Source organism: Pseudarthrobacter sp. WHRI 8279 (assembly GCF_040224115.2).
In the GTDB taxonomy this organism is placed as follows: Bacteria; Actinomycetota; Actinomycetes; order Actinomycetales; family Micrococcaceae; genus Arthrobacter.
Map to the genome: position 1 here is coordinate 974,230 of NZ_CP168162.1, position 57,671 is coordinate 1,031,900.

Below are 57,671 nucleotides of genomic sequence, written 5' to 3' on the forward strand. Positions count from 1 at the left end.
CAGTTCTCCTTTGGTCCTTGCGTACAGAAACAGGGTTCCGGTGCCAATGTCGGCCTTATCGGCGATCTGCTGCGTTGTCACATCGTCGATCCCGTGTTCTGCGAAGAGCTCGCTGGCTGCGGCAGTAATGCGGTCCAGCTTTTCCTGCTTGTTCCGCTCGCGGCGTCCGAGCGGCTGGGGAGCGGCAGGCATGGCGATACCTCCTGAGGTTAAGTGACTGGACTCAGTTATGAGTGTAGCGTCCCACGGCTTTTTCCCCGGGTGGGGTCAGGCGGCGAGGAAGTCGACGGCGGCACGGGCGAACTCCGCATGGTGCTGGAAGATGCCGCCGTGGCCCGAGTCGGGGTAGATGATCAATTTGGATCCCTTGATGCGCCGGTGCAGGTCCTCGGAGAGGATGGAGGGCACCATGCGGTCGTTGTCGCCGTTGGCGATGAGGGTTGGGTTGGTAAGCGCGGAGAGGTCCGACGGGGCCGAGCGTCCGAACTTCCGGATTGCCTTCAGTTGCGTCTGGAAGGCACTGGTGCTGACCGGCCTGTCACGGTCCACTATGCGTTCCTGGAGGCGGCTAATGAAGGCTTTCGCGGCCGGCTTGCCGGTGGCGTTGCGGTTGAAGAACAGGAACTCTTTGGGGTCCGACCGCGTGAGGCTGGCGCGGAATATGTCCCAGTAGGTGGTGGCGACCACCTTGTCCATGTCTTTGCCACCCCGCGGACCCGTTCCCGCCAGCACGAGCCTGCGGACAAGGCCGGAATGCTTGAGGGCAAGGTCCTGGGCGATCATGCCGCCCATCGAGAAGGAGAACACGTCGATGCTCTCGAAGCCGAGGGCGGTGATGAAGCTGTAGGCGTCGTCGGCCATCGCCTCGATACTGTCCGGAACCTGCCCGCTGGAGGCGCCAACGCCAGGCTGGTTGAAGGTGATAACGTGCCGGTTCCGGGCCATGGGGTCGATGATGCGTGGATCCCAGTTATCCATCGTGGCAGCGAGGTGCGCGAAGAAGACGACCGCAATGCCGCCCTTCGGCCCCAACTCCCGGTACGCGTAGGTGGTGCCCCCTGCGGTGACCGTGTTGGCAGGTGCTTTGGCGTATGAGGTGACGACGGCATCGTGCGGGGTGTCGCTGATGTCCATGGTTGTTCTCCTGGGAGGTCTGATGGATGGAAAAGCCCGACGCCGGTCAGGCGCCGAGGGTCACCACGGCTTTGCCGCGGATCCCGCCCTGGGCGAGGGATGCCAGCGCCTGCGGGGTGTCGTTGAAATCGAAGACTTTGCCCACCACGGGCCGCAGCACTCCGCTGTCCACCAGTGCGCTGATCTTGCGCAACTGGTCCCCGCTGGCCCGCATAAAGAGGAATTCATAGCTGACGCCAAGCTTCCTGGCCTGCCTCCGGATTTTGCTGCTCAGCGCGGTGATCGCCAGGCGCAGCACGGGGTTGAGCCCGGCGCTGCGGGCGAAAGCCGGGTCCGGCGGGCCGGAGATGCCTATCGCCTTGCCGCCGGGTTTGAGGATACGCAGTGACTTCTCCAGGTTTTCCCCGCCGAGGCTGTCCAGCACAAGGTCGTATCCGGTCAGGAGCTGCTCGAAGTCCTGGGTGCGGTAGTCGATCACGATGTCCGCGCCAAGTTCACCCACGAACCCGGCATTGGAGCTGCCCGCGGTGGCAGCAACGGTCGCGCCGAGGTGTTTGGCGAGCTGGATGACAATCGAGCCGACTCCGCCGGCCCCCGCGTGAATAAGGACCTTCTGTCCGGACTGCACGTTTCCCTGCTCGACGAGTGCCTGCCAGGCCGTCAGGGCAACGAGAGGCAGCGAGGCGGCCTCCTCCATGCTGACGGCCGTGGGCTTCAGCGCCAGGTCTTCCTCCGCGACGGCGATACGCTCGGCGAAGGTGCCGATGCGGTCCGTGGCGGGGCGGGCGTAGACCTGGTCACCCGGTTTGAACGCCCGCACTTTTGGCCCGGTTCGGATTACGGTGCCGGCAAGGTCATGGCCGAGGACCAGCTGGAGCTTGTAGGGGAGGACCTGCTTGAACTCTCCAAGCCGGATCTTCTCGTCCAGCTGGTTCAATCCCGCAGCCTCGACGCGGACCAGAACATCCCTGTCCCCGACGACGGGCTCAGCGACTTCCGTTTCGTGCAGCGGCTCCTTGTATTTCGTGATGACGAACGCTCGCATGCCTTGGTGCTCCTTTTGGGTTGCTGGCTGGCGGCGCCGGGTCTCAGCACAGCAGTACCTCGACATGGGGACTGGGCGTTGCCAGATGATTACGCTCAATTATGACTCTACTCATTGTTTGAGTCAAGACCTCTTGAGGTGCTGCCCGCAGGGTGCAAAAGTAGCTGCTCTCCTTCTACAGCTGCACGTCCTCGAAAGCGTGAAGCTCTCGGGCTGGAGTTGCGGTGGCCAGCGCCTCCTGGGCGTGGGGGAGCGGCTCGGACTCGTTGTTCATCGGGTCCCAGCCAGAGAGCTGGCCGAAGTCCAGGCCGGTAAGTTCGCTGATCCTGCGGACCGGGACCTGGAAGGTAACCGGCGTGAAGGCCTCCTTCAGCATGTCTCCAACCAGTTCATGTTGGCTGATCATGAAGGCACTGGCTGAAGGGCTGCCGTCCGGGCGTTGGAAAACGGGGATTTTCCAAAATGCCAGCGGGATCCGTGTTCCCTGGAACTCCGGATCGCCGTCCGTGAAGACCGGGCCCGTGAACACCGTGAGCCGCAGCTTGTCGGCCTTCGCGGTGTCCAGCAGGTAGTCCTCAAGGCCGGCCCACAGGGATGCGCCTTGGTTGAACTTTTTGTGTTGCGGGGAGCAGTTGGCGAAATGGAAGGTGTCGTCGTTGGCTGCCCGTGCAAGGGTGTCCGGACCCCATACTGGGTCCAGCCGGCGGACAAGGTGCCCGCGGTCAAAGTCATTGCCCGCGTAGAGGTCTCCGCCAATCTGTTCGGACCGGTCCAGCCGGGGGTCGAAGTACCACCTGTCCCGCTCCCGCTTGGGGGATTGGCTGAGCCGGCCATCGACGTTCACGGCCGTGTAGAGGGCCAGCCTCCTCCTGCGGTTCATGACGAGGCTGAAGTGGTGGTAGTCCAGCACCGTTGGATCCTGCCCGGGGGCCGCACGGCGGTTCTGCGCCGCGTCCGCGCGCTGTTCGGCTGTGAGGGACGGCAACGGGACATGCACACCCAGGAACTCAGGGTCGTATCCTTTCCTCCCCGAATAGTCGGGGTCTATGGCTACGGCTTCCTCGACCACCGCGCCGCCGCTGACCTGGACAGTGTTCCCCGGAATAACGTTGGCGGTCCGGTCTGCATCGGAAGGTCCCGGCGCGTGTGCCGCCTGTACCGTGCCCAGCCGGACAGTGATGTGGAGGGGGATGGTGAGGGACACAGCCCCATCCGTAGGGACCAGGGGTTGCTCCGCCGGTTGAGGTTGGGGCTGGACCGGGGGCTGGTGTTCTTCCACCGGATGTGGTGCTTCAGCAGGCAGGGGAGGCGGGTTGAGTGCTCCCTCCAGCAGGGCCCGTTCTTCGTTTGTCATGCCGTCGGCGTGCGTACCGAGCCAGGCCAGGATGCTGCTGATGCGGATCCCCTCGTTTGCCACCCATTGGATCCGCAGCTCATCCTGGGTCTTGTCCCACACGGTGCCGTCCACGGTCAGGATCTCTCCTGCTGCATTGCGGGCCGGTACGCCGGAATGGTGGAGGCCCAGCACTTCCCACTGGTTGTTGAACAGCGGTGAACCGGAGGAGCCCGGCGATGTGTCTGTGTGGTAGTGCAGGAACTGGTCGAAGCGGTCGATGAGTTCGTTCTGCTGGAGCGCGAGCTGTTTCTCCTGGCCTTCCGGGTGCTGGATGATGTTGATGGACTCGCCCAGCAGGATCTTGCCCTGCTCCTTGGTGGTGCGGTTGAAGCCGAAGCCGGCCAGCGGCACGGAGGTGCCCGCCCCGTCGGGACGTGACGCCGCTGCAACCGCTATGACGGTGACATCCAGTCCGGCGTCCGTCCGGAAGAAGGCGTCCGGCTCAAGATCGAACTGCGATGCAGCAAGGGGAAGGCCGTTGAGGCCGTTTTGGAAGTTGAACTCCAGCCGTGAGAAGCGGGCGGACTGTGCGTCTGCCAGCACGTGGTTGTTTGTCAGCGCCAGGCGCGGCGAGATCATGAAGCCTGTCCCGAAGGAGCGGATCTGGAACCGGTCGCGGACAATAACCCTGCCCACACTGCGTGAGACCGCCGTGCCCAACTCGAGGAAAGCGATGCCCAGCAGGTTGTTTCCGCCGATAATCCTTTCCAGCACCACCTCATCCCGCACCTGGCCACGTGCTGCCGGTGAGGTCTCCGCCGTTGCCCTCAGCGCGTCGACAACCATCGGCTGGCGCATGACCCGCCTGCTGCGCAGTTCCACGCGTTCCGTCGAATCGACGTTGAGGATGCTTCCCTGCGGGGTATGGGCCTCCGCGATCTTTTCCTCCGTTCCCGCGCGTGGGCCCTTGCGGGCCTGGAACCGCGCCTGGGTGGCGGTCAGCACGTCGTCCGGTATGGCCATTTGTCCGCTCCTTGGGACTTACTGCGGGCCCGTCACTGGCCGCTTCGGGTAAAGCGCCGGGCCAACCTAGTTGGCATTCGTGGGTGACTGCACCAGGCCCGCCCCAACGTCCACGGGATCAGTGCCGGCCTTGAGCGGCTTGAACGTTCCGGAAGCGATCAGTTTTGCCTGGAGGAGCACAGGACTGAGGGGTCCCTGCGCCAGGAGCCGCTCCGCCCAGAGTGCCGCGACGCCGGCCACGTGCGGGGTGGCCATGCTGGTGCCGCTGATCGTTCTGGTTCCGCCGTTGAGCCAGGCGCTGAACACCCCGACGCCGGGGCCGGCCACAGTCGCCATTGTGTTGGAGAAGGGCGCCACGGTAAGTCCGCCCCCGCCGTCGGCCAGGGCAGCCACTGACGTGATCCCGAAGGCGGCAGCCGGTGGCGCCACGTTGATCTCGTAGGCGGGGTTGCCGTTGCGTTCACTCTCATTGCCGGCAGCTGCGACCACAATCGTCGTCTGGGCAACGGAGGCTCGCGCGTTGAGAAGGTTGGCGAGCTGTTCGAAAAGCCGGATGTTGGCGCGGTAACCTTCGAGCGCTATGGAGGTGGCGGCGGGGATGGTCAGCCCGTGCACCTGCACCAGCTCGTCCACCCATCCGGGGAAGTCAATGCCCAGGGACATGGAAATGACGTGGGCGCCGTTGTCAGTGGCCCACAGCATCGCGGAGGCCAGGATGTCGCTGCTGCCGCCGTTGGGGCCTCCGAGGACTTTGCCAATGACCGCTTTCTGGACGCCGGGTGCGACGCCGATGCGCTGGCCTGAGATGTCACGGCCAAAGACCGTGCCGGCGCAGTGCGTGCCGTGGCCGTTGTCGTCCTCGGCACTGCCCGCACCGGTGAAGTCTTTGGTGACCAGGTTGACGCCGGTGAAGGCCGGGTGGTTGGCGGCGATGCCGGTGTCCAGCACCGAAACGGTCACTCCGGCCCCGGAGAACGGGGAGGTGTCCGCCCCAACAGCCTTGACCCCCCACGTTGCCGCAGCGGACGGCGCAGCATCGGCGTCGAAGGGTTCAATGAGCTTCATGGGCATGGCGGGGGCAAAACCCAGGACCGTGGGGTCGTTCCGCAGGGCGTTGAGGGTCGCAGCGGAGGGGTTCTCGTCCCGCTCGACAGTCATGCCAACAGCCCGTTCGGCGATGTTCTGCGCTGCGCTTTCGAGCCCCGGGGAGGCTCCCGGTCCATCGAACGGGTCACGGGTGGCGCCGAGGGACGGCGCGCGCAGAATCATGATTTTCTGGTTGAACAGCTTGGTCATCCTGGGCTCCTTGGCCTCTACGCGGAACGGTCTGCGTCGGTGGCGCAGCGGCGGCAGGGGACGTATCAGCCAGCACGGTGAACGTCTGGTCCCACCCGTGGCCAGTTGTACGCCGGGAAGCGTTACGCCAGCGTTACTGCCCGGGAGGGCCGGGCACAACAGCCCCGTCAACTCCGCTGCCCCCCAATGCCGTGCCGTTTTACCTCTTCGCGCTATCGTTTCCCCTATTGCGTGCCACTCAGTACAACGGATTGTGAGGGGACCTGAATGGGCCACGGTTTGACGGAAGGCCGGCTGGAGTGCCTGTCCACGGGCTCGGTCTGGGCGGAGGGGCCCGTGTGGGTTCCTTCCTCGCAGGCCGTGCGGTGGAGCGACATCCCCAACAACCGCATTCTTGAGTTCACCGCGGCCACAGGAGCCACCAGGGAATACTCCCTCGACGCCGGGTACACCAACGGCCGGACCCTGGACGCGGACGGCAGCGTTGTGCAGTGCAGCCACGGGCGCCGCCGCGTGGAGCGCGACGCCGAGGGGACAGTGACGGGGCTGGTTGACTCTTTCCAGGGCCGGCGTCTGAACTCACCCAACGACGTCGTGGTTGCACGCGACTCCAGCATCTGGTTCACCGACCCGCCGTACGGGATCCTGCCGGGAACAAAGGAAGGGCACGAGGGGGAGCAGGAATACGGGGGCTGCTACGTCTTCCGGTTTGAGCCTGATACCGGGACCCTTACAGCTGTTGTGACGGACCTCGTGTATCCGAACGGACTGGCGTTTTCGCCGGATGAGTCGGTCCTGTACGTGACGGACACGGCCGGTCCGGCCCATGGCGTGCCGCTGAGGATCGCCTCCTACGATGTGCTGGGGACCGTGTGCAAGCGCCGGGCATCCGCCGTCGAGCTTGGCGACGGCCATGCCGCGGACGGCCTGCGCGTGGATGTCCAGGGCCGGATCTGGACCTCAGCCGGACCGGCAGTGCGTGTCTATTGCCCGTCGTTCGAACTCCTGGACACCGTTGAAGTGCCTGAGGAAGTATCGAACGTATGCTTCGGAGGCCCGGACGGCCAGGACCTCTACATCACGGCCACCACCAGCCTCTACCGGATCCGCACCACAACCCGCGATGCTGCCGCCCGGGCCGCAACGTCCGCCGACAACTGACAGCGAGGACAACCATGCAGTACAGAACCCTGGGAAGCAGCGGCACCGTCGTGTCCACCTTTGCGCTGGGAACCATGACTTTCGGGGCGGAGGCCACCGAGGAATCGTCACACGCCATCCTGGACAGCTATTTTGCCGCCGGCGGCAATTTCATCGACACCGCTGATGTGTACAGCGCGGGGGTCTCGGAAGAGATCATCGGACGCTGGCTGGGGAAGCGCCCGGATGCCAGGGATGCGGCGGTGATCGCCACCAAGGGGCGCTTTCCGATGGGGACGGGACCGAACGACGTCGGCACCTCCCGCCGAAGGTTGACGCGCGCCCTGGACGATTCGCTCCGGCGCCTGGGCGTGGAACAGATCGACCTGTACCAGCTGCACTCCTGGGACCCCCTCACTCCGCTCGAGGAGACGCTGCGGTTCCTTGACGACGCGGTCAGCCGCGGAAAGATCGCCTATTACGGTTTCTCCAACTTCCTGGGGTGGCAGCTGACCAAGGCCGTCCACGTTGCCCGCGCCCACGGCTGGTCTCCGGCGGTGACCCTGCAGCCCCAGTACAGCCTGCTGGTGAGGGACATTGAAGCCGAGATTGTGCCGGCCGCGCTCGACGCCGGAATCGGGCTGCTGCCATGGTCTCCTTTGGGCGGTGGCTGGTTGTCCGGCAAGTACAAGCGGGACCAGGCTCCCCAGGGTGCCACGCGGCTCGGCGAGAACCCCGAGCGCGGCATGGAGGCCTGGAAGGCGCGCAACGACCATCCCGGTACCTGGCAAGTCATCGGCGCCGTGGAAGAAATCGCCGCTGCCCGCGGCGTGAGTTCCTCCCAGGTGGCGCTTGCATGGCTGGCGGACAGGCCGGCGGTGACCTCGGTGATCCTGGGTGCCCGGACCACGGAGCAGCTCGCGGACAACCTTGCCGCCGCCGGGCTGCACCTCGGCCCTGAGGAAGCCGGCCGCTTAACCCAAGCCAGCCAGCCGCAGACGGGCGTCTACCCGTATGGCCCGCTGGCGCAGGAGCAGCGCAGCCGCAGGATGGAAGGTGGACGGTAGCGCGGCACCTTGCCGCTAGGTCAGTACGGCCTTGAGGTCCAGCTGGCACGGGGCTACGATTGCCGCCACCTGCCACCAGAAGGAGACGGTCATGGGCGCGGCATCTGAACAGGAGCCATCCTCCGCGGAGCTGATGGTCGACCTCATCATTTCCCTGGATGGCTACGCCTCTGCCGAAGGATGGCCCGGCTGGTGGGGACTGGAGGGCCCGGAATACCTGGCCTGGCTGGAGGAGGAGGGCCAGAAGGGCCGCACGTACCTTCTGGGCGCGAACACCTACCGGCTGATGGCCGGCATGTCCGAGGAAGCCGCTGCGGGAGGCCCGGGTTTTTCCGAGGAGGAAGGGGAGAGCCTCACCGGCCTGGCAGCGGTGCCCAAGGTTGTGTTTTCCTCCACGCTCCAGGGGCCGCTGGGCTGGCCGAACTCGACGCTGGTCAGTGCGGACGCCGTGGAGGCCGTAAGGGAAATGAAAGGGAAGGGCTCCGGCCCCTTGGGCACCCTCGGCAGCCTTCGCCTGTGCCGGTCGCTGCTGAGTGCCGGCCTCGTGGACAGGTTCCGGCTGGTGGTGTTCCCTGTCATCACGGGCCGCACCGGCAGGGAGCGGATCTACGACGGTTATCCGGACGTCGCGCTTGAGATGGTGGACAGCCGGACCTTCGACGGCAGGCTGCAGTTGCTCGAATACATCCCCACAATCCTGGACGGTCCGCCGGGCAGTGCCAACCTGCCCGGCTCGTAGGAGCCGGAGGCGCCGGACACGGACAATCGTGGCGGGCCGGGATCGGGCACACTTGATGGCATGACTGATACCGATGCTGCCACCACCGGACACTCAACCGTTGAGGAGTGGACGCGTGCCCTTGCGGAGTCCAAGGGTTCGCCGGGCGGAGGGGCCGGGACAGGCGTGATGCTTGCCATTGCCGCGTCCCTGGCCTCAATGGTTGCCGGCTATACCGAACCGAAGGAAGGTCAGCAGGCGGAGCTCGCCTGCCTGCACGAGCGTGCATGTGCGCTTAGGGAGGCCGCCCTTAAGCTGGCCGACGACGACGCTGCCGCCTCCGAGGCGTTCGGCGCTGCCTTTCGCCTCGAACGGGGCCCGGAACGGGACGCGGCAATTCACCGTGCATCCGTCGCTGCAGCCAAAGCATCGGCTGTGCTGGGCGAGCGGGCTGTAGCTGCCATTGATGACCTTGGTTGGCTTGCCGCCCACGGCAATCCGGCCCTCATAGCTGATGTCGTTGTCGGATTCGGTGCACTGAGGGCGGCGGTGGCCGGGGCGCGCACCAACGTCAGCTTCGACCTTGCCACCCTCAGGTCTGCCGGGGCCACCCTGGAGCAGATCAGGGAGCAGCACCCGGGCCTGTGGTCTGCTGTCGAGCAGTTGACCGCAGCCCTTGAACGCATCGACCACCACACCGCGGCTGTTGATGACCGCGCGGCGCCCACCGACGTCGCCTGACGTCCCGCAGCAGCTGCCGGGAAGCAACTGCGGTCCTGCTCGCGACCATTAAGGGATGATCAGGGCGGTCCGGAAGCCACGCAACACTTTCGCTGCCGCGCAAGGTGCGGGGCTTATTGCGCCGGGCATATTGCGCCGGGTACCGGTGTGCCTTAGCCAGCCAGCGGTTCAGCGGTGGAGTTCAACAGGATAACCAAGGCGCGCTCAGCAGTCGTGGCGCCAAGCGTAAGCCAGGACCACCCCCGGGCGTACGCGAAAAAGTCCTCGATCCGCGGCTGATGCGGGGCTACGGTGGAGTGGTGACTCCTCGTCCCGATATTTTCACCGTTGGTGAACTGCGTGCCTCCGGCCATGTCCTCAAGGACCTGCGCCAGGAAATCCGTGGAAACCTGCTCGCCGCGCTCGCGGCCGGTGAGGATCCATGGCCAGGGATGTACGGCTTCGGCCGGACCGTGCTTCCCCAGCTTGAGCGTGCCCTGATCGCCGGGCATGACGTGGTCCTGCTCGGCGAGCGCGGGCAGGGCAAGACGCGGCTCCTGCGCACCCTGGCCGGGCTCCTGGACGAATGGTCGCCTGTCATCGAGGGCTCGGAACTGAACGAACACCCGTTCGAGCCCATTATGGATCATTCCCGCGCGCTTGCCCTGACGGAGGGTGACCGGCTGCGGGTGGCCTGGCGCCACCGGTCGGAACGGTATGTGGAGAAGCTCGCCACCCCGGACACCTCCGTCGCGGACCTCATTGGCGACGTCGACCCGATGCGGGTGGCCGAGGGCCGCAGGCTGGGAGACCCCGAAACCATCCACTACGGCCTTGTCCCGCGCTCCAACCGCGGCATTATTGCCATCAACGAACTGCCGGACCTTGCCGAACGGATCCAGGTGTCAATGCTCAACGTGATGGAGGAGCGCGACATCCAGATCCGGGGCTACGTGCTCCGGCTTCCACTGGACGTGCTGGTTGTCGCCTCCGCCAACCCGGAGGACTACACCAACCGCGGCAGGATCATCACGCCGCTGAAGGACCGCTTCGGTGCGGAGATCAGGACCCATTACCCCCTGGAGCTGGACGACGAGGTGGCCGTGATCCGGCAGGAGGGGCAGCTGGTGGCCGATGTCCCGCCGGTGATCCTCGAAATCCTGGCCCGCTACACCCGTGCGCTGCGGCAGTCTCCGGCGATCAACCAGACCTCCGGGGTCTCGGCACGGTTCGCCATTGCCGGGGCCGAAACGGTGGCAGCCGCCGCGCTTCGCCGTGCCAGCATGCGCGGGGAGGCAGAGGCTGTAGCGCGGATCGTGGACCTGGACACCGCGGTGGAAGTCCTCAGCGGCAAGATCGAATTCGAATCCGGTGAGGAAGGCCGCGAACAGGCCGTCCTTGACCACCTCCTGCGCACCTCCACCGCCGAAGCCGTGCGGGCTCACTACCAGGGCCTGGACATGGGCCCGCTGGTGGCAGCGCTGGACGGCCACACCACGGTGACCACGGGGGAGCACGTGACTGCACGGGAGTTCCTTGAAGGCCTGCCTTCCCTGAACGGGGCAGGCCTGTATGACGAGATCGGCAGCCGCCTCGGTGCGGAGAACGAGGGCCAGCGGGCGGCGGCCATCGAACTGGCGCTGGAGGGGCTTTACCTGGCCCGGCGGATCTCCAAGGAGTCCGACGACGAAGAGACGGTCTACGGCTGAGGGCACCACGGTGCGTGGCTGGGCAAACGGCTGAAGCGAGGGACGGACGGCACCATGAACATCCATAACCATTCCGCCCGGTACGGCCGGTACGCCGGCGGACCGGACCCGCTCGCCCCGCCGGTTGACCTGGCGGAGGCGCTTGACGCCGTCGCCGAGGACGTGATGGCAGGATACTCGCCCCGCCACGCCCTGCAGGAGTTCCTCCGGCGCGGCGGGCGGAACCGGGAAGGCCTGGACGATCTCGCCAGGCGCGTGCAGGAGCGCCGGAATGACCTGCTGGGCCGGCACAACCTGGACGGCACCCTCAAGGAGGTGAAGAAGCTCCTGGACACTGCCGTGCTGGAGGAACGCAAGCAGCTGGCCCGCGATGCCATGATGGACAACGCCGACCGCGCCTTCCGGGAAATGCAGCTGCAGAACCTGCCCGCGTCCACCGCCGCGGCCGTCAAGGACCTGGCCTCCTATGACTGGCAATCCGGCACGGCACGGGAAGCCTACGAGCGGATCAAGGACCTGCTGGGCCGCGAGGCCCTGGACCAGCGGTTCGCGGGCATGAAGCAGGCACTGGAGGGCGCCACGGAGCAGGACCGCGAAGCCGTCAGCGCAATGCTGCGCGACCTGAACGCGCTATTGGACAAACACCGCCGCGGCGAGGATGCCAATGCCGACTTCCAGGAGTTCATGGCCCGGCACGGCGACTACTTTCCTGAGAACCCGCAGTCGGTTGAGGAACTGATCGACGCCCTTGCCAAGCGGGCCGCTGCTGCCCAGCGGCTCCTGCAGTCCATGTCCCCCGAGCAGCGCGACGAGCTGATGCGGCTTTCCGCCCAGGCCTTCGGATCACCGGAGCTCATGGCCCAGCTTGACCAGCTCGACGACAGCCTGCGCGCCCTGCGCCCCGGTGAGGACTGGACCGGCTCGGAGCGCTTCGAAGGCCAGGAGGGCCTGGGCCTGGGCGACGGCACCGGAGTGCTCCAGGACATCGCCGAACTGGACGACCTTGCCGAACAGCTCTCCCAGTCCTACAACGGCTCCACCCTGGGCGACCTGGACCTGGATGCCCTGGCCCGCCAGTTGGGACCGGACGCCGTAGTCACCGCCCGCACGCTGTCCGACATCGAACGTGCCATGCAGGAGGGAGGCTACCTGCGGCGGGGCACGGACGGGGACCTCCGGCTCTCACCACAGGCCATGCGGCGGCTGGGCAAGTCGCTGCTGCGGGACACCGCCAGGCAGCTGTCAGGCCGGCAGGGGCGCAGGGACACCCGCGAGGCCGGGGCGGCCGGGGAGCAGACCGGATCAAGCCGTCCATGGGAGTTCGGGGACGCGGAGCCCTGGGACGTGACCCGAACGCTGACCAACGCGATCAGCCGCACAGCGGCGGGCGGTGGAACCCCGGGCAGCGGTCTCCGCCTCACCCCGGCGGACATCGAAGTCAGCGAAACGGAAGCGCGCACGCAGGCCGCCGTCGTCCTTCTTGTCGATGTGTCCTTTTCGATGGCCGCCGAGGGAAGGTGGGTTCCCATGAAACGCACCGCGCTGGCGCTCCACCACCTGGTCTCCACCCGTTTCCGCGGCGACAGGCTGGAACTGATCACGTTCGGCCGCCATGCCCAGGCGATGGACATCGGTGAACTCACCGCTTTGCCGCCGCTGCGGGAGCAAGGAACAAACCTCCATCACGGGTTGCTGCTGGCCGGCCGCTTCTTCCGCAAGCACCCTTCCATGCAGCCGTTCCTCCTGGTGGTCACGGACGGCGAGCCCACGGCACACCTGCTGCCGGAAGGCGAACCGTGGTTCTGCTGGCCGCCGGACCCGGAAACCATCCGCGTGACAGTGGCGGAGCTCGACCGGCTGGGGCGCGCGGGCACGCAGGCCACGTTCTTCAGGCTGGGCTCGGACCCCAGCCTGGAACGGTTCGTCCGGCGCATGGCCCGCAGGGTGGGCGGCCGGGTGGTGGCTCCCGAGGCAGGGGAACTGGGCGCCGCCGTGGTGGGGGAGTACCTCCGCGCGCACTTCCGGGGACGGGTCTTCGGCGATTCCGACTGGGCTTCCTAGCCAAGGGGCCGCCGGTAAAAGGGCCGGAGGCGTTGCCCCGTTTCCAAGCCTATCCATGTGAGGATCGAAGCATGCCTGACCGCCTCATGCTGCTGGATACTGCATCGCTGTACTTCCGCGCCTTTTACGGCCTGCCGGACACGATCCGCCGCGGGGACGGCACACCGGTCAACGCCGTCCGCGGCCTGCTGGACATGATCGCCCGGCTGACCACGGACTACCACGCAACGCACCTCATCGCGTGCTGGGATGACGACTGGCGCCCGCAGTGGCGGGTGGATCTCCTGCCCACCTACAAGGCCCACCGGGTGGCGGAAGCCGTCACGGGTGCCCCTGACATCGAAGTTGTCCCGGACGCGCTGGAGGCGCAGCTTCCCATGATCCGCCAGGTGCTTGGGCTAGCCGGCATCGCTATTGTGGGCGCGCCCCACCATGAGGCCGACGACGTCGTGGGCACGTACGCGAGCCACGCGGACCTTCCCGTCGATGTAGTCACCGGGGACCGCGACCTTTTCCAGGTCTGCGACGACGAACGCCAGGTCCGCGTGATCTACACCGCCCGCGGCATGAAGAACCTTGAGGTCATCACCGAAGAATCAGTGGTGGCCAGGTACCGGGTGCTGCCCCAGCAGTACGCCGACTACGCGACATTGCGCGGCGACGCCTCGGACGGCCTGCCGGGGGTTGCCGGAATCGGTGAAAAAACCGCGGCCTCCCTGCTGCTGAAGTATGGAACCTTGGAGGGGCTGCTGGAGGCGGCTGGGCTTCCAGGCAGCGGCATGGCGGCCCCCGTGAAGGCCAAGCTGGCCGCCGCCGCGGACTACCTTTCGGTTGCCCCCACAGTGGTGAGGCTGGTGCGGGACCTGGACCTGCCCACTCCGGAGCAGGCAGGCGCGGAACTGAATCCCGTTTCAGGCGAGCCGCGGGTCGAGCTCGAGCGGCTGGCCACTGAGTGGAACCTGGGTGGTTCCGTAAGGCGGCTCCTCACGGCTTTGGAACGGCGGCATTAGCCCCGGCGCACTCCTCCTCCGGCGCCGAGCTTGCTTCATCCGCGTCAGGTAGTAAGCTTGCTGACCATTAGTACTAAGCTTGCTGATTAATTACCAGTGGCGGGAGCGGGTCGAACGAATGAATGCAATTGTTGTTGCCATCTGGGCCCTGGCGGCCGCTTCCGGAGCGGGCTTGGCGGCCAGCGCGCCGTACGGTGCCGCGGGCAATGGTGGCCAGTATCTCGCCGGCCATGTTCTCTTGGGCCTCGGACTCGGGCAGTTGCTCGCAGCCTTGGTGCGGTTTGCGGTGCGCCGCATGATTGCCGGAACAGCGTCACGGCCATCGCCGGCGCGCCTCGTGGCGGTCCCTGCAACGGAAGCCGCAGCAGTGGCCCCGCCGGCAGGGGACACGGCGGCCGTGACCATCCTCTACCCCCGGCCTGCCGCCGTCGTCCCGTTGCGGGGCCGGCATGCCGCCTGATCGTCTCCAGCCGTCTCCGGCGCAGGGCGGCGCCCCAGTGCGCCCCCAACGGAGGGTATGGGCTGGAGTAGCTGCAGCGCTGGCAGCGGCCGCCCTCACCGCCGCTGCCGTCGTGGTTTCCCCGGCTTTCGGCGGTGCCGATTCGGATGAGGCCACTCTTCGCGGTTTCCAGATCCGCGTCCTCAACATCACCCAGGCTGCTGCGGAGAACAGGCTGGACGGGGTCCTCGATGCCGTTGAGGCGCTTGAGCGGGACTTGGACCTGGCCGCCGGCCAGGGTGCGATCTCGGCGGCCCGCTACCGCGGCATCGACGCCGCGCTTGAGGCGGTCCGAGCAGACGTAACCCGCACCATTACAGCCCAGGCGGCCTCGGCCAGAGATGCGAAAGCAGCGGTAACTGCGGCGGAAACGCCCACGGTGAGTGTCACGGCCCCGGAGACGGCACCGGAAACGGCGCCGGCGCCCGTGGCAGAACCCCCGGCTGTTCAATCCCAGCCGGAAGCACCCGCCGCTCCCGCTCCGGCGCCTGAGCCTGCCGCCCAGCAACAGGACCTGCCTGACGCTGCCAAGGAAGCCAGGGAAAAGGGCAAGGGCGCCGGAAGGCCCTAAGCCCCGAGGCCTGTTCCTTCCGCTGCAGTCCGGGGTGCCCTGGATTCAGTGCCCTGGGTCCAATGTCCTGAGCCCTTTGTCCCGAACCCTTTGTCCCGAGTATGGTGCAGGGCGAGGACGTGGTCCGCAGTGCACCGGTTGGCCGGGCAAAATGGAGGGATGACTTCCCCGAGCGGACGGCAGGAACCGCCACCTGGCCAGGCCTTCCACCTCCGGGCCATCGGCGCCGGCCTGCCCTTTGCCAACTCGCTCCCGGCCCTGGCCGAAGCGCTGGGCGATGGCGAGCCGGGAGGAGCGGCAGTAGTGCAGGCGCCCCCGGGAACGGGCAAGACCACCCTGGTTCCGCCCCTGCTGGCAAACCTCGTGGCGGGACTGCCTGCGGGTCCCGGCGGGCGGCACCGTACGGTTATGGTCACCCAGCCGCGCAGGGTAGCTGCCCGTGCCGCCGCCCGCAGGCTTGCAGCCCTGGACGGCAGCCCGCTGGGCAACCGGGTGGGGTATACCGTCCGCGGAGAGCGGCAGGCCGGATCCGGAACGCTCATAGAATTCGTCACGCCAGGCATCCTGCTGCGCCGACTGCTGGCCGCTCCGGACCTGCCGTTGGCAGGCGCAGTGGTCCTGGATGAGGTCCACGAACGCGGCCTCGAAACGGACGTCCTGTTCGGCATGCTCACTGAAGTACGCCAGCTGCGCGGTGACCTTACCGTCGTCGCCATGTCCGCCACCCTTGACGCTCCCAGATTCGCTGCCCTGCTGGGGGATCACGACGGCGGCGGGCCGGCTCCCGTCGTCGACTGTCCCTCGGCGCTCCATCCACTGCGGACGGAGTGGCGTCCGGGGCCCGGCCAGCGGTTGGACGGCAGGGGAGTGACCCGCACTTTCCTTGATTTCGTTGCAGGGACCGCCGCGGAGGCCCACCGGCAGGCGCTGGCAGCGGACAGCGCTGCGGACGCCCTGGTCTTCGTTCCGGGGGCATGGGAAGTCTCGCAGGTTGCGGCAGGGCTGCGCAGCCGCGTGGGGCCGGGGACTGACGTGCTGGAACTGCACGGCAGGGTGGGCGCCGCCGAGCAGGACCGGGCGGTGTCCGGGCGCGGGCCGGGGGAGAACGCCAGGATTATCGTCTCCACGGATCTGGCCGAGTCATCGCTGACCGTGCCGGGGGTCCGGCTGGTCATTGACTCGGGACTGGCCCGTGAGCCGCGGCGCGACGCCGCCCGGGGAATGAACGGGCTGGTGACGGTTTCCTGCTCACGGGCTTCCGCTGACCAGCGTGCCGGACGCGCCGCCCGCCAGGGCCCTGGGACGGTAGTCCGCTGCTACAGCCAGCAGGGGTTTGGTGCCGCCCCCGCCCACGTGACTCCGGAAATCACCGTGGCTGACCTCGCCGGAGCCGCACTGGTGATGGCGTGCTGGGGGTCACCGCGCGGGGAAGGCCTCGCCCTGCCGGACACCCCGCCGGAGCAGGCCATGGATGATGCCATGGAAATCCTGCACGAACTTGGTGCTGTGGCCGGCGACGGCAACATTACCGGTGCCGGCAGGACGCTGGCGGGCCTCCCGGTTGATCCGCGGCTGGGCCGCGCCTTGCTCGACGGCGCCGCTGCCGCCGGCCCCAGGGCGGCGGCAGAAGTGGTGGCCGCCGTGGCCGGTGATGCGCGGGCGCCTGGCGCCGACCTGCCGCGCCTCCTCTCCGAACTCCGCAGCGACAAAGGCCCCGCCGGCCGGCGCTGGGCAGATGAAAGCCGCCGCCTCCAGGTCCTGGCGCAGCAGGCGGGACCCCTGCCAGGAGCTCCCGCACTGCCGCCCCTTGCCGGCGGGAGCGCCCTGGTGGGCGCCGTCGTCGCCCTTGCCTTCCCCGACCGCGTGGCACGCAGGGTTCCCGGCGACGGTCCCGAGCAGTACCTGCTGTCCTCCGGAACCCGGGCAGGACTGCCCGCCGGAAGCAGCCTGTCCGGGCACGAATGGCTGGCAGTGGCTGAGGTGTCCCGCGGCGGTGGGAGGGACTCCGCCGGAACGGGCGCCGTGATCCGCGCCGCAGCCCCACTCTCCGCCAGCATCGCCGCATCAGCCGCATCCCACCTCGTGGTTGAGGCGGTGGAGGCCGCCTTTACCCAGGGCCGCGTTACCGCGCGCAGGGTCCGGCGGCTCGGCGCGATCGTGCTCGCCTCCACCCCGGTGCGTCCCTCGCCTGCCGAGGGCGGGGCCGCGCTGGCAGGAGCGCTGCAGAAGGAAGGACTGGCTGTCCTGAACTGGTCGACGGCGGCAGCGGCGTTGCGCCGGCGGCTTGCTTTCCTGCATCGTGAGCTGGGGGAGCCGTGGCCGGACGTATCGGAGGCGGGGCTTCTCCGCCGCCTGCAGGACTGGCTGGGACCGGAGCTGGAGGCGCTTGCGGCCGGCGCAGACGTGAACGCGGTGGACCTTGCCGGGCCGCTGCGGCGGCTGCTTCCCTGGCCGGAGGCAGCCCGGACGGATGAGCTCGCCCCGGAAACCCTGGAAGTTCCCAGCGGCTCAAGGGTGCGGATTGACTATCCCGAATGGTCGGATGCCACGGCCCCGCCGGTGGTGGCCGTCAAACTCCAGGAGTGCTTCGGGCTGGCCGCCACGCCCCGCCTGGCCGACGGCCGGGTGCCGGTGCTGTTCCATCTGCTCTCACCGGCCCGGCGCCCGCTGGCTGTTACCGGCGACCTGACATCATTCTGGTCCGGCCCGTATGGCCAGGTCCGCGCCGAAATGCGGGGCCGCTACCCGAAGCATCCCTGGCCCGAAGATCCCTGGTCCGCGCCTGCCACTGCACGGACCAAACAGCGTAATTAGCGTCCCGCCGGGGCAGCCTCCCCGGCCCGTGAACGGTGCGTGAGATGTCCGATACATGCTTGTTACTTCCAGTCGACCCGCTGAAACATGCGCCGCATAGGCTCTTTTCCACCTGGACAGCGTGGTCCACACGCAGACATGGAAGGACCTACAGATGTTTATCCTCAACAGCCTCAACCTCCTGCTCGACGGCCGCCGGGGCGATGACAGCCGCTTCCACACCGGAGGCACCGGCAGCACGGAATTCCCCGAAGGACAGTTCACCTCCGCAGCCTGGGAAGGCTGGTGGCACGAAGAAGCGGCCTGACAGCCGGTCTTCCACAAGGCAGGCCCCGTGACTTTCCGGGCGTCAGCCGGAGGAATGGATAAAGCGGGCCACCGGCTCCGCCAGGGAGGCACCCACCTCTGCCGGGGAGCGCTTGAGGCCGGCCACAGCAAAGGAATGGTCACCGCCGTCCACCCACTGCAGGACGGCGGAGGGCCCAACCCGTCCCACCACGTCTTCCAGGAGCGCAGGGGTGGCGAACGTGTCCCGGCTGCCCTGGAGGAAAAGCATGGGGACGGTGATGCCGTACAGGTGAGCGTCCCGCAGCTTCTCGGGCTTCCCCGGAGCATGCAGGGGGTACCCCAGGTACACCAGCCCGGCGGCGTCCATTCCCTCCGCGACCGCCATCGAGGCCATCCGGCCGCCGAAGGACTTGCCGGCCGCCCACAGCGGACCGGTATCGCCGTATTCTGCAGCCCGTTCTGCCGCGGCCGCCATCACCGCGCGCCAGGCGGCGATTGCCGCTGGTGGCCGGTCCGGAAATTTTCGTCCCGCCTCGCGGTAGGGAAAGTCGAAGCGCAGGGTAGCGATTCCCAAGGCGTTCAACGCGTGGGTAAACCCGTGCATAAAGGGATGTTCCATGCCGGCGCCCGCACCATGGGCCACCACCACAGTGGCGGACGGGTTGTCGGGGCGGGCAAAGACGGCAGGCACCGTGCCCTCGCCCACAGGGATGCGGAAGTCTGATGCTGAAACGGACATTCCTCCATCTTGCCGGACAGGCTGAGCAAATCTGCCGGTCCTTCGATCCGGGGGTGTACGTTGTCCCCATGGCGAGTGAACAGACCACCCTCACGGTCCAGGGCCCGCACGGCGAGCGCGAGATGCGCATCTCCAGCCCCAGCAGGGTGATCTGGGCCGAACCCGGGATCACCAAGCTCGACCTGGCGCGGTACATCACCGACGTCGGCGAAGCTTTTATGGCTGCCAACGGCGGCAGGCCGGTGGCGCTGCAAAGGTATTCGGGCACCATTGAGGGGGAGATGTTTTTCTCCAAGAACCCGCCCAAGGGCGCCCCGGAATTCATAAGGTCCACCCCTGTGGTGTTCCCGAGCGCCCGCTCGCATCCCATGCTGATACTGGACGAACCTGCCGCGGCCGTGTGGGCCGTGCAGATGAACACCATCGTGTTCCACCCCTGGCCTTCGCGGGCGGACAACACGGACAACCCCGACCAGCTGCGCATCGACCTCGACCCCCAGCCCGGAACGGACTTTGACGACGCTGTCCCGGCTGCGCTGGCGCTGAAGGAGGTGCTGGCAGAGGCAGGACTGGAATGCTTCATCAAGACGTCCGGCAACCGTGGACTTCACGTCTATGCCCCTATCGAACCGTCCCGGGAGTTCCTTGACGTCCGGCATGCCGTGATCGCCGCGGCCCGGGAACTGGAGCGCCGCATGCCGGACCAGGTCACCACGGCCTGGTGGAAGGAGGAGCGCGGCCAGAGGGTGTTCGTGGACTTCAACCAGGCCAACCGGGACCGGACCATCGCCGGCGCCTACAGCCCGCGGCCGCTGGCCCATGCCCCGGTGTCCTGCCCCATCACCTGGGACGAGCTGGAACGCGTGGACCCGAAGGACTTCACCATCCTGACCGTGCCGGACCGCCTCAAAACCGTCGGTGACCCGTGGGCTGGCATGCACAGCAAGCCTGGGACCATTGACACCCTGCTGGACTGGTGGGAACGGGACCTTAAGTCAGGGCTGGGCGAGCTTCCGTTCCCGCCGGACTACCCCAAAATGCCGGGGGAGCCGCCCCGGGTGCAGCCCAGCAGGGCCCGGAAACAGGCCTAGCCCACCCCGGAAGGGGCGGGCCGCCGTCGATATACCTGCGACCGGACCGGCTGGATACCTGTGCCAGGACCGGCTGGCGGTTCCGTCTATTCGAAGCGGGACGGGTCTCCGGTTCCGCGCCGGACCACCTCAGCCACGCCGCTGGAAAAGTCAATGACGGTAGTGGGCTCGGAACCGCAGTCACCGGCATCGATCACAGCGTCCACCTGGTGGTCCAGGCGTTCCTTGATCTCCCAGCCCTGGGTCAGCGGGTCCTCCTCATCCGGCAGCAGCAGGGTGCTGGAGAGCAGCGGCTCACCCAGTTCCGCCAGCAGTGCCTGGACCACGCGGTTGTCCGGGATCCGCACGCCAACAGTCTTCTTCTTGGGATGCAGCAACCGCTTGGGAACTTCCTTCGTTGCCGGAAGGATGAAGGTGTAGCCGCCCGGGGTGACTGCCTTGATGCTGCGGAACACATCATTCCCGATGTTCACGAACTGCCCCAGCTGGGCAAAATCCCTGCAGACCAGCGTGAAGTGGTGTTTGTCGTCCAGGCGGCGAATGCTCCTGATCCGGTCCAGGGCGTCCCTGTTACCCACCTGGGCGCCCAGCGCATAGCAGGAATCCGTGGGGTAGGCGATCAGGCCGCCGTCGAGCACTATCTTGACCGCCTGGGTGATGGCGCGCGGCTGGGGGTCCTGGGGGTGAACGTCAAAGTATCTGGCCATGCCCCAGAGCCTACGGCCCGGCCGGACACTTGTGCACCACCTGCCCCGAATTCCCCTACCACCGGCCCTTCGTTTGAGGCAGGATGGTGTCTGGTTCCACCATGCTCCGTCCCCACTCCAAGGAGATCCACCATGCCAACCACCCTCAATCCCTACCTCAGCTTCCGCGACAACGCCCGCGAAGCCATGAATTTCTACCAGGCCGTCTTTGGCGGGGAGCTGACCCTGAGCACCTTCGGGGAGTTCCAGGCCAGCGACGATCCTGCCGAGTCGGAGAAGATCATGCACGGCATGCTGACCACCACCCAGGGGATGGTGCTGATGGGCGCCGACACGCCCAACAGCATGGGGTACACCCCGGGGGCGTCCATTTCCATCTCCCTCAGCGGCGACGATGAAGCGGAGCTCCGCGGCTACTACGAGAAGCTCAGCGCCGACGGCGGGACGGTAACCGTGCCCATGGAGCAGTCGCCGTGGGGTGACATCTTCGGCATGTGCACCGACCGTTTCGGCGTGGCCTGGCTGGTCAACGTCAACGGTGCCCACGGCGCCCCGGAAACGCGCCAGGACTGACCGGCACTACGGAGGTTCGCGGTTTTCCGGGGCGCCGCTCCGATACTGGGGCCGACGCCCGTTTCTGACGTCGGGTCCGGGTTCTTGAGGAGGCTGCGGGGCGGTGCGAGGATGGACCCGTGGAATCCCTTTTTGAGTTCCTTGACGACAAATGGTGGCTGGTCTTCCCGGCGATCGCTTTTGCCGGGCACTGGGCAAACTCGCTCCGTAGAGCCGGTGAGCGGCGGCACCAACGCCGGGTGGAGCTGTACAAGCTCAGGAACCAGGCCCGGGAGTCCGAACGGGCTTCCGCGGCGGACGTCGATGCGCTTGTCGCCACCCACGACGCCACCAACAAGCGCTGGCTTGACTACGAACTGGACGTTGGGAAGCTCATTGATTTTCCGCTCATGACCGATGTCCGCGAACCGCTCACCGTCGCCTTCCTCCGGGCGAAAAGGGAAGCGGACGGCATGCGCCCGGATTCCGCTGCGGACATGGCTTCGCCAACGAGGCTGGAGGCCTACCGGAAGGCAGTCAACAGCTTCGCTGTGGCGCTGGACGTGGCCGAACGTGAAGCCCGGCGGATCAGGGACAGCAAGTTCACGGGCCCGGAACGTGAACGCCTTGCCACTGCCCGGCAGCTACTCAGGATCGCCGGGGACCATGCCGCCACGCCAGCCGAGCGGCAGGCGGCCTACAAGCGCGCCCGCCGCGAGCTCGATGGCCTGATCGTCCTGCCCGATGCCGCGGTCGCCGCCCTCGAGGCGCAGGTGGCGCCAGGGCTGGACGCCGGCCGGGAACCGTCGGACTTCCGGCACCGCTAGGTTTCCTGGACTGCCGGCCGTGACCCGCACGCTCTACATCGATGTGGACGGCGTTATTTGTCCGTTCGGACCGGAGGGCGCCAGCGGCTGGGGATCCGGCTGGCAACATTCCGATGCGGGGCTCCTGCCCGTGGCCTACGCGCCGGAACTGGTGGACGCGTTGAACGGGATTGCCGCCATGGCAGGGGTGCGTTGCGTATGGCTCACAAGCTGGGAGGAACTCGCACCGCAGTATTTATGCCCCGCCATCGGCCTTAACGGGGCTCAGTAGCCCTATCTGACCGCGGATGGGGCGGGTACTGGCGCCGGCTGGTGGAAGCTTCGTGCCATCCAGGACGATGTTGAAGAGACCGGTCCGGAAGCCGTGGCCTGGATCGATGACCAGCTTGGGTTCGAGGCGGAGGCGCAGTCCTGGGCCAGGCTCCTTGGCCGCCGGATCCTGGCTTTGTCTCCGGACCCGAGGCGCGGAATTTCGCCTGCCGAACTGCAGCAGGTGCGGTCGTTTCTGGTGCGGCCGTTGTTTTGACCTGATGCCGTGGACGCGTACGATCGATAGGGTTTCACGCCGGTTGTGTTAACGCCACAGGTCATTCCAAGCGAACAGCTGGTGAATTATGCTGTGCAAGGCAGCCGGGGGAGATGAAACTGCTGAACGTCGACTCTGCAGATTGGGCAACAGGTGGATATCACCTTCATGGTGGCGCTGGTCATCGCACTGGCACTATTTTTCGACTTCACGAACGGCTTCCATGACACCGCGAATGCCATGGCCACGCCCATTGCAACCGGCGCCATCAAGCCGAAGACCGCGGTGACGCTGGCGGCCATCCTGAACCTTGTGGGCGCATTCCTGTCCACCGAGGTGGCCAAGACGGTCTCCGGCGGAATCATCCGGGAAGGGTCGGACGGGATCCAGATCACCCCGGACATCATTTTCGCCGGCCTCATGGGGGCCATCCTCTGGAACATGATCACATGGCTCAAGGGCCTGCCGTCGAGTTCCTCGCATGCGCTGTTCGGGGGCTTGATCGGCGCCGCGATCGCCGGCATCGGCTTCAACTCGATCAACCTCGAGGGCCTGATGCAGAAGGTCATCCTCCCCGCCATCTTCGCCCCGCTGATCGCCGGCATCGTCGCCTACATCTGCACGCGCCTGGCATACGCCCTGACGTCCCGGCATGACCCGGAGACGGGCAGCAAGCTCACCCAGAAGCGCGGCGGTTTCCGCACCGGACAGATCTTCACCTCAAGCCTGGTGGCCCTTGCCCACGGCACCAACGACGCCCAGAAGACCATGGGTATCATCACGCTGGTCCTGATCGCGGCAGGCACGCAGGAGACCGGATCCGGCCCCCAGCTCTGGGTCATTGCCGCTTGTGCGTTCGCCATCGCCATCGGCACGTATGCCGGCGGATGGCGCATCATCCGCACCATGGGCGCCGGTCTCACCGAAGTGAAGCCCGCCCAGGGGTTCGCGGCCGAGACCAGCACAGCCTCCGCCATCCTTGCGTCCTCGCACCTCGGCTTTGCGCTCTCCACCACCCAGGTGGCTTCCGGTTCCGTCATTGGATCCGGAATGGGCCGCAAGGGTACCAGCGTGCGCTGGAGCATGGTGGGCAAGATCGCCCTGGGCTGGCTCTTCACCCTCCCAGCCGCCGGCATCGTGGGCGCCCTCACCGCGCTGCTGGTGAAGACCGGTGTCATCGGCGTCCTGATCGCCGCCGTCGCCGGCACGGCAGCAGTGCTCTTTATGTTCTTCTACGCACGGAAGTCCGCCGTCGGCCACCACAACGCCATCGAGGTGGAGGAAGCAGGCCAGGCCGTGCGCTTCGCGAAGAAGAAGGCCATGGCGCGTGCCCGCGCCCATGCGAAAGCCAAGGCGCAGGCAGATGCTGACGCTGACGCCAACAACCAGAAGGAGACTCAGCGATGAAGTGGTTGGAACTCCTGACCGTTGCCGGCGCCACATTGGCTGCTGCGGTCACGGTGGTGGTCCTGTATTCGCTCGGCGTACGTCTTACGGCCATCGCCGCGGACGTCCAGCAGACATCCCCGGGCATCAAGCGGTCCCTTGCCTACATCTGCTTCGGCCTGTGCAGCCTGGCAGTCCTCTTCGGGCTGTACCTGATCATCCCCTACTTCTCCGGCTGACGAGCCCCCTGGTGCCGCTGCACCAGGGGGGTCCTGGCTCCGCCTGATGCTTCGTTCGAGGACGTTTTCTTCTCGGCACATGCATGTCTACCGGGCTCTGGAAGGTGCTGGCGCGGTTGGCTAGGCTTGGCCCATGCCTCGTATCCAGTATTTTGTCGCCGCGTCTCTGGACGGCTTTATTGCCACCCCCACTGACGACCTGGGCTGGCTCCTGCAGTTCGACGGCTTTGAGGGCGGCAAGGAAAGCTATGAGTCGTTCATGGCGGATGTGGGCTGCATCGTCATGGGTGGTGAAACCTATTCCTGGCTTCTGGAACATGAACCGGACAATTGGCCTTACCCGGACACACCCTCCTACGTGTTCACCCACCATGAGTACACGGCGCCGGCGGGCTCTGACATCACGTTCGTCCGCGGGGACGTTCCCGAATTCGCGGCGGACTTCGAACGGGACGCAGGCGGCAAGAACATCTGGGTGGTGGGCGGCGGCAACCTGGCAGCGCAGTTCGCTGCCGCCGGCCTGCTGGACGAAATCATCCTGTCGGTGATTCCCGTGGTGCTGGGAAACGGCAAACGGCTGCTCCCCCTGGAAGGGCCGACGCCGCCGCTTGAGCTGGTTGCCTCACGCACCATGGGCAGGGGCATTGTGGAGCTGCGGTACCTCCTCGATGGCCGCTCGGCCGCCAGCGGCACTACGTAACTGGGCGCTCAGCAAGCGTCAGCTATGTACGGCCGTAGTAATCCACAGCTGCAGCAAGCAGCGTGCTTTGACCGCAGAAGTTTGGGCCGGTGGCCGACGATATCGCGCAAGGGGAGGTTCCCATACTGCGGACTGATTTTCGAGGCTGCTCCCAGATGCACTTGCCCGTGAACTGGACTGGCGGGCAGTCAGCCGCTGGAGTCTAAAAACCGCTCCAGTTCGACTTCTGCCAGGGACAGCGGTCGATGAAGCAGATCCGTGTGGCCGGCAGGCTCAGTGGGCATGGACGTGCAGGGCGGCGGGCGGTGGGCTTGTCCCTTGTGGCGTTCCCGTGGTTTCAGGTGCGCGGGCAGGGCCGGTAAGACTGTTTCCGGCCAGTGGGGTGGTTCCCAGTCCTGGTGTTCGCTTTTGTAGTGGCGGCCGGTGGGTGTTGTCCAGCCGGGTGGTTCAGTTTTGGTGGCTGGTGTTGGTGTCCACCCGCTGGTATGTCGGAGTTTGTGGTGTTTCGGGCAGGGTTGGCCCAGGTTCGTTACTCCCGTACTGCCTCCGTGCTGCCAGGCGAGGAGGTGGTCTGCTTCGTTGTCCAACGAGTTGTTGTTGCAGCCGGGGAAGGGGCATTTGCCGTCCCGCATCCGGAGCCAGTTCCGCATGGCTTTGGTGACCCGGTAGCTGGTCCGGCCGATCTCCAATGGGGCCCCGTCCCTGGGGTCGACCAGGACCCGGTGGAAGGAATCGGCGCCGTTCGCGACGAGGTCCCTCGCCATGGACGGCGGGATCGGCCCGAAGCCGTCGAGCATGGCCGGCTCATCGGTCAGGCCCGTGAGCGAGAATACCGGCACGGTGACGAGGACCTGCGCACGGACCGTCGAGGACAGCCCGGCATGATCCGCCCCTGCGCCTGCCCCGTCGTCGCTGCCTGGCCCGCCGCTGATGCATGTGCTGTTACCGGCCCAGCGGTCGTTGCCCGCCCAGTCGCTGCCGCCGATGTCTGTGTTCTTGACTGTACGGACGCTGGAATTGTCACCAGTACCGCGGCTGGTGCCGCTGGTGAGGATGGCTTGGGCGAAGTGGTCGGCCCGGAGTTGGGTGAGGGTGCGTGGTTCGTTGGGTCCTTGTGCGGCCCGGGCGAGGGCGTTGAGCCGGTTCCAGCCCGCTATTGCCTGGTCGGCGGGGAGGTAGGCGGAGAGCCAGGCCATGCCGTCCTGGTCCGGCCGGTACTCGACCCGCCGGTCCACCACAGCCTTGGTGTGGCGTTTTTCGATGGATTCTGTGTGGTGGCGTTCGCGCCAGGTGCGGGCTTTGTGCCGGAGGCGGTGCGGGGGATTTCCCCGATCGCGGCCGCGGTGGCGGGCCTGGGCGTGTTGGGGTCGAGGAAGTGGGCCTCGAGGGCGGCGGCGCCGGCGGAGTCGAGGGTGGCGGCCTCGTCCGCCAGGGCCAGGGCGTGCTGCCACGAGATTGCTCCGGCCTGCAGGGCCGAGAGTGTCAGGGGCAAGGTCGTGTCCAGGGCGTGGGACGTGGCGAGGAACGTGTTTGCGGCCCGGGCCCCGATGGCCAGCACGGCCCCGATTTCCGCGGCGATGGCCATCTCCTGCGTCCGGGCCGGCATGTCCGGTGCAAGGGCGTGGGCGGTGTCGGCGTACTTCATGGCAGCCCGGGCTTTCAGGCCTGCGAGCCCGGCTTCTGCTTCCTTGGCGCCGGCGAGGATGTCCAGGTTCCCATCGGCCAACCCGGTCAACGGATCAGCAGCCGAAAACGGCTCCGCACCAGACCCGTCCACCTCAGCGTTGAGCACAGCAAGGGCGGCGCGGATGTCCGCAAAAGCCTTCTCCACCGCTTCCCTGCCCATGTACTAATCATCGGGGGAGGGTCTGACAATCACGGGTACGGCCAGCCCGCGCAGGATTTCGGCTCCGTGGCGAAGAACTCGAGCAGTCGCACGAATTGATGATGAGTCTAAAGTTCCCGGGTTGATCTTTCAGCATCTGGCAACCTTCTGATGAAATGCCGGACACGTTTTCGGCAAAACTCTGGAAGCTGTGGAGTCGTGTGCTGAGACCTTCCGGTGAATGGGCCGGCGATATAACGTAAAGGGCGTGATCGTCCCGAAGAGTTCCCCGAATGCTGTGACGGTCGCCGATCATTACGACGAGCTCGATCCGATTTATCGCCGGGTATGGGGTGAGCATGTCCATCATGGGCTGTGGACTTCGGGTGGCGAGACGCCCGCCGAGGCCGTCGAAGCGCTAGTCGACACGGTCGGTAGTCGGCTGCAGCTTCTGCCAGGCGAAACGTGCGTCGACATCGGCTGCGGCTACGGTTCCACAGCAAGGCAACTCGCGGCGGCACACAGGATCCGCGTTACCGGCTTTACGCTTTCCGCTGCGCAGGCCGACTACGCCACCGCGCATCCCGTACCCGATGTACACATCCATCTCCGCGACTGGCTCGCCAACGGGCTGCCCGATGCCTCGGCGAGTGCCGCATGGGCGATTGAGTCAAGCGAGCACATGGTGGATAAGCCCCGGTTCTTCGACGAGGCGCACCGCGTACTGTCGCCCGGCGGCCGCTTCGTCGTCTGCGCGTGGCTCGCCGAGACCGATGCCGGCGGCTGGAAGGTCCGCCACCTGCTCGAACCGATCTGCCGCGAAGGGCGCCTGCCCTCGATGGGCACGCGCGAAGACTATGAGGCGATGGCCAGGGCGGCGGGATTTGCTATCGATGGCTATGAGGACGTCAGCCGCCGCGTCGCGCGCACGTGGACGATCTGCGCCCGTCGTCTTACGAAGGCCTTGCTCGCCGATCGCGAGACCCGTCGCCTCGCCCTTGGCGCACGCAATCGCATCTTTGTTCTGAGCATCCCCCGGCTCATCCTGGCCTACCGCACCGGTGCGATGCGCTATGGGATCTTCACGCTGTCGAAGGCAAGGGAAAACGGGGAGCCAGGCTAACCCCTATTCCTGCCCTGTTGGTGGGACGTTATCCCGGATCATGTTGGTGATGCGCGCCGTTGAGAGCCGTCTGCCCTGCTCGTCTGTCATCACGATCTCGTGGGTGGCCAGTGTCCGGCCCAAATGGATGGCGGTGCACGTCCCCGTCACGGTTCCGGTAGCGATGGAGCGGTGATGGGTGGCGTTGACTTCGATGCCCACCGCATGGCGCCCCGGCCCTGCGTGCATCCCGGCCGCGAAAGACCCCAGCGTTTCGGCCAGCACCACGTGCGCCCCGCCGTGCAGGATTCCTGCAACCTGCGTGTTGCCCTCCACGGGCATGGTGGCAACGCTGCGCTCGGGGCTCATCTCCTGGAACCGGATCCCCATTTTCACCACCAGTGCACCAATCCCGAACCGGCCAAGCCAGGCGTGCAGGTGCTCAGGGATGCCGGCGGCAGAAAGCTCCTCGGCGAAGGGGCCGGGCGTGAAATTGTCCATCATGGCAACTAGGCTGGCACCTGTGAGTGAAACAACCAAACCGGCCCCTTTCCCGTCCCAAACCCTGCAGGAGGACAACGCCCCGCTGGGCTCTACCGCCCTTAAGGACGCTTCAGCCGGGGAAGGTGCAGGTCAGGACAATGTTGAGGTCCCGGCCGCCGCGTCTGTTTCAGCAACCGCTGCCCCCGTCGTTCCCATGACCGGCCAGCCGCGGCTCCTGGTCCTGGACGGCCACTCCATGGCATTCCGCGCTTTTTTTGCTCTTCCTGCGGACAAGTTCTCAACCACCAACGGGCAGCACACCAACGCGATCCATGGATTCACGTCCATGCTGATCAACCTCATCAAGGAGCAGCAGCCAACACACATAGCGGTTGCCTTTGACGTTTCCGACGAGTCCACCCACCGCAAGACCGAATACAGCGAATACAAGGGTGGCCGGAACGAAACCCCCCGGGAGATGAACAACCAGATCGACCTCATCGGCCAGGTCATGGAGGCCTGGGGCATCAAGACCATCAAGATGCCCGGGTATGAGGCTGACGACATCCTGGCCACCCTCGCGGCCATGGGTGAAAAGGCCGGGTATGAGGTGCTGCTGGTCTCGGGGGACCGCGACGCGTTCCAGCTCATCACGGACAACGTCTTTGTGCTGTATCCCAAGAAGGGCGTCAGCGACATTCCGCGGATGGACGCCGCCGCCATCGAGGCAAAATATTTCGTCAGCCCGGGCAGGTACTCGGACCTCGCTGCACTTGTGGGCGAGACCGCGGACAACCTTCCGGGTGTGCCCGGCGTCGGGCCGAAGACCGCAGCTAAATGGATCAACCTCTACGGGGGGCTTGAGGGCGTCCTGGAACACCTGGATTCCATTGGCGGGAAGGTGGGCGACGCCCTCCGCGAGAATGTGGAGGCAGTGAAGCGGAACCGCCGGCTGAACCAGCTCCATACGGATCTGGAACTGCCCGTCACACTCGATGACCTGTACCAGCCGCGCCCGGACCAGGCAGCTCTTGAGGACCTCTTTGACAAGCTCGAATTCAAGACCATCCGCAACAGGCTCTTCGCGCTGTACGGCGATGAGGACAAGCCGGCCGCCGAGCGGGAAAGCATTGACACACCCGAGTACGTCACGCCCGCCAACGCCGCGGAGTTGTCCACGTTTCTCGACGGCGCCACCGGACAGCGTTCCGCGGTCGCTGTGGACCTGGTTCCCGGCAGTATCGGCGAGGACGCGGCAGCGCTGGCCATCGTCCGGGACGGTGCCGCCGCCTACATCGACCTCTCGGGGCAGGACGCCGAAACGGAGAACGTCCTGGCCGCCTGGCTGCGCGACCCCGCCTCCCCGAAAGTGCTGCATGGGTTCAAAGCCGCCCTTAAGGCCTTGACCTCCCGCGGGCTGGAGATCGAGGGCGTAGTGGACGATACCTCCATCTCCGGCTACCTCATCCAGCCTGACCGGCGCACCTATGAACTCGCTGAGCTTGCCCAGCACCACCTGAACGTGGCCATCCCGGGCGCCACTGCCAAGGCAGGTCAGCTGGAGCTCTCCTTCGACGGGGAGGACGACGCCGCCGCCGACGCGCTGGTCCAGGCCGCCGCCGTCGTCCTTGCCCTCAGCAGCTACTTCGAATCGGAACTGAAGGAGCGCCGGGCAGAGGAGCTCCTGTCCACCCTGGAGCTGCCGGTCAGCCGGGTCCTGGCGGACATGGAACTTGCAGGCATCGGCATCGACATGGCACGCATGGATGACCAGCTCGCCGACCTGGCCAGGGTCATCGACCAGGCACAGGAACAGGCGTTCGCGGCGATCGGCCACGAGGTCAACCTAGGTTCGCCCAAGCAGCTCCAGACCGTCCTCTTCGAGGAACTTCAGCTGCCGAAGACCAAGAAGATCAAGTCCGGCTACACCACGGATGCGGCGTCGCTGAAAAACCTCCTGGAGAAGACGGGGCACGAGTTCCTGGTCCAGCTGATGGCACACCGGGAAGCCGCGAAACTGCGCCAGATGCTTGAATCCCTGAAAAAGTCGGTGGCCGAGGATGGCCGCATCCACACCACCTATGCGCAGAACGTGGCAGCAACTGGCCGGATCTCTTCCAATAACCCCAACCTGCAGAACATCCCCATCCGGAGTGAGGAAGGCCGTCGCGTCCGCGGCATCTTCGTGGTGGGCGAGGGATACGAATGCCTGCTGTCTGCGGACTACTCGCAGATCGAGATGCGCATCATGGCGCACCTGTCCGGCGACCAGGGCCTGATCCAGGCCTACAAGGACGGCGAGGACCTCCACAGGTTCGTCGGCTCAAACATCTTCCACGTGCCGACGGAAGAGGTCACCAGCGCCATGCGCTCCAAGGTGAAGGCAATGTCCTACGGTCTGGCGTACGGCCTGACATCCTTCGGCCTGTCCAAGCAGCTGGAGATCTCCGTGGATGAGGCACGCACCCTCATGAAGGACTACTTCGACCGGTTCGGCGCCGTCCGCGACTACCTGCGCGGAGTGGTGGACCAGGCACGCGTGGACGGCTACACGGCAACTATCGAGGGACGGCGGCGGTACCTGCCGGACCTGACCAGCACGGACCGGCAGCTGCGCGAGAACGCCGAGCGCATCGCGTTGAACAGCCCCATCCAGGGCTCGGCGGCGGACATCATCAAGCGCGCCATGCTGGGTGTCCACGCTGAACTGAGGGCGCAGGGACTGAAATCGCGGATGCTGCTCCAGGTCCACGACGAACTGGTCCTGGAAGTCTCCACGGGCGAGCGCGCAGCCGTGGAGAAGCTGGTTACCGAGCAGATGGCCGCCGCAGCGGACCTCAGCGTTCCGCTGGAGGTCCAGATCGGCGTGGGGCCCAGCTGGTACGACGCCGGGCACTAAGCCCCGCACAACGCAGAAGAGGTGGGACGGCGAAACCGTCCCACCTCTTCTGCGTTGTCAGCAGGTCCCAGCCCTCCCAGGCAGGGCATGTTGTCAGATGTTCCTTGCCGACTCCCGCCGCTGCTTCAGCCGCTCCAGAAGCTCGTGCTCAGCATCCGCGCCGGGAGTGATGCCGGAGGGGATGCGGAACAACAGGACTGCTCCGAGCACCCACCAGAGGCCGAACAGGATCCACGGCGGCGGTGTGAGGGCTGCGGGCATGCCGGGCATGTAGAGGCTGAGCAGTGCGACGCACAGGACCACGGCGGTGATGCCGATCAGGATGCCCCCGTTGCCCCGTCCACCCACGCGGAGCGGACGGTCCATCTGGGGCTCTCGCCGGCGCAGGATCACAAAGACCACGGCTACCAGGATGTAGGCAATGACAATGCTGGGAGCCCCTGAATCCACCAGCCAGCCGAGCATCGATACGCCGAAGAACGGCGCAACGAAGGACAGGACGCCGATGAAGACGAGGGCGTTGACCGGAGTGCGGTATTTCGGATGCAGTTTGCCGAACCAGGCGGGCAGCATGCCGGAGCGCGCCATCGAGAACATCAGCCGCGAGGCGCCCAGAAGCAGGGAGTTCCAGGAGGTCAGGATGCCCGCGATTCCACCGGCAATCAGGATCTTCGCCATCACGTCACTGCCGAACAGCGCGCCCATGGCATCGGCAGTTGCAATATCGGCCTGCGCTATCTCGCCCGCGGGCATCGCCGAAGACGTGGTCAGGACGGTCATGACGTACCAGATGGTGGCGAGGATGACGGCGACGACGACGAGCCGGCCGATCTGCCGTGCCGGGATATTCACTTCTTCCGCTGACTGGGGGATGACGTCGAAACCCACGAACAGGAACGGAACAACCACCAGGACGGCGAAGTAGCCGTTCAGGCCGCCCGTGAAGAACGGCTCCATGTTCGTGGCCGAACCTCCAACGAAGGAACCGAACACCAGCATCAGGCCAATGACCAGCAGGAAGACCACCACGAACGTCTGGGCAACGCCCGCAAGCTTCACCCCAAGGATGTTGATTCCCGTAATCACTACCGCCGCTACAGCCCCCACCAGCGCCCACGTGAGATGGACCTGGTAGCCCGCCACTTCCCACAGGGGGATTTGGCTGAGGTTCGGGAAGAGGTATTGCGCAGTCCGGGGGAGTGCCACGGCCTCAAAGGCAACGATGGTGATGTAGCCTCCGGTGATGGCCCAGGAGCCGATGAAGGACCAGCGCGGGCCCATCCCGCGGAGCAGGAAGTTGTGTTCACCGCCCGCCTTCGGCATGGCCGCAGTCAGCTCGGCGTAGGTCAGGCCCACCACGCCCATGATGGCACCACCGGTGATCATCGCCAGCACGGCGCCCATGGTTCCCGCTGACGCGATCCAGCCGCCGGTGAGGACCACCCAGCCGAAACCGATCATGGCGCCAAATCCGAGTGCCAGGGCGTCCCAGTTGCCCAGGACTTTCAGCAGGGATGCGTCCGGTGTTTGTTCCGCTTGGGAAACTTGCATGTGTCCTCGCTAGGGGTCGGGTACTGCGGGCAGAATTTTCGCGCGGGCCGGTACGCCTTCCCCACATATGTGAAGCGCGTCACGTCCTGCTCTAACTTAGACCCCCGGGGCTGCCTCCGCACTGTGCATTGGCCCAGGATGCTGCAGCCCTATTTGAACGGGATGCCGAAGGCGGGTGCCTGCACAGGAGCTTCGGCCTGGAAGCGTGGTGGCTGGTGAAGGCCGCCGGCCGTGACTAGGCTCGTACCCGTGGCAGATGTGAGTGGCAACTATGAAATCCGGCGCTTCGCCGCGGTGGCCGAGGGCAAAGACGGTTACCCGGAGGCGGAAGCCTGGTCCCGCGCCGTATCTTTCGGGTTCCACGAGTCCACCAGGACACCCGAGCATGTGGCAAAGTCGCTCGCCACGTATGAAGCCGACGGCCGCGTGCTCACCGGCGTCTACCAGACCGGAGCGGTGGCACCTTGCTCCATGCCGGCAACGGTGCCGGTGGCCACCTTCGCGACCTTCCGCAAAACCTTGAATATCGGATTCGGCCGGATGCTGGAATCCCAGCTGGTCACGTCGGTGACCGTCCGTACGTCGCACCGGCGGCGCGGCCTGTTGCGGCGCATGATGAGCGCAGACCTGCAACTCGCCAAGGACGACGGCATCGCCATGGCTGCCCTGACTGCCTCGGAAGGGTCCATCTACGGCCGCTTCGGTTACGGCGTCTCAAGCTTTGAACGCGCAGTCAAGGTGGATACCACTGCGCGCTTCAACCTGCGCCACCTGCCTTCGGGGAGCGTGGAGATTGCAGATCCCAAAGCCCTGCTGCACCTGGCGCCGGAGGTCTTCGAGCGGGTGCACCGGCTTACCCCAGGGTCGATCGGCCGGCAAGACTGGTACCGGCAGCTTGCATCCGGATCCCTGGCCCGCGACGGCAAGGAGGACCCGGCCATCAAGGTTGCACTCCACTACGGTCCGGGCGGCGACATTGACGGTTATGTCTCCTACAAGTTCCTCGGCTGGGACACCGAGCCGTACACGGTGGAAGTAGTGGACCTGCTGGCCGCCAGCAATGATGCCTACCTGGAGTTGTGGCAGTTCCTGGCCGCCATCGACTTGGTGGAGCGCGTCTCGTGGAACGAAGCGCCCATCGACGATCCGCTGGCCTGGGCACTCGAGGACCCGCGCTGCATCGATTCGTCCGACAGCCGGGACATGCTGTGGCTCCGCATCCTCGATGCCGCCAAGGCGCTGGAAGCCCGGCACTACCCCGTGGACGGACGGCTTGTTTTCGCCGTTGGGGATCCGCTTGGCCTCACGGCGGGAAAATTCGCCCTGGACGTCGACGGCGGCCAGGCCGCCGTCGTGCGCCTGCCGGACAGTGCCCAGGCGGACCTTGCACTGGACGTCTCCGCCCTGTCCTCGATGTACCTGGGAGGGGTGTGTCCCGTCACGCTGGCCGCGGCCGGGCGGATCACCGAGCACACCCCCGGCGCCGCAGTCAAAGCGCGGCAGATGTTCGCGGTTGAGCGGGCAACGCACTGCCTCACCCACTTCTAGGACCCCTGCTGATCCCTGGCCCTGCATAATCCCTGGCCCCGCATAACAGTGGCATTCCGGCATTCCGCGGCAATACGGCGGAGAGTATGGTGGGCACTGCAGGCACCTCCGGTCCGGGACCGGCGGGGCGCTTGCCTGCAGCTGGGCAGTCGAATTGGACCTAAGTGGGACGGACGCCATGGCAGTGGGATTCGGGAACCGGCCGTCGTGGCTCCGGGAATGGTCCCAATCCCTGGGCGTGGGCCTGGCCATGGTCACCCTGGCCTCCTCCCTGATTGCCGTGCCGCTCTCTGCTGCGGCGCAACTGAATCTCGCGGACGGCCAGGTGACCGCCTGGGTGATGACCATCTACACCGTTCCCTGTGTGCTGGGCCTCGTCCTGACGCTCCACTTCCGCCAGCCCCTGCTCCTGACGGGCAACATCTTCGTGCTGATCTTTATCGTGTCCCTCCAGGGGAGGGTGCCGTTTGCCGAACTTGCGGGCGCCTCCCTGGTGGCAGGGGGCGCAGTGCTGGCCATTTCCGCGCTCGGGCTGGCGGACCGCCTGGCGCGGCTGATCCCCGAACCTGTTGTGGTTGGCCTCCTGGCAGGATCCACGCTGCCATTCGTCGCCGGCGTCTTCACCGGTATGGGGTCGGAGCCGGCAGTGGTGGGCGCCGCCTTCCTGGCATATATCCTCGGCCGGAAGTACCTGGAGAGCCGAGTTCCGCCGATCTTCCTTGCACTCGCGGTGGGGATTGGGGCTGCTGCCGTCCTGGGCAAGTTTGGCGAGGCAACCGCTGGTGTTGGACCGTCGCTTCCGCTGCTTACTGTTCCCGTCTTTACGTGGAGCGCGATCCTGACGGCAACCCCCGTGATGGTGGTGCTCATTGTCCTCCAGTCCAACGTCCCCTCGCTGATTTTCCTGCGGGGTGAGCAGTACCGGCCACCGGCCCGGCTGGTGGACTACGTGAGCGGTGCGGGGACCATGGCTGCGTCATTCCTGGGCCCGGCAGGCGTGTCGCTGTCCCTTCCCGCGACAGCCATGGTGGCGGGCAATGACGCCGGTCCGCACCAGTACCGTCACCGGGCCGTGGTCCTGGCGTATGCCGTGTTCCTGGCCCTTACCCCCTTGGCGGTCTTCGCGGCCGGTGCTGCCGGCGTCCTCCCGCTTGAGCTGCTGGTGGCCATTGCCGGGCTTGCCGTGATCGGTGTCCTGGCCATGGCCCTGCGCCGGATCAGCAGCGGCCCGCTCACCCACGGGCCGCTGGTGGCTTTTGCCGTCGCCGTCTCGGATGTCTCAATGCTCGGACTGGGCCCTTACTTCTGGTCCCTGCTGTTTGGTGTTGCCGTCTCCTGGATCCTTGAACCGGACGGCATCCGTGAACTGCGGATGCGGATCAAGGACTGAACCCCCTCCAGGGTGTGCCCCGCTTTGACCCTCGTAACGGGCAACGACTAGAATGAACAGGCGTGTGTTACGTGTGCCCAGCTTTGGGCGCATGCCAACCCCGCGCAATCAGGATGACCCGGCAAATCCGCCGCGCTCCGCCTCCAGGTCAGTACCCGGAAGTGGTGGTCGCCTGATCAACTAACTATCCACAACGGAGCCCCTACTACATGACCATCACCTCCACCGAGAAGCCCGGTACCCCCGTAGTCGCCATTAACGACATCGGTACCGCTGAGGACTTCCTCGCAGCTGTCGACGCCACCATCAAGTACTTCAACGACGGAGACCTCGTCGAAGGTACCGTCGTCAAGGTCGACCGCGATGAAGTCCTGCTCGACATCGGTTACAAGACCGAAGGTGTCATCCCCTCCCGTGAGCTGTCCATCAAGCACGACGTTGATCCCGGAGACGTCGTCTCCGTTGGCGATCAGGTCGAAGCCCTGGTGCTCACCAAGGAAGACAAAGAAGGCCGCCTGATCCTCTCCAAGAAGCGCGCTCAGTACGAGCGTGCCTGGGGCGACATCGAGAAGGTCAAGGAAGAAGACGGTGTTGTCACCGGTACCGTCATCGAGGTCGTCAAGGGTGGTCTTATCCTCGACATCGGCCTGCGCGGCTTCCTGCCCGCATCCCTCGTCGAGATGCGCCGTGTGCGCGACCTGGCTCCGTACATCGGCCAGCAGATCGAAGCCAAGATCATCGAGCTGGACAAGAACCGCAACAACGTTGTCCTCTCCCGCCGTGCATGGCTCGAGCAGACCCAGTCCGAGGTCCGCTCCACGTTCCTCAACAAGCTGGAAAAGGGCCAGGTCCGTCCCGGCGTCGTTTCCTCCATCGTCAACTTCGGTGCCTTCGTGGACCTGGGCGGCGTAGACGGCCTGGTCCACGTTTCCGAGCTGTCCTGGAAGCACATCGACCACCCGTCCGAGGTTGTCGAGGTTGGCCAGGAAGTCACCGTCGAGGTTCTCGAGGTGGACCTGGACCGCGAGCGTGTTTCCCTGTCGCTCAAGGCTACGCAGGAAGATCCGTGGCAGACCTTCGCCCGCACCCACGCCCTCGGCCAGGTTGTTCCGGGTAAGGTCACCAAGCTCGTTCCGTTCGGTGCGTTCGTCCGCGTCGAAGACGGCATCGAAGGCCTGGTCCACATCTCCGAGCTGGCCGTCCGCCACGTGGAGCTGGCCGAGCAGGTTGTCTCCGTTGGCGACGAGCTGTTCGTCAAGGTCATCGACATCGACCTGGAACGCCGCCGCATCTCGCTGTCCCTCAAGCAGGCCAACGAGGGCGTCGACGCCGACAGCACCGAATTCGATCCGGCTCTGTACGGCATGGCCGCAGAGTACGACGAAGAGGGCAACTACAAGTACCCGGAGGGCTTCGATCCCGAGTCCAACGAGTGGCTTGAAGGCTACGAGAACCAGCGCGCCGCCTGGGAGCAGCAGTACGCTGACGCCCAGACCCGCTGGGAAGCCCACAAGAAGCAGGTTGCCCAGCACGCTGCCGACGACGCTGCAGCTGCAACGTCCGGTGACAGCGATTCCGGCACCACCAGCTACTCCTCGGAGCCGGCTGCTGAGTCCAACACCGGTGCAGGCACGCTTGCATCCGACGAGGCCCTCGCTGCCCTGCGCGAGAAGCTGACCGGCAACTAATTGCCGACGGCCCGGTTTTCCGGGCCAACGCAACAGACCCCCTGCCCACAGGCAGGGGGTCTGTTGCGTTAACGCAGCTGCACCAACCGTCAGCCGCGCGTGGCTGAGCGCGGCTTAAAGGTCGACGACGGCGCGGACCGTCCCGTCGTCGTCGTGCGTCAGGACGGCCCCGGCGGAGGCCAGGAGGTGCTGGGCACCGAGGTTGGCCGCCAGGGTTCGGGCTGTGACCCGGGAAAGCCCTGCCCTTCGTGCCTCCTCCAGCACCAGGCGCAATGCGGCGCCGCCAACGCCCCGGGACCGGAAGCTTCGGCCAAGCCAGATGCCCGTATCGGCCACCGCGCCGCCAGGTCCGGATTCGGCGGTGCCGGATGTGATGCGGCGCAGCCTGATGGAACCGGCCAGGCTGCCATCGGCGAGGATTCCCCACGTCTTCTCCCCGGCCTCCCCACCGAGGCCATGCGCTGCAGCCCGGTGGTAGCCCAGGAACCAGGCGGTCCGTTCCAGGTTCCACCCCGGCCCGCCCAGCGGTGGAGCCACCTCATCGGGGGAAGCATCCCGCTTTGCGAGGGCGAGGAGGTTGTCCAGGACCGCCTCATCCACGTCCACCAGGGACACCTCAGGGGAGCGGGACATCCACCCACTCCGTTCCCGCGGCCACCAGCGTGGCACCACCGGCCGTCAGTAACTGCACGCGCTCCGCGGCGTCCGCGATTGCGCCGGCGTCATCCGGGATGGCCACCTGCAAAACGGTGTGCCGCGCTCCGTAGCTGGTGCCCGCCATGGCCAGCCCTGCGGCCCGCAGGTCGTTCTCGAGCTTCCCCGCCGCGGCGTGCGGCACCTCCACCGAGCAGATCCGGAGGCGGCTGCGGCGCACCAGCGGCGCCAGGGACAGCGCCGATGACACCGATTCGGAGTACGCCCGCACCAGTCCGCCCGCCCCGAGCAGGACACCGCCAAAGTAACGAACGACGACGGCGCTGACGTCACTGAGGTCGGCCGCCCCGGGCGTCGTCTCCCGCTTGGCCAAGGCTTCCAGCATGGGAACACCCGCTGTCCCGGACGGTTCGCCGTCGTCATTGGAACGCTGGATGCCCCGGTCGGGTCCGATGATGAATGCCGAGCAATGGTGGCGGGCGTCATGGAACTCGCGGCGGAGTCCGGCCACCAGGTCCCGCGCCGCGTCCTCGCTGTCTGCCCGGCGCAGCACCGTGATGAACCGGGAACGCTTGATCTCCAGCTCGTTGCGGAAGTCGGAGCCCGGCGCCAGCGTGGTGTAACTGGTGGCCCTGCTCTCTTCCCCTTGCACCCGCTCAAGTCTAGGCCCAGGGCGCGTTCAAAGGATTAAGGCCCGGTTAAGGGCCAGCGGGATTCTTGGAACACCAGGAGTTGGGTCGGCAGAGGAATCACTGGCAGCATCCAGCGGAAAGGTTTAGAGACGCACCTTGCCTCCGGCCATGGGCGCGGCGGGTGGGATTAGTGTGGTGGAGTGCTGAAGATCGGGTTGACGGGTGGAATCGCCTCAGGGAAGTCCGTAGTCGCTTCGCGGCTGAGCGAACGCGGTGCGGTGCTGGTGGACGCGGACGCCTTGGCCCGCGATGTGGTGGAACCGGGCACCGAGGGCCTGGACCGCATCGTTGCCGGGTTCGGCAGGGATGTCCTGGACACTGCCGGGCGGCTTGACCGCCCCAAACTCGGCGCCGTGGTGTTTGGAAGCCCTGAGCGGCTCGCGGTGCTTAACGGCATCGTCCACCCCCTGGTCCGTGCACGGGCCGCAGCCATTGTGGCTGCCGCGGCCGATGACGCCGTTGTGGTGCAGGACATCCCGCTGCTGGTGGAAACGGGCCAGGGCAGCGACTTCCACTTGGTGCTGGTGGTGGACGCCCCGGACGGGATGAGGCTGCAGCGGATGCTGGAGCACCGCGGCATGACGGAGGAGGCTGCACGCTCCCGCATGGCCGCGCAGGCAACGCGGGAGGAACGGCTGGCAGCGGCGGACGTGGTCCTCGACAACTCGGGCAGCATTACGGACCTGTTGGGCCACGTGGACCGGCTGTGGGAGGAGCGCCTGGAACCCTTCGCCCGGAACCTCTCGGCGGGACGGCGGGCAGAGCGGCCCGGGGGACCGGAACTTCTGCCCTCCCAGCCGGCATGGCCCCGCGATGCGCGGCGGCTGATGGACCGTATAACCAAAGCCCTGGCCGCAGGGCATCATGATGCCGTGCTTGGGCTGGACCACATCGGCTCCACCTCCGTCCCCGGGCTGCCAGCCAAGGACGTCATCGACCTCCAGTTGGCCGTGCCGGACCTGGAAGCAGCCGACGCGCTGGCCCCTGCCCTGGCCGCTGCAGGTTTCCCGGCGGTCCCGGGAAGCACTGCCGATACTCCGAAGCCCACCCATCCGCGGCCTGAGGACTGGCAAAAGCGGTTCCACGCGAATGCCGATCCAGGGCGGGCGGTGAACCTTCACGTCAGGGCCGCCGGCTCGGCCGGATGGCGGTTCGCCCTCTGCTTCCGGGACTGGCTGAGGGCCAATCCGGAGGCGCTGAAGCTCTACTCGGAGCACAAAGCGGAACTGGCGGGACGGTTCACCGGTTCTTTGGACACAAGGGCATATGCGGAAGCCAAGGAGCCGTGGTTTACCGATGTCGCGTGGCCGCAGATGTCCGCCTGGGCGGATGCAACCGGGTGGGTGCCGCCGTCCTACGGTTCCTGAAGCACCTCCAAGGGCCTGGGCTTGTTCGCCTGTAACGGACTTCGCCGCCCCGTGTCGGTGCCCGGTTGTAGATTAGATCCATGAGCCTTGCGCAGGATATCAACCGTGTTGTAGCACCCTTCGAGGTCATCAGCGAGTTCAAACCGGCGGGGGACCAGCCCGCTGCCATCGCCGAACTGACGGAGCGCATCAGGAACGGCGAAAAGGACGTTGTGCTGCTCGGCGCCACCGGAACCGGTAAGAGCGCCACCACGGCCTGGCTGATCGAACAGGTCCAGCGGCCCACCCTGGTGATGGTCCAGAACAAGACCCTCGCCGCCCAGCTGGCCAACGAATTCCGCGAACTGCTGCCCAACAACGCGGTGGAGTACTTCGTCTCCTATTACGACTACTACCAGCCGGAAGCGTACGTGGCGCAGACCGATACCTTCATTGAGAAGGACTCTTCCATCAATGAGGAAGTCGAGAGGCTCCGCCACTCCGCCACCAACGCCCTGCTGACCCGCCGGGACGTGATTGTGGTGGCAACGGTGTCCTGCATCTACGGCCTGGGCACGCCGGAAGAATACATCGCAGGTATGGTCACCCTCCGCAAGGGCGCTGAGATGAACCGGGACGACCTCCTCCGGAAGTTCGTCTCCATGCAGTACGCCCGCAACGATATGGACTTCCACCGGGGTACGTTCCGGGTCCGCGGGGACACCGTGGAGATCATCCCGATGTACGAGGAGCTGGCCATCCGGATCGAGTTCTTCGGCGACGAGATCGAGAACATCCAGACGCTCCACCCGCTCACCGGTGAGGTGATCCGGGACGAAGAGGAAATGTACGTCTTCCCCGCTTCCCATTACGTGGCCGGGCCGGAGCGCATGGCCAGGGCCATCAAGCGCATTGAGGACGAGCTCGCCGACAGGCTCAAGGTGCTCGAAGGCCAGAACAAACTCGTGGAAGCCCAGCGCCTCCGCATGCGGACCAACTATGACCTGGAAATGATGCAGCAGATGGGTTTCTGCAACGGCATCGAGAACTATTCCTCGCACATTGACGGCCGCGCCCCGGGAACAGCCCCGCACTGCCTCCTTGACTACTTCCCGGACGACTTCCTGCTGGTAGTCGATGAATCCCACGTGACCATCCCGCAGATCGGCGCGATGTATGAGGGCGACATGTCCCGCAAGCGGAACCTGGTGGACTTCGGCTTCCGCCTGCCCTCAGCCATGGACAACAGGCCGCTGAAGTGGGACGAGTTCCTGCAGCGCATCGGCCAGACCGTGTACCTGTCCGCCACGCCCGGCAAGTACGAGCTCGGCAAGGCGGACGGGTTCGTGCAGCAGATCATCCGGCCTACCGGGCTTATCGACCCAGAGGTGGTGGTCAAGCCCACCAAGGGCCAAATCGATGACCTGCTGGGAGAGATCAAGACGCGAACCGCCAAGGATGAGCGCATCCTTGTCACCACCCTGACCAAGCGGATGGCGGAGGACCTCACCGACTACCTCCTGGGCCATGGCATCAAGGTGGAGTACCTGCACTCCGATGTGGACACCCTGCGTCGCGTTGAGCTGCTGCGCGAACTCCGGATGGGCAAATTCGACGTCCTGGTGGGCATCAACCTGCTTCGAGAGGGCCTGGACCTGCCGGAGGTGTCGCTTGTCAGCATCCTGGACGCCGACAAGGAAGGCTTCCTGCGCTCCTCAACGTCGCTGATCCAGACCATCGGCCGTGCAGCCCGTAACGTGTCGGGTCAGGTGCACATGTACGCTGACCGCATCACGGACTCCATGGCGCATGCCATCGACGAGACCAACCGGCGCCGCGCCATCCAGGTGGCCTACAACACCGAGCACGGCGTGGACCCGCAGCCGCTGCGGAAGAAGATCGCGGACATCACGGACCAGCTGGCCAAAGAAGACGCCGACACCCAGGAGCTGCTCAACAACAACAGGCTCGCCAAGGGCGGCAAGCGGAAGTCTGCTGCGAAGGGTGCCGCGCAGGTGCGTTCCGACGGCCTGGCAGCAGCCCCGGCCGAGGACCTCGTGGGGCTGATCGAACAGTTGACGGAGCAGATGCACGGTGCTGCCGCCGAACTGCAGTTCGAAGTTGCGGCCAGGATCAGGGACGAAGTCAGCGAGCTGAAGAAGGAGCTGCGCCAGATGCAGGCGGCGGGGCACGCCTGACACAAAGGTCAAAGGGACGGGCCGCCTGGAGGACTGCGGTACAGTTAACGTCACGTAGGGGAGTATCCCGAGCGCTACGATCGTCAACACGCAGGGCATAGTTGCCCGGCCGGGCGTAGCGGGCCGCCATTCCAGCACCAAGTGCACAGGCAGGCCGGAGAGACTTACACCGCATCTCTGTACCCTGCGAAAGGCTACCCTGTGCTCGAATTGCCCGTGTGGTTCGAAGTCGGCTCACTTGTCGTCCTCGGCCTGATCCTCCTGATCGACCTTCTCTTGGTGGTCCGGCGCCCCCATGAACCTTCCATGAAGGAAGCCGGACTCTGGGTAGCGTTTTACGTCAGCCTCGCCCTGGTGTTCGCCGGGGCCATGTTTGCCTTCACCGGCCCTGAATACGGCGGCCAGTTCGTCGCCGGCTGGGTGACGGAATACAGCCTCAGCATCGACAACCTGTTTGTCTTCATCATCATCATGGCCCGCTTCTCCGTGCCCCGGAAGTACCAGCAGGAAGTGCTGATGGTGGGCATCATCATCGCCCTGATCCTGCGCGGCATCTTCATCCTGCTCGGCGCCATCGTGATCGAGCAGTTCAGCTGGGTGTTCTACATCTTCGGCGCGTTCCTGCTGTGGACTGCCTGGAAGCAGGCCCAGGACGAGGGCGAAGACGAAGAAGACCGGGAAAACCCGCTCATCGCCAAGATCCGCAAGGTCATCCCCATGTCGGAGAAGTTCGACGGCGGCAAGCTGCGCACCACCGTGGACGGCAAGAAGGTCTTCACCCCGATGCTGATCGTGTTCATCACCATCGGCCTCACTGACCTGCTGTTCGCCGTCGACTCCATCCCCGCAATCTTCGGCCTCACCCAGAGCCCGTTCATCGTGTTCACGGCCAACCTCTTTGCATTGATGGGCCTGCGCCAGCTGTACTTCCTGCTGGGTGGCCTGATGAACCGCCTGATCTACCTGAAGCACGCACTGTCCTTCATCCTGGCCTTCATCGGCGTCAAGCTCGTCCTGCACGCCATGCACGTGAACGAACTGCCGTTCATCAACGGCGGCCAGCACATCGAATGGGCTCCCGAGATCCCCACGTTCGTGTCCCTGGCGGTCATCGTTGGCACCATTGTGATCGCCGTGATCGCCAGCCTGATCAGTTCCAAGGCCAAGGAATCGCACCTTGACCCCCGCCTCGAAGAGGACATCCGGAAGAGCCACAGCGACGCCGAGTAGTCTCACCTCCAGGTTCCATCGGGCAATCCCGGCCGCAGTGCGGCCGGGATTGCCTGCTTAAACCAGCCCTGCTGCCCGGTCCGGCGGGGACTATGCTCGGTTGCATGGGTCCAATCCTGCTGACAGAACAAGGGGTGCGCCACGTGCAGCGGCGCACCGTGGCGCTGCTGGGCACGGCCCAGGTCTTTGGCGGCATTGGTACCGGCGCCACGGTGTCCATCGGGTCGATCCTCGCAGTCGAACTGTCAGGCTCCAGCGCCTGGGCGGGTGCCGTAGCCACGGTCATGACCCTCGGCGCCGCGCTGGCAGCACTGCCTCTTGCCGCCCTGGCAGATCGCCGGGGACGCCGGATCGGCCAGGTTGCCGGTCTGTCCGCGGCCCTGGCGGGGGCGGCCTTGATGGTGCTCGCGGTGGTGTCCGGTCTCTTCGTCCTGCTGGTGCTGGGGGCAGCAGGCATCGGAGTGGGCAGCGCGGCCAGCCTGCAGGCGCGCTTCGCCGCAGTGGACCTTGCCGAACCGGAGCACCGTGGGCTGGCGCTGTCTACGGTCGTATGGGCAGTGACCATCGGCGCCGTCGCCGGACCCAACCTGATCCAGCCAGGCAGTCTAGTGGGCCAGGCGCTGAGCCTTCCGCCCGTGGCGGGGCCCTTCGTGATTTCCGGTGCCGGGCTGCTCCTGGCCGCCGTCCTGCTCTTTGTTGGGCTCCGGCCGGATCCCTTGCTGCTCGCCAGGGAACTCGCCTCCCGGCAAGTGGGCGAGGACCCGCGGGCAGCCCAGGACGCCCAGGCCTCGCAGGACATGCACGCTGTTGAGCCGCTGGCGGCGCCGGGGGTGGACGGCCGTGCAGGTACCGGCCCTGCCGGGCAGGCACTGCACGACGGCGGCACGCTGGCCCGCGGCATGCGCGCCATCCGCGGCTCCCGGACTGCGCTCCTTGCCGTGGCGGCCGTCGTCGGAGCTCACGCTGTCATGGTCGGCGTGATGTCCATGACGCCCCTGCACCTGCAGGAGCTGGTGGAGGGGCCCGGCGCCAGCCACGCAGGCCATACGGCATCCGGCGACGTACTGGTGGTCATCGGATTCACCATCTCGCTGCACATTGCCGGGATGTTCGCCCTGTCGCCGGTGATGGGGTGGCTGACGGACAAGGCAGGCAGGGCCCAGACCATCATGATCGGGTTCAGCCTGCTCATAGCCGCCGTGGCTGTCGCCGGGTTCGGCCAGGCCTCCACTGCAGCCGTGGCGGTGGGCTTGGTCCTGTTGGGCCTGGGCTGGTCCGCGGCCACCGTATCCGGCTCCACGCTGCTGGCCGAAAGCGTCGGGCAGGAGTCCCGGGTTGCGGTCCAGGGCGTGTCCGACATGCTCATGGGTGCTGCCGGCGCCGTGGGCGGGGCAGTGTCCGGCCTGGTCCTCAGCTGGATCGGTTACCTGGGACTTAACCTCCTTGGCGGTGCGGTGGGCGCAGCAGTCCTGGCCGCGGCATTCCTGACCATCGTGGCCGCACGGCGGCAGTCAGCGGCCGCCTGACCGCGCCATGCCCAGGAGCCGGGCGAAGATCCCTTCCCCGTCGTCGGCAATACCGTCGTGGTGGAAGTCCGCGGACTCCCACACCTGCAGCCCGCGCACGGCGGATGCCGTCTCCAGGGACAGCTTCCGGTCCACATAGATATCGTCCGAGTAGACGGCGGCGGCCACCGGAACGGTGTTGGCTGCCAACTGCTCGCGGTCGTAGAGCGGTTTCCAGTCCTCTTTGGCGGCGAGCAGGTCAGCCACCTCCCGGAGGGGCCGGAGTGCCGGGTCCTGCTCGAAGTACCACGGATAGACCATTTCGCCGGTCAGCAGCAGCGGCTCCGCGTCCGGCCTGAACTCGGGATACTCGTCAAGGACTCGCCAGGCCGCCCAGCCGGTGGCCTGCCCCTGGCCGTAGATTGACTCGTGCATCAGCGCGTAGAGCGGGTTTGACCGGCGCGACACAATGCCCTGCACCTGGTCCAGGAAGGCGTCGGAAAGCCGTGGTCCTCCGGCGGTTTCCGTGAAGGCGTCCTCCAGGAGGTGGTGCAGGCTGTCCACCCTGGTGTTCCCGCCCAGGAAAGCACCCACCATCTGGAAGCGCTCCACGGTGAGCGGGCCGCCGTCGGGCAGGAACTCCGCGGTGCGCTGCAGGTGGCGGGCAATCCGCTCAACAGTGGCCCGGTCCTCCGGGTACCAGTCGAAGTACTCGGCGTTCCGGGCGGCCACGCGCTGGAACGTTGCGCGGTAGACATCGTCGGCCGGACCGGCCAGGGGCCCAAGGCCGCCGGTGACCAGCACTTCCCGGAGGCCCTCCGGGGCAAAGGACAGGTAGGTGAGGGCACAGAAGCCCCCGTAGCTCTGCCCGTAGACCGTCCACGGGCCCGATTCAAGGGCTTCCCGGATCAACTCGGCGTCTGCCACGATCGAATCGGCGCGGAAGTGTTCCAGGTAGGCGGCCTGGTCTGCAGCCGGGCCGCGAAGCGGAAGCGTGTTCCGGTCTACGGGCGCGGAGAGTCCGGTGCCCCGCTGGTCCAGCATCAGGATCCGGAAGTCCTTGGCGGCCGCCTTGCTCCAGCCTCCCAGGGAGCTGAACCGGTTGCCCCGCCCGCCCGGGCCGCCCTGGAGGTACAGCAGCCACGGAAGCTCCGCGGCCTGTTCCTCTGAATATGCTGCCGAGACGTACTCGCGGGCAAAAACCGTAATGGTTTCGGCGTCGGGGGAGTCGCTGAAGTGGTCGAGCGGCACCGTGAAGACATGCTCTGCGGTGCGCATGCCACGGAACGCGTGCCGGGCCCTGACCTCGTGCTGTACCCGTGCGGCGGGGCGGGCCGGGGCCGGCGTCCTTGCGTCAGCCATTGGCGCGGGCCGGGACGGCGCTGCCGAACTGTTCAAGCGCCTCGCCGGTCAGCCGGAACGTGGACCAGCCGTCCATGGGCCGGGCGCCAAGGCTGCGGTAGAAATTGATGGACGGCTCGTTCCAGTCAAGGACGCTCCACTCCACCCTGGCGTATCCGTTGTCCACCGCGGTGGCGGCCAGGTGCTGGAGCAGCGCCTTTCCGTGCCCTTCCCCCCGGGCCTCAGGACTGACGTAAAGGTCCTCCAGGTAGATGCCATGCACACCTTCCCAGGTGGAATAGTTCAGGAACCACAAGGCGAAACCCTGGACTTCCCCTGCCGCATTCTCCGCCATGGCTGCGAACACGCGCGGGTTCTCACCGAACAGCACCTCCTGGAGCATTTCCGGAGTGTTCCGGACCGCGTCCGGTTCCTTCTCGTAGTGCGCCAGTTCGTGGATCATTCGTAGGATTGCGGGAACGTCTTGCCGGTTGGCGGGGCGGATTACACTCATTGTTCGAGCTTACCGCCGGTCAGCGTCCAGCTGTTTGACCGCCCTCTCGCTGGACGGCCCAGTCGTTGGACCGCCCAGCCGTTGGACGGCTCAGAGCCGGTTGACCTCTGTCACCCTGATCACGGCGGTCCCGGTCTCGTCCGAGGCGGCGAGGTCAACCTCGGCGGAAATTCCCCAGTCGTGGTGGCCGGCGGGATCGTCGAAGATCTGCCGTACCTTCCACCGGTCCCGGTCCTCGGTGATCATGAGCAGTGCCGGTCCGCGGGCGTCCGGCCCGGTGCCGATGTCATCGTGTTCGTCGAAGTAGTCGTCCAGGGCGTCTTCCCAGCGCTCGGAGCTCCAGCCTGCCGCGCCGTCGAGGTCGCCCAGCGCTGCTGCGTCCTCGTCAGCGAAGAGTTCCACGCGGCGGAACATCTCGTTGCGGACCATCACGCGGAAGGCCCGGATGTTGGACGTGAGCGACGGCGGAGGCGGCGGGGGAGCGTCATGCGGGGTGGGCGCCAGGCCGGAGGCAAGTTCCTCCCATTCGTCCAGGAGGCTGGAATCCACCTGGCGGACCAGTTCGCCCAGCCACGCGACGAGGTCCTCCAGGTCCTCGCGGAGCATGTCCTGCGGCACGGTCTGGCGGAGGGCCTTGAAGGCATCCGCGAGGTAGCGCAGCACGATTCCCTCCGAACGGGCCAGCCCGTAGAACTGGACGAACTCCCCAAAGTTCATGGCGCGCTCGTACATGTCCCGGACCACCGACTTGGGCGCCAGCTCAAAGTCGCCCACCCAAGGCGCGGCCTTCCGGTACACCTCGAAAGCTTCGCCGAGGATTTCCGCCAGGGGCTGGGGGTAGGTGACGTCGTCCAGCATGGCCATCCGCTGGTCGTAGTCGATGCCGTCCGCCTTCATGGCTGCCACCGCTTCGCCGCGGGCCTTCTTCTGCTGCGCGGAGAGGATCTGGCGCGGTTTCTCCAGCGTCGCCTCGATCACGGACACCACGTCCAGGGCGTACGACGGCGACTCCGGGTCCAGCAGTTCCAGTGCGGCGAGCGCGAAGGGGGACAGCGGCTGGTTCAGTGCGAAGTTCGGCTGGAGGTGGACAGTCAGCCGGACTGTGCGGCCATCGGGTCCCTGCTCGTGGGCGGGGATTCGCTCCACGACTTCCGCCGCGAGCAGCTCCCGGTAAATGCCCAGTGCCTTCTTCATGAGCTGCAGCTGGGAGGACCGGGGCTCGTGGTTTTCGGTCAACAGGCGCCGGGCAGCGGCAAACGGGTCGCCGGGCCGTTCCATCAGGTTCATCAGCATTGCGTGGGTTACGGTGAAACTGGACGTCAACGGGTCCGGCGCCGACTCCACGAGCCGCTTGAACGTCGGTTCGCCCCAGCTCACAAAGCCCTCCGGCGGCTTCTTCTTGACCACCTGGCGCAGCTTCTTTTGGTCGTCACCGAACTTGGCGACAGCCTTGGCCATGGCCTTCACGTTCTCGGTCACGTGCTCAGGAGCCTGCACCACTACTGTTCCGGCGGTGTCGTAACCGGCCCGGCCGGCCCTGCCCGCAATCTGGTGAAACTCACGGGAGTTCAGCAGCCGGGTGCGGACGCCGTCGTACTTGCTCAGGGCCGTCAGCAGGACGGTGCGGATGGGCACGTTGATGCCCACCCCGAGTGTGTCGGTGCCGCAGATGACTTTGAGCAGCCCCGCCTGGGCGAGTTGCTCCACCAGCCGGCGGTACTTCGGCAGCATGCCTGCGTGATGCACGCCGATGCCGTGCCGGACCAGCCGGTTCAGCGTCTTGCCGAAGCCGGCCGCGAAGCGGAAGTTCGCGATGAGCTCGGCGATCCTGTCCTTTTCTTTGCGGGTGCAGACGTTGATGCTCATCAGGGTCTGCGCGCGGTCAATCGCTTCGATCTGGCTGAAGTGCACCACATACACGGGCACCTGTTTGGTGGAGAGCAGCTCCTCCAGGGTCTCGTGGACCGGCGTCTCGTGGTAGTAGTAATGCAGCGGAATGGGCCGCTCTGCCGAGCTAACGGTGGTGGTGGGCCGCCCGGTCAGGTGCGTCAGGCCTTCCTCGAAGCGGCTGACGTCACCGAGCGTGGCGGACATGAGGAGGAACTGTGCCTGCGGCAGCTCCAGCAGCGGCACCTGCCAGGCCCAGCCGCGCTGCGGGTCGGAGTAGAAATGGAACTCGTCCATGATGACGGTGCCCAGTTCTGCGGCAGCCCCTTCGCGAAGGGCGCTGTTGGCCAGGATCTCCGCCGTGCAGCAAATGATGGGCGCATCCTGGTTGACGCCGGAATCGCCCGTTATCATCCCCACGTTCTCCGCACCGAAAATGTCACACAGGGCAAAAAACTTCTCGGAGACCAGCGCCTTAATGGGGGCGGTGTAGTAACTCCGGCGCCCCTGTGCCATGGCCTGGAAATGCGCTGCGATGGCCACCAGGGATTTCCCGGACCCGGTGGGTGTGGCCAGGATGACGTTGGCCCCGGTTGCCAGCTCCATGATCGCCTCGTCCTGCGCGGGGTACAGGGCCAGCCCCCGGCTTTCTGTCCACTCCACAAAGCGGGTGTAGAGGTCATCGGGGTCGACGCCGGCAGGCAGGCTGGGGGCGGAAAGTTCGGTCAGCTGATCAACGAGTTTCATTGATTTCCAGCTTAGTGCCCGGCCGGGCCGGTGATTCCGCCGCGCCCGGGTTAGGCTTCGCCAGTAAACGAGACGGTATCAAGGCGTGGAGATGGACATGGAATGGGATCCGGCGAAATACGTGCAGTTCGGCGATTACCGGGATCGGCCCTTTTTCGACCTTACCGGGCGGGTCCACGCGGACCGTCCGGTCCAGGTGGTGGACCTTGGCTGCGGACCGGGGAACCTGACGGCGACGCTGGCGGAGCGCTGGCCTGCCGCGGACGTGGTGGGCATTGACTCCTCTGCCGGGATGCTGGCGGAAGCAGCGAAACTGGCCGGTGAGGGCCAGGGCCTGCGCTTCGAGCAGGCGGACATCGCCGGCTGGAAGCCCACTGCGGACACGGATGTGGTGGTCAGCAATGCCGCCCTGCAGTGGGTGCCAGGCCACCAGGAGATGATGGGCGCCTGGCTGGACCTGCTCCGGCCGGGGGCATGGTTCGCCCTGCAGGTCCCGGGGAACTTCAACGCCCCGTCCCACGCACTGATGCGCCGGCTGGCGGGCTCCCCGAAGTGGTCGTCACAACTGGACGGGGTCCTCCGGGGCGGGGAATCGGTGGGCGAGCCCTCAGACTACCTCCACATCCTGCTCGACGCCGGGTATTCAGCCGACGCCTGGGAGACTACTTACCAGCAGGTCCTGCCGGGCAGGGACGCTGTCCTGGAATGGGTCCGCGGCACTGCGCTGCGTCCAGTCCTGGCTGCGCTCTCCGCGGACGATGCTGCTGAATTCGAGGCGGAGTACGCGGCAGCGCTCCGGGAGGCGTATCCGCAGACCGGGCACGGCACCGTCTATCCCTTCCGCAGGATCTTTGCGGTCGGGCGCAAGAAGCCCTGACCAGGGTCTCCTCCCTGGAGAGCCTCGACAAATGCCGTCACGTGGCGTGACAACGGCGGAAAGTGATCTGGCTTACAATAGCGGGGTGGCTGGAGGGGGAGAGGCTACCGCCGGCTGCCCCTTCGGCTGACAGACCTGAGTGGAGGTACGTTGCTGACCGGACTAATGAGGCGGCTGCTCGGGGCCCACAAAGCCCACGTGGTTGCCATCGTTGTTCTCCAGTTGATCCAGGCGGCCGCCAACCTGATGCTGCCCACCGTCAACGCCGCGATCATCGACGACGGGATCGTGGCCGGCAACAATGCGGTCATTACCCGCCTGGGCGCTGTCATGGCGGCAGTAGCCGTGGTCCAGGCGGCGGCTGCAATCGCGGCAGGGTACCTGGCGGCCGTGGTGGCGATGAAGATCGGACACCAGCTCCGGGCCGAAATCTTCACTAAAATCCAGTCACTGTCCTCGCAGGAAGTGGCAGCCTTCGGCACCCAGAGCCTTACCACCCGGGCCACCAACGACACCCAGCAGATCCAGGCCTTCTCCGTGCTGGTCTTCACCATGCTGGTGGCGGGACCGGCCATGGGCCTGGGCGGAATCGTCCTTGCCCTCCAGCAGGACGTGGCACTGTCCGCGGTGGTGATCGTCATCGTGCCACTGCTCCTGCTGATCATGTACCTCATAGTCCGGCGCCTGATTCCCCTCTACCGCGAGGGCCAGGACCTCCTGGACCGGGCCGGGGACATCCTCCGCGAACAGATTATGGGCGCCAACGTCATCCGCGCCTTCGTCCGGCAGGACCACGAGGTCCGGCGCTTTGCCCGGACCAACAGCAGCCTGACAGCCAATAATCTCCACTCGGCCCTCCTGGTGGCGGGAATGCTGCCGCTCATCATGCTCGTGGTGAACATCTCTTCCGTGGCCGTCGTATGGTTTGGCGGCCACCGGATCCAGTCCGGCCTGATGAACATCGGAGCACTGGCCGCCTTCATCGCCTACATCCTGCAAATCCTGCTCGCCATCATGATGGCAATGTACGTCCTGATGACGGCGCCCCGGGCGGCCGTGTGCGCCGAGCGCATCGGCGCCGTCCTCACCACTGAACCCTCGGTGCGTGACCTGCAGGAAACCAACGGCCGGCGGCCGGCAGCAGGAAGCCGCTTCCGGCTGCAGGATGCCCGCGGGATTGTGCAGTTCAACCGGGTGGGTTTTTCGCACCCCGGGGCGGAAGCTCCTGTCCTGGCGGAGATCAGCTTCACGGCCGGGCCCGGCACCACCACAGCCATCGTGGGCTCAACGGGGAGTGGAAAGTCCACGCTGCTCAACCTGATCCCCCGTTTCCTTGACTCCACGGCGGGGACCATCAGCCTGGACGGTACAGACATCAAGGACCTGCCGCTGGACACCCTGCGGGCGGCCATGTCGATAGTTCCCCAGCATTCCCACCTGTTTACGGGCACCATTGCGGACAACCTCCGGATGGCCGCGCCGGATGCCACGGACGCAGAGCTGTGGGAGGCCCTTGAGGCAGCACAGACCATGCGGTTCATGCGTGAACTGCCGCTGGGGCTTGACACGCCCGTAGGGCAGGGCGGAACGACTCTTTCCGGGGGCCAGCGCCAGCGGCTGTGCATCACGCGGGCCCTGCTCCGCCACAGTCCGCTCTACCTGTTTGACGACAGCTTCTCAGCGCTGGACTACGACACCGATACCAGGCTGCGGCAGGCTTTGGCCTCCAGGCTCGCTGCCGCAACGGTCATCGTGGTGGCGGAACGGATCTCCGCGGTGGAAAACGCCGACCTTATCCTGGTCCTCGACAACGGGCACATGGTGGCGCAGGGCACCCACCTCGAGCTGCTGGAAAGTTCCTCCACCTACCGGGAGATCGCAGACTCGCAGCTGGCACTGGATGGGCCGGTATGACGCCGCCGGCCGTAGCCCCGGGAGCGGCTGAAAAATTCTGGCCCACGGCCTGGCGGCTCCTTGGCCGGCTGCGGCCGTTCAGGCGGTCCATGCTTGGCGCCGTGGCTGCAACGTGCGCCTTCGCCGGGCTCAACGTGGCGGCGCCGAAGTACCTTGGCGATGCCACCGACGTCGTGGTGGAAGGGATGCTCCAGGGAGCTTTGGACCAAGGGCGGCTGGGCCTCCTGCTGGCTGGAGTGGCCGTGATGTATGTCCTTGCCTCCCTGTTCAACTGGATCCAGGGGGCGCTGACAGCCCGGTCCGTACAGGGGCTCATGTACGGACTGCGGGCTGCGCTCGAGGACAAGCTGCACCGGCTGCCGTCCGCCTACTTCCAGGAACGGTCTCGCGGGGATGTCCTGAGCCGTGCCACGAACGATATCGACAACATTGCCCAGGCCCTCAACCAGCTCCTGACGCAGCTGATCATGTCCGTCCTGATGCTGTGCGGCTCCCTGGCCATGATGCTCTGGATCTCGCCCCTGCTCGCTGTGATCGCCATTGCCACCGTCCCGCTGTCCACCCTGATCACCGTTCTCGTGGCCCGCCGTTCCCAGGCGCACTTCGCAGGGCAGTGGACGGAGACCGGAGAGCTGAATGCGCACGTGGAGGAGTTTGTCTCAGGACACGAGGTCATCAAGGCCTTCGGACACCAGGCCCAGGCCGCAGAGACCTTCGGACGGAGCAATGACCGGCTTGCCCGGGCAGCCACGAAAGCCCAGTACTCGGCCGGGATGGTGCAGCCCCTGATGGTGCTGATCTCCAACCTCAACTACATCGCCGTGGCCGTGGTGGGAGCCCTCCAGGTCATTGCGGGTGCCATGACCATCGGCGGTATCCAGGCCTTCATCCAGTTCAGCAGGCTCTTCACCCAGCCCGTGGGACAGATCGGCGGCATGCTGAACCTCATCCAGTCCTGCGTTGCCTCCGCCGCGCGTGTTTTTGCCCTCCTGGATACGGAGGAGGACCCGCCGGATCCGGAAGCGGACGCAGCGGTTCCAGCAGGCGGCCGCATCGTTTTCGACGACGTCACCTTCGGCTACCCGGACTCGGCCCCGGCAGTGCACAACCTTTCCTTCTCCGTGGAGCCCGGCCAGATGGTGGCCATAGTCGGGCATACCGGGGCGGGAAAGACCACCGTCGTGAACCTCCTGATGCGGTTCTATGAGCCCGGCTCCGGCCGGATAACGATTGGCGGGACAAACATCGCGGCCATGCCCCGGGACCGGCTCCGGGAGCAGTTCGGAGTAGTGCTTCAGGACGCGTGGCTCTTCGGGGGTACCATCCGGGAAAACATTGCCTACGGCCGGCCGGGCGCCACGGAAAGCTGCCTCATCGCGGCGGCCGAGGCCAGTTACGTGGACAGGTTCGTCAGGGCGCTGCCTTGCGGTTACAGCACAGTCCTGGAAAATGGCGGTGAACCCCTGAGCCAGGGCCAGCGGCAGCTCCTCACCATAGCCCGAGCCCAACTGGCGGGCAGGGCGGTCCTGATCCTGGACGAGGCCACAAGTTCTGTTGACTCGAGGACCGAGCTCCTCATCCGCAAGGCTATGCAGCGCCTGCGGCAAGGCAGGACCAGCTTTGTCATAGCCCACCGTTTGTCCACTATCCGGAACGCTGATCTAATTCTGGTCATGGATCATGGACGCATCGTCGAACAGGGCACGCACCACAGCCTCCTGGCTGCCAACAGCTACTACGCCCGGCTGCACAACGCCCAGTTCTCTGCGGGTTCCGGCCGGACTGATGCACTTGAGGCCGGCATTTGACGCCCGCAGCCGGCTTTCCCGGGACATGGAGGCCGAACACCGCCAGCACCGTGGCGTTGTTCGAACAGCTTCGGCTGCACGTCATCCACCTGGCGGACAACGGATCCCTGCCACCCGGAACAAAGCTGCCCGCCGTCAGGGCGCTGGCCGGAATCCTCGACGTTGCTCCGCATACGGTGGCCCGTGCCTACAAGGAGCTTGAGGCAGCCGGAATTGTCGCCACCCGGGGGAGGAACGGCACGGTGGTGTGCGCACGTGACGAACGTCTCGGTGGGCTCTCCACCGCAGCCGCAGCCTACGCCGCCGCGGCCAAAGCCCAGGGTGCCAGCTTCGCCGAGGCAGTGAAGCTGCTGGCTGCTGCCTACGATGTTCCCTGAGGGCGGAACCGTGCAAGTTCGAAGAAGTTTTCGATTAGCATTATGGGGTGCCTAAAGCCGTAGCTGAAGAAACCTCCGCCCCCTCCACAGCCTTGACAGTTCCCCCTGCGGCTGTCCCGCAACGTCCGGACCTCTCCCGCCTTGTGGTGAAGGGTGCCCGCGAGCACAACCTGCGCAACGTGGACCTTGATCTGCCCCGGGACGCGATGATCGTCTTCACCGGGCTCTCCGGATCCGGTAAGTCCTCGCTTGCCTTCGACACCATCTTCGCGGAGGGCCAGCGCCGCTACGTTGAATCGCTGTCCGCCTACGCCCGCCAGTTCCTGGGGCAGGTTGACAAGCCCGACGTCGACTTCATCGAAGGTTTGTCCCCGGCGGTTTCCATCGACCAGAAGTCCACCAGCAAGAACCCCCGCTCCACGGTGGGCACCATCACTGAAATCTACGACTACATGCGCCTGCTCTGGGCCCGTGTTGGCCGTCCGCACTGTCCTGTGTGCGGCGAGCCTGTGGCCAAGCAGACGCCCCAGCAGATCGTTGACCAGCTGCTGGAGCTTGACGAGGGCACGCGGTTCCAGGTGCTGGCGCCCGTGGTGCGCGGACGCAAAGGCGAGTTTGTTGACCTTTTCAAGGAGCTGACCGCCAAGGGCTACTCCCGTGCCCGGGTGGACGGAAACCTGGTGCAGCTGAGCGATCCGCCCAAGCTTGGCAAACAGTTCAAGCACACCATCGAGGTGGTCGTGGACCGCCTGGTGGTCAAGGAAGGCATCAGCCAGCGGCTCACGGACTCCATCGAAACGGCCCTTGGCCTGGCGGAAGGCCGCGTCCTGGCAGAGTTCGTGGACCTTGAGGCGGACGACCCCGGCCGGCTGCGGGCCTTCTCGGAAAACCTGGCCTGCCCCAATGAACACCCCCTTGCCATTGACGAAATTGAACCCCGGTCCTTCTCGTTCAACAACCCGTTCGGCGCCTGCGCCGCCTGCAGCGGCATCGGCACAAAACTGGAAGTGGACGAGGAACTGATCGTTCCCAACCCGGAACTCTCCCTGGGTGAGGGCGCCATCGCTCCGTGGTCACTGGGCACGGCCACCACGGAGTACTGGAACAGGCTGCTCGAGGGACTTGCCAAGGAGCTGGGGTTCTCCATGGACACCCCGTGGGAGAAGCTGGGCAAGGACGTACGCCAGACCGTCCTGCACGGCAAGGACCACAAAGTGGTGGTGCAGTACCGGAACCGGTTTGGCCGGGAACGGAAATACAGCACCGGATTCGAAGGTGCCATCCAGTACGTCCACCGCAAGCATGGCGAGACGGACTCGGACTGGGCCCGTGACCGCTACGAAGAGTACATGCGGCAGATTCCCTGCCCCGCCTGCAACGGTGCCCGGCTCAACCCGGCGTCGCTGTCCGTGCTCATCAACGGCAAGTCGATTGCCGACGTCGCGGCCCTTCCCATGCGGGAATGCGCCGACTTCCTGAACAACCTGGTGCTGACCGGCCGTGAAGCGCAGATCGCGCACCAGGTCCTCAAGGAGATCCAGGCACGCCTGACGTTCCTGCTGGACGTCGGACTTGAATACCTGAACCTCGAACGTCCGTCCGCCACGCTTTCCGGCGGCGAGGCGCAGCGCATCCGCCTGGCCACCCAGATAGGTTCCGGCCTGGTGGGGGTCCTCTACGTGCTGGACGAGCCGTCCATCGGCCTGCACCAGCGCGACAACAGGAGGCTGATTGACACCCTGACCAGGCTGCGGGACATGGGAAACACGCTTATCGTGGTTGAACACGATGAGGACACCATCCACGTTGCCGACTGGATTGTGGACATCGGACCCGGCGCGGGGGAGCACGGCGGCCAGGTGGTCCACTCCGGCTCCTACAAGGAACTGCTGGACAACACGGCGTCGCTGACCGGCGACTACCTGTCCGGGCGCAAGAAGATTGAAGTCCCCAAGAAGCGCCGCAAGTACGACAAGAAGCGTGAGCTGAAGGTTGTGGGGGCGCGCGAAAACAACCTCCTGAACGTGGACGCCGCGTTCCCGCTTGGCCTCTTCACTGCGGTTACCGGGGTGAGCGGGTCGGGCAAGTCCACCCTGGTCAACGAGATCCTGTACAAAGTCCTGGCCAACAAGCTCAACGGCGCCAAGCAGGTGGCCGGGCGGCACAAGACTGTCCAGGGCCTCGAGCACCTGGACAAGGTGGTCCACGTGGACCAGAGCCCTATCGGCCGCACCCCCCGGTCCAACCCCGCCACGTACACGGGCGTCTTTGACAACATCCGGAAGCTCTTCGCCGAAACCACTGAAGCCAAGGTGCGCGGCTACCTTCCGGGCAGGTTCTCGTTCAACGTCAAGGGCGGCCGCTGCGAGGCCTGCTCCGGTGACGGAACCCTGAAAATCGAGATGAACTTCCTGCCGGACGTTTACGTCCCCTGCGAGGTCTGCCACGGCGCGCGCTACAATCGGGAAACCCTGGAGGTGCATTACAAGGGCAAGACCATCGCGGACGTCCTGAACATGCCCATCGAGGAAGGGGCGGAGTTCTTTGCCGCCTTCTCACCCATCGCCCGGCACCTCAACACGCTGGTGGACGTGGGGCTTGGCTATGTCCGGCTGGGCCAGCCCGCCACCACGCTCTCCGGCGGCGAGGCGCAGCGCGTCAAGCTGGCCGCGGAGCTGCAGAAGCGCTCCAACGGACGCAGTGTGTATGTCCTGGACGAGCCAACCACCGGGCTCCACTTCGAGGACATCCGCAAGCTGCTGATGGTCCTCCAGGGGCTGGTGGACAAAGGCAATACCGTCATCACCATCGAACACAACCTGGACGTCATCAAGAGCGCCGACTGGATCGTGGATCTCGGGCCGGACGGCGGTTCCGGCGGCGGCCAGGTGGTTGCC

46 protein-coding genes and 1 pseudogene (2 of these 47 only partly in view) are annotated in these 57,671 nt (G+C 66.0%); 32 read left to right on the forward strand and 15 right to left on the reverse strand.

All coding sequences use genetic code 11. The features are described 5' to 3' along the window. The 5 genes from ABRP28_RS04335 to ABRP28_RS04355 all read right to left on the reverse strand — a co-directional run. Positions 1 to 192 carry the start of a helix-turn-helix domain-containing protein gene (locus ABRP28_RS04335; protein WP_350002333.1) on the reverse strand. Its footprint begins 411 nt before the window's first position, so the window shows 192 of its 603 coding nt (coding positions 1–192); the start codon lies at positions 190 to 192; the stop codon falls past the left edge of the window. 75 nt (positions 193 to 267) lie between these two features. Continuing rightward, positions 268 to 1,134 carry an alpha/beta hydrolase gene (locus ABRP28_RS04340; RefSeq protein WP_350002334.1) on the reverse strand — a complete coding sequence of 289 codons (867 nt, stop codon included), beginning with the start codon at positions 1,132 to 1,134 and terminating at the stop codon, positions 268 to 270. A gap of 46 nt (positions 1,135 to 1,180) precedes the next feature. Next, positions 1,181 to 2,179, reverse strand: a complete 999-nt coding sequence (locus tag ABRP28_RS04345; RefSeq protein ID WP_350002335.1) for an NADP-dependent oxidoreductase — start codon at positions 2,177 to 2,179, stop codon at positions 1,181 to 1,183. A 175-nt stretch (positions 2,180 to 2,354) separates the two neighbouring features. After that, complete coding sequence (locus tag ABRP28_RS04350; protein ID WP_350002336.1) at positions 2,355 to 4,538, reverse strand: DNA/RNA non-specific endonuclease; 2,184 nt, start codon at positions 4,536 to 4,538, stop codon at positions 2,355 to 2,357. 66 nt (positions 4,539 to 4,604) lie between these two features. After that, positions 4,605 to 5,834 (reverse strand): S8 family serine peptidase, encoded by a 1,230-nt coding sequence (locus ABRP28_RS04355; protein ID WP_350002337.1) that lies wholly within the window; start codon positions 5,832 to 5,834, stop codon positions 4,605 to 4,607. Between the two features lie 267 nt (positions 5,835 to 6,101). Here ABRP28_RS04355 and ABRP28_RS04360 point away from each other — a divergent pair, with 267 nt between their 5' ends. From ABRP28_RS04360 to ABRP28_RS04410, 11 genes are all read left to right on the forward strand, one after another. Then, on the forward strand, positions 6,102 to 6,995 hold the full coding sequence (locus tag ABRP28_RS04360) for an SMP-30/gluconolactonase/LRE family protein (protein ID WP_350002338.1): 894 nt from the start codon (positions 6,102 to 6,104) through the stop codon (positions 6,993 to 6,995). 14 nt (positions 6,996 to 7,009) lie between these two features. Further along, entirely contained in the window at positions 7,010 to 8,041 is a 1,032-nt protein-coding gene (locus tag ABRP28_RS04365; RefSeq protein WP_350002339.1) for an aldo/keto reductase, read from the forward strand. Positions 8,042 to 8,132: 91 nt separating this feature from the next. Beyond that, the gene (locus ABRP28_RS04370; RefSeq protein WP_350002340.1) at positions 8,133 to 8,780 is read left to right on the forward strand and encodes a dihydrofolate reductase family protein; all 648 of its coding nucleotides are present in this window, start codon (positions 8,133 to 8,135) and stop codon (positions 8,778 to 8,780) included. A 60-nt stretch (positions 8,781 to 8,840) separates the two neighbouring features. Then, on the forward strand, positions 8,841 to 9,500 hold the full coding sequence (locus tag ABRP28_RS04375; RefSeq protein WP_350002341.1) for a cyclodeaminase/cyclohydrolase family protein: 660 nt from the start codon (positions 8,841 to 8,843) through the stop codon (positions 9,498 to 9,500). Between the two features lie 299 nt (positions 9,501 to 9,799). Beyond that, a complete protein-coding gene (locus ABRP28_RS04380) occupies positions 9,800 to 11,188 on the forward strand; it encodes a sigma 54-interacting transcriptional regulator (protein WP_350002342.1) in 1,389 nt (462 codons plus the stop codon). Positions 11,189 to 11,242: 54 nt separating this feature from the next. Beyond that, positions 11,243 to 13,249: a VWA domain-containing protein gene (locus ABRP28_RS04385; protein WP_350002343.1), complete on the forward strand. Its 2,007-nt coding sequence runs from the start codon at positions 11,243 to 11,245 to the stop codon at positions 13,247 to 13,249. A gap of 71 nt (positions 13,250 to 13,320) precedes the next feature. Beyond that, the gene (locus ABRP28_RS04390) at positions 13,321 to 14,259 is read left to right on the forward strand and encodes a 5'-3' exonuclease (protein WP_350002344.1); all 939 of its coding nucleotides are present in this window, start codon (positions 13,321 to 13,323) and stop codon (positions 14,257 to 14,259) included. Positions 14,260 to 14,377: 118 nt separating this feature from the next. Next, positions 14,378 to 14,719, forward strand: coding sequence for a hypothetical protein (locus tag ABRP28_RS04395; RefSeq protein ID WP_350002345.1), 342 nt, complete (start codon positions 14,378 to 14,380; stop codon positions 14,717 to 14,719). A 37-nt stretch (positions 14,720 to 14,756) separates the two neighbouring features. Continuing rightward, complete coding sequence (locus tag ABRP28_RS04400; protein WP_350002346.1) at positions 14,757 to 15,329, forward strand: hypothetical protein; 573 nt, start codon at positions 14,757 to 14,759, stop codon at positions 15,327 to 15,329. Between the two features lie 159 nt (positions 15,330 to 15,488). Then, positions 15,489 to 18,143: an ATP-dependent helicase HrpB gene (hrpB, locus tag ABRP28_RS04405; protein WP_350002347.1), complete on the forward strand. Its 2,655-nt coding sequence runs from the start codon at positions 15,489 to 15,491 to the stop codon at positions 18,141 to 18,143. 154 nt (positions 18,144 to 18,297) lie between these two features. Then, positions 18,298 to 18,450 (forward strand): hypothetical protein, encoded by a 153-nt coding sequence (locus ABRP28_RS04410; RefSeq protein WP_350002348.1) that lies wholly within the window; start codon positions 18,298 to 18,300, stop codon positions 18,448 to 18,450. 42 nt (positions 18,451 to 18,492) lie between these two features. Here the strand turns inward: ABRP28_RS04410 and ABRP28_RS04415 are convergent, their stop codons facing one another. Next, positions 18,493 to 19,170, reverse strand: coding sequence for an alpha/beta family hydrolase (locus ABRP28_RS04415; protein WP_350002349.1), 678 nt, complete (start codon positions 19,168 to 19,170; stop codon positions 18,493 to 18,495). Positions 19,171 to 19,238: 68 nt separating this feature from the next. Between ABRP28_RS04415 and ligD the strand changes: the two genes are divergently transcribed. Beyond that, complete coding sequence (gene ligD / locus ABRP28_RS04420) at positions 19,239 to 20,261, forward strand: non-homologous end-joining DNA ligase (RefSeq protein WP_350002350.1); 1,023 nt, start codon at positions 19,239 to 19,241, stop codon at positions 20,259 to 20,261. An 86-nt stretch (positions 20,262 to 20,347) separates the two neighbouring features. On the opposite strand, the gene ABRP28_RS04425 is transcribed toward ligD, so the two are convergent. Next, a complete protein-coding gene (locus ABRP28_RS04425) occupies positions 20,348 to 20,968 on the reverse strand; it encodes an L-threonylcarbamoyladenylate synthase (RefSeq protein ID WP_190611817.1) in 621 nt (206 codons plus the stop codon). A 132-nt stretch (positions 20,969 to 21,100) separates the two neighbouring features. On the opposite strand from ABRP28_RS04425, the gene ABRP28_RS04430 reads away from it, so the two are divergent. The 6 genes from ABRP28_RS04430 (at position 21,101) to ABRP28_RS04455 (ending at position 25,198) form a co-directional block, all read left to right on the forward strand. Continuing rightward, positions 21,101 to 21,541, forward strand: a complete 441-nt coding sequence (locus tag ABRP28_RS04430; RefSeq protein ID WP_350002351.1) for a VOC family protein — start codon at positions 21,101 to 21,103, stop codon at positions 21,539 to 21,541. Between the two features lie 119 nt (positions 21,542 to 21,660). Beyond that, complete coding sequence (locus ABRP28_RS04435; RefSeq protein WP_350002352.1) at positions 21,661 to 22,347, forward strand: hypothetical protein; 687 nt, start codon at positions 21,661 to 21,663, stop codon at positions 22,345 to 22,347. A 19-nt stretch (positions 22,348 to 22,366) separates the two neighbouring features. Continuing rightward, positions 22,367 to 22,618: a hypothetical protein gene (locus tag ABRP28_RS04440; protein WP_350002353.1), complete on the forward strand. Its 252-nt coding sequence runs from the start codon at positions 22,367 to 22,369 to the stop codon at positions 22,616 to 22,618. Between the two features lie 408 nt (positions 22,619 to 23,026). Beyond that, positions 23,027 to 24,280: an inorganic phosphate transporter gene (locus tag ABRP28_RS04445; RefSeq protein ID WP_350002354.1), complete on the forward strand. Its 1,254-nt coding sequence runs from the start codon at positions 23,027 to 23,029 to the stop codon at positions 24,278 to 24,280. After that, complete coding sequence (locus ABRP28_RS04450; protein ID WP_066275545.1) at positions 24,277 to 24,498, forward strand: hypothetical protein; 222 nt, start codon at positions 24,277 to 24,279, stop codon at positions 24,496 to 24,498. The genes ABRP28_RS04445 and ABRP28_RS04450 overlap by 4 nt, the downstream gene beginning before the upstream one ends. Positions 24,499 to 24,631: 133 nt before the next feature. Beyond that, positions 24,632 to 25,198, forward strand: a complete 567-nt coding sequence (locus ABRP28_RS04455; RefSeq protein WP_350002355.1) for a dihydrofolate reductase family protein — start codon at positions 24,632 to 24,634, stop codon at positions 25,196 to 25,198. Between the two features lie 188 nt (positions 25,199 to 25,386). Here ABRP28_RS04455 and ABRP28_RS04460 read toward each other — a convergent pair. Beyond that, positions 25,387 to 27,044 (reverse strand): annotated as a pseudogene (locus ABRP28_RS04460) (DUF222 domain-containing protein). 277 nt (positions 27,045 to 27,321) lie between these two features. On the opposite strand from ABRP28_RS04460, the gene ABRP28_RS04465 reads away from it, so the two are divergent. Continuing rightward, complete coding sequence (locus ABRP28_RS04465) at positions 27,322 to 28,146, forward strand: class I SAM-dependent methyltransferase (protein WP_374152926.1); 825 nt, start codon at positions 27,322 to 27,324, stop codon at positions 28,144 to 28,146. Between the two features lie 3 nt (positions 28,147 to 28,149). Here ABRP28_RS04465 and ABRP28_RS04470 read toward each other — a convergent pair whose 3' ends face one another. Continuing rightward, positions 28,150 to 28,629: a hotdog fold thioesterase gene (locus ABRP28_RS04470; RefSeq protein ID WP_350002357.1), complete on the reverse strand. Its 480-nt coding sequence runs from the start codon at positions 28,627 to 28,629 to the stop codon at positions 28,150 to 28,152. A gap of 235 nt (positions 28,630 to 28,864) precedes the next feature. Here ABRP28_RS04470 and polA point away from each other — a divergent pair, with 235 nt between their 5' ends. Continuing rightward, positions 28,865 to 31,507: a DNA polymerase I gene (gene polA / locus ABRP28_RS04475; protein ID WP_374152967.1), complete on the forward strand. Its 2,643-nt coding sequence runs from the start codon at positions 28,865 to 28,867 to the stop codon at positions 31,505 to 31,507. A gap of 93 nt (positions 31,508 to 31,600) precedes the next feature. Here polA and ABRP28_RS04480 read toward each other — a convergent pair whose 3' ends face one another. Continuing rightward, a complete protein-coding gene (locus ABRP28_RS04480) occupies positions 31,601 to 33,058 on the reverse strand; it encodes an APC family permease (protein ID WP_350002358.1) in 1,458 nt (485 codons plus the stop codon). A 258-nt stretch (positions 33,059 to 33,316) separates the two neighbouring features. On the opposite strand from ABRP28_RS04480, the gene ABRP28_RS04485 reads away from it, so the two are divergent. The 3 genes from ABRP28_RS04485 (at position 33,317) to rpsA (ending at position 37,684) form a co-directional block, all read left to right on the forward strand. Further along, positions 33,317 to 34,606 carry a GNAT family N-acetyltransferase gene (locus ABRP28_RS04485; RefSeq protein WP_374152968.1) on the forward strand — a complete coding sequence of 430 codons (1,290 nt, stop codon included), beginning with the start codon at positions 33,317 to 33,319 and terminating at the stop codon, positions 34,604 to 34,606. Between the two features lie 178 nt (positions 34,607 to 34,784). Continuing rightward, a complete protein-coding gene (locus ABRP28_RS04490; protein ID WP_350002360.1) occupies positions 34,785 to 35,996 on the forward strand; it encodes a benzoate/H(+) symporter BenE family transporter in 1,212 nt (403 codons plus the stop codon). 209 nt (positions 35,997 to 36,205) lie between these two features. After that, a complete protein-coding gene (rpsA, locus tag ABRP28_RS04495; protein WP_188808985.1) occupies positions 36,206 to 37,684 on the forward strand; it encodes a 30S ribosomal protein S1 in 1,479 nt (492 codons plus the stop codon). A gap of 114 nt (positions 37,685 to 37,798) precedes the next feature. On the opposite strand, the gene ABRP28_RS04500 is transcribed toward rpsA, so the two are convergent. Together ABRP28_RS04500 and ABRP28_RS04505 are read right to left on the reverse strand one after the other, a co-directional pair. After that, on the reverse strand, positions 37,799 to 38,317 hold the full coding sequence (locus tag ABRP28_RS04500; RefSeq protein ID WP_350002361.1) for a GNAT family N-acetyltransferase: 519 nt from the start codon (positions 38,315 to 38,317) through the stop codon (positions 37,799 to 37,801). Beyond that, positions 38,301 to 38,990: a YigZ family protein gene (locus ABRP28_RS04505; protein ID WP_350002362.1), complete on the reverse strand. Its 690-nt coding sequence runs from the start codon at positions 38,988 to 38,990 to the stop codon at positions 38,301 to 38,303. The genes ABRP28_RS04500 and ABRP28_RS04505 overlap by 17 nt, the downstream gene beginning before the upstream one ends. A 180-nt stretch (positions 38,991 to 39,170) precedes the next feature. Here ABRP28_RS04505 and coaE point away from each other — a divergent pair, with 180 nt between their 5' ends. The 4 genes from coaE (at position 39,171) to ABRP28_RS04525 (ending at position 45,330) form a co-directional block, all read left to right on the forward strand. Continuing rightward, positions 39,171 to 40,397 (forward strand): dephospho-CoA kinase, encoded by a 1,227-nt coding sequence (coaE, locus tag ABRP28_RS04510; RefSeq protein WP_350002363.1) that lies wholly within the window; start codon positions 39,171 to 39,173, stop codon positions 40,395 to 40,397. Positions 40,398 to 40,477: 80 nt separating this feature from the next. Beyond that, positions 40,478 to 42,574 carry an excinuclease ABC subunit UvrB gene (gene uvrB / locus ABRP28_RS04515; protein WP_350002364.1) on the forward strand — a complete coding sequence of 699 codons (2,097 nt, stop codon included), beginning with the start codon at positions 40,478 to 40,480 and terminating at the stop codon, positions 42,572 to 42,574. Positions 42,575 to 42,775: 201 nt separating this feature from the next. Beyond that, the gene (locus tag ABRP28_RS04520) at positions 42,776 to 43,804 is read left to right on the forward strand and encodes a TerC family protein (protein WP_350002365.1); all 1,029 of its coding nucleotides are present in this window, start codon (positions 42,776 to 42,778) and stop codon (positions 43,802 to 43,804) included. Positions 43,805 to 43,908: 104 nt separating this feature from the next. After that, positions 43,909 to 45,330, forward strand: a complete 1,422-nt coding sequence (locus ABRP28_RS04525) for an MFS transporter (protein ID WP_350002366.1) — start codon at positions 43,909 to 43,911, stop codon at positions 45,328 to 45,330. Here ABRP28_RS04525 and ABRP28_RS04530 read toward each other — a convergent pair. The 3 genes from ABRP28_RS04530 to ABRP28_RS04540 form a co-directional block, all read right to left on the reverse strand. Next, positions 45,316 to 46,671 carry an alpha/beta fold hydrolase gene (locus ABRP28_RS04530; RefSeq protein ID WP_350002367.1) on the reverse strand — a complete coding sequence of 452 codons (1,356 nt, stop codon included), beginning with the start codon at positions 46,669 to 46,671 and terminating at the stop codon, positions 45,316 to 45,318. The two genes, ABRP28_RS04525 and ABRP28_RS04530, sit on opposite strands and share 15 nt — an antisense overlap. Continuing rightward, on the reverse strand, positions 46,664 to 47,164 hold the full coding sequence (locus tag ABRP28_RS04535) for a GNAT family N-acetyltransferase (RefSeq protein WP_350002368.1): 501 nt from the start codon (positions 47,162 to 47,164) through the stop codon (positions 46,664 to 46,666). The genes ABRP28_RS04530 and ABRP28_RS04535 overlap by 8 nt, the downstream gene beginning before the upstream one ends. A 90-nt stretch (positions 47,165 to 47,254) precedes the next feature. Continuing rightward, complete coding sequence (locus ABRP28_RS04540; protein ID WP_350002369.1) at positions 47,255 to 49,798, reverse strand: DUF3516 domain-containing protein; 2,544 nt, start codon at positions 49,796 to 49,798, stop codon at positions 47,255 to 47,257. Positions 49,799 to 49,895: 97 nt separating this feature from the next. Between ABRP28_RS04540 and ABRP28_RS04545 the strand changes: the two genes are divergently transcribed. The 5 genes from ABRP28_RS04545 to uvrA form a co-directional block, all read left to right on the forward strand. Then, positions 49,896 to 50,675 (forward strand): trans-aconitate 2-methyltransferase, encoded by a 780-nt coding sequence (locus ABRP28_RS04545; RefSeq protein ID WP_350002401.1) that lies wholly within the window; start codon positions 49,896 to 49,898, stop codon positions 50,673 to 50,675. A 165-nt stretch (positions 50,676 to 50,840) separates the two neighbouring features. Next, positions 50,841 to 52,589 carry an ABC transporter ATP-binding protein gene (locus ABRP28_RS04550; RefSeq protein ID WP_350002370.1) on the forward strand — a complete coding sequence of 583 codons (1,749 nt, stop codon included), beginning with the start codon at positions 50,841 to 50,843 and terminating at the stop codon, positions 52,587 to 52,589. Then, positions 52,586 to 54,397: an ABC transporter ATP-binding protein gene (locus ABRP28_RS04555; RefSeq protein WP_374152927.1), complete on the forward strand. Its 1,812-nt coding sequence runs from the start codon at positions 52,586 to 52,588 to the stop codon at positions 54,395 to 54,397. Before ABRP28_RS04550 ends, ABRP28_RS04555 begins: the two co-directional genes overlap by 4 nt. After that, a complete protein-coding gene (locus ABRP28_RS04560) occupies positions 54,394 to 54,774 on the forward strand; it encodes a GntR family transcriptional regulator (RefSeq protein ID WP_350002371.1) in 381 nt (126 codons plus the stop codon). Before ABRP28_RS04555 ends, ABRP28_RS04560 begins: the two co-directional genes overlap by 4 nt. A 47-nt stretch (positions 54,775 to 54,821) precedes the next feature. Then, on the forward strand, positions 54,822 to 57,671 hold the 5' portion of the coding sequence (gene uvrA / locus ABRP28_RS04565; protein WP_350002372.1) for an excinuclease ABC subunit UvrA. It continues 75 nt past the right edge of the window; only the first 2,850 of its 2,925 coding nucleotides appear in the window; it begins with the start codon at positions 54,822 to 54,824; its stop codon lies beyond the right edge, outside the window.

Coding starts and splice junctions, on each gene's coding strand:
- ABRP28_RS04340 (WP_350002334.1), bottom strand. CDS start 1,134: ATGGACATCAGCGACACCCCGCACGATGCCGTCGTCACCTCATACGCC.
- ABRP28_RS04345 (WP_350002335.1), bottom strand. CDS start 2,179: ATGCGAGCGTTCGTCATCACGAAATACAAGGAGCCGCTGCACGAAACG.
- ABRP28_RS04350 (WP_350002336.1), bottom strand. CDS start 4,538: ATGGCCATACCGGACGACGTGCTGACCGCCACCCAGGCGCGGTTCCAG.
- ABRP28_RS04355 (WP_350002337.1), bottom strand. CDS start 5,834: ATGACCAAGCTGTTCAACCAGAAAATCATGATTCTGCGCGCGCCGTCC.
- ABRP28_RS04360 (WP_350002338.1), top strand. CDS start 6,102: ATGGGCCACGGTTTGACGGAAGGCCGGCTGGAGTGCCTGTCCACGGGC.
- ABRP28_RS04365 (WP_350002339.1), top strand. CDS start 7,010: ATGCAGTACAGAACCCTGGGAAGCAGCGGCACCGTCGTGTCCACCTTT.
- ABRP28_RS04370 (WP_350002340.1), top strand. CDS start 8,133: ATGGGCGCGGCATCTGAACAGGAGCCATCCTCCGCGGAGCTGATGGTC.
- ABRP28_RS04375 (WP_350002341.1), top strand. CDS start 8,841: ATGACTGATACCGATGCTGCCACCACCGGACACTCAACCGTTGAGGAG.
- ABRP28_RS04385 (WP_350002343.1), top strand. CDS start 11,243: ATGAACATCCATAACCATTCCGCCCGGTACGGCCGGTACGCCGGCGGA.
- ABRP28_RS04390 (WP_350002344.1), top strand. CDS start 13,321: ATGCCTGACCGCCTCATGCTGCTGGATACTGCATCGCTGTACTTCCGC.
- ABRP28_RS04395 (WP_350002345.1), top strand. CDS start 14,378: ATGAATGCAATTGTTGTTGCCATCTGGGCCCTGGCGGCCGCTTCCGGA.
- hrpB (WP_350002347.1), top strand. CDS start 15,489: ATGACTTCCCCGAGCGGACGGCAGGAACCGCCACCTGGCCAGGCCTTC.
- ABRP28_RS04410 (WP_350002348.1), top strand. CDS start 18,298: ATGTTTATCCTCAACAGCCTCAACCTCCTGCTCGACGGCCGCCGGGGC.
- ABRP28_RS04415 (WP_350002349.1), bottom strand. CDS start 19,170: ATGTCCGTTTCAGCATCAGACTTCCGCATCCCTGTGGGCGAGGGCACG.
- ligD (WP_350002350.1), top strand. CDS start 19,239: ATGGCGAGTGAACAGACCACCCTCACGGTCCAGGGCCCGCACGGCGAG.
- ABRP28_RS04425 (WP_190611817.1), bottom strand. CDS start 20,968: ATGGCCAGATACTTTGACGTTCACCCCCAGGACCCCCAGCCGCGCGCC.
- ABRP28_RS04430 (WP_350002351.1), top strand. CDS start 21,101: ATGCCAACCACCCTCAATCCCTACCTCAGCTTCCGCGACAACGCCCGC.
- ABRP28_RS04450 (WP_066275545.1), top strand. CDS start 24,277: ATGAAGTGGTTGGAACTCCTGACCGTTGCCGGCGCCACATTGGCTGCT.
- ABRP28_RS04455 (WP_350002355.1), top strand. CDS start 24,632: ATGCCTCGTATCCAGTATTTTGTCGCCGCGTCTCTGGACGGCTTTATT.
- ABRP28_RS04470 (WP_350002357.1), bottom strand. CDS start 28,629: ATGATGGACAATTTCACGCCCGGCCCCTTCGCCGAGGAGCTTTCTGCC.
- polA (WP_374152967.1), top strand. CDS start 28,865: ATGGCATTCCGCGCTTTTTTTGCTCTTCCTGCGGACAAGTTCTCAACC.
- ABRP28_RS04480 (WP_350002358.1), bottom strand. CDS start 33,058: ATGCAAGTTTCCCAAGCGGAACAAACACCGGACGCATCCCTGCTGAAA.
- ABRP28_RS04490 (WP_350002360.1), top strand. CDS start 34,785: ATGGCAGTGGGATTCGGGAACCGGCCGTCGTGGCTCCGGGAATGGTCC.
- rpsA (WP_188808985.1), top strand. CDS start 36,206: ATGACCATCACCTCCACCGAGAAGCCCGGTACCCCCGTAGTCGCCATT.
- ABRP28_RS04500 (WP_350002361.1), bottom strand. CDS start 38,317: ATGTCCCGCTCCCCTGAGGTGTCCCTGGTGGACGTGGATGAGGCGGTC.
- uvrB (WP_350002364.1), top strand. CDS start 40,478: ATGAGCCTTGCGCAGGATATCAACCGTGTTGTAGCACCCTTCGAGGTC.
- ABRP28_RS04525 (WP_350002366.1), top strand. CDS start 43,909: ATGGGTCCAATCCTGCTGACAGAACAAGGGGTGCGCCACGTGCAGCGG.
- ABRP28_RS04530 (WP_350002367.1), bottom strand. CDS start 46,671: ATGGCTGACGCAAGGACGCCGGCCCCGGCCCGCCCCGCCGCACGGGTA.
- ABRP28_RS04535 (WP_350002368.1), bottom strand. CDS start 47,164: ATGAGTGTAATCCGCCCCGCCAACCGGCAAGACGTTCCCGCAATCCTA.
- ABRP28_RS04540 (WP_350002369.1), bottom strand. CDS start 49,798: ATGAAACTCGTTGATCAGCTGACCGAACTTTCCGCCCCCAGCCTGCCT.
- ABRP28_RS04545 (WP_350002401.1), top strand. CDS start 49,896: ATGGAATGGGATCCGGCGAAATACGTGCAGTTCGGCGATTACCGGGAT.
- ABRP28_RS04550 (WP_350002370.1), top strand. CDS start 50,841: ATGAGGCGGCTGCTCGGGGCCCACAAAGCCCACGTGGTTGCCATCGTT.
- ABRP28_RS04555 (WP_374152927.1), top strand. CDS start 52,586: ATGACGCCGCCGGCCGTAGCCCCGGGAGCGGCTGAAAAATTCTGGCCC.